The 53,403-nt window shown below is 63.4% G+C and carries 63 protein-coding genes, 1 pseudogene and 1 riboswitch (1 of these 65 only partly in view); of the genes and pseudogenes, 24 read left to right on the forward strand and 40 right to left on the reverse strand.

What is annotated here, in order from left to right:
- From AC0YKC_RS19015 to AC0YKC_RS19040, 6 genes are all read right to left on the reverse strand, one after another.
- Positions 1-448, reverse strand: the 5' portion of a protein-coding gene (locus AC0YKC_RS19015) for an ABC transporter ATP-binding protein (protein WP_434721978.1). 362 nt of this gene lie to the left of the window's left edge; 448 of the gene's 810 nt are visible here — the first part of the coding sequence; it begins with the start codon at positions 446-448; its stop codon lies beyond the left edge, outside the window.
- A 103-nt stretch (positions 449-551) separates the two neighbouring features.
- The gene (locus AC0YKC_RS19020) at positions 552-1,565 is read right to left on the reverse strand and encodes an ABC transporter substrate-binding protein (protein ID WP_320296266.1); all 1,014 of its coding nucleotides are present in this window, start codon (positions 1,563-1,565) and stop codon (positions 552-554) included.
- Between the two features lie 174 nt (positions 1,566-1,739).
- A complete protein-coding gene (gene dapB / locus AC0YKC_RS19025) occupies positions 1,740-2,516 on the reverse strand; it encodes a 4-hydroxy-tetrahydrodipicolinate reductase (RefSeq protein WP_488512141.1) in 777 nt (258 codons plus the stop codon).
- Between the two features lie 74 nt (positions 2,517-2,590).
- Complete coding sequence (gene speB, locus AC0YKC_RS19030) at positions 2,591-3,394, reverse strand: agmatinase (RefSeq protein ID WP_488512142.1); 804 nt, start codon at positions 3,392-3,394, stop codon at positions 2,591-2,593.
- Positions 3,395-3,876: 482 nt separating this feature from the next.
- The gene (locus tag AC0YKC_RS19035; protein ID WP_488512143.1) at positions 3,877-5,982 is read right to left on the reverse strand and encodes a molybdopterin oxidoreductase family protein; all 2,106 of its coding nucleotides are present in this window, start codon (positions 5,980-5,982) and stop codon (positions 3,877-3,879) included.
- Between the two features lie 208 nt (positions 5,983-6,190).
- Positions 6,191-8,068 carry an ABC-F family ATP-binding cassette domain-containing protein gene (locus AC0YKC_RS19040; protein WP_488512144.1) on the reverse strand — a complete coding sequence of 626 codons (1,878 nt, stop codon included), beginning with the start codon at positions 8,066-8,068 and terminating at the stop codon, positions 6,191-6,193.
- A 136-nt stretch (positions 8,069-8,204) separates the two neighbouring features.
- Between AC0YKC_RS19040 and AC0YKC_RS19045 the strand changes: the two genes are divergently transcribed.
- The 3 genes from AC0YKC_RS19045 to AC0YKC_RS19055 all read left to right on the forward strand — a co-directional run bounded on the left by AC0YKC_RS19045 (position 8,205) and on the right by AC0YKC_RS19055 (position 9,858).
- Positions 8,205-8,441 carry a hypothetical protein gene (locus AC0YKC_RS19045; RefSeq protein ID WP_434721973.1) on the forward strand — a complete coding sequence of 79 codons (237 nt, stop codon included), beginning with the start codon at positions 8,205-8,207 and terminating at the stop codon, positions 8,439-8,441.
- Positions 8,442-8,655: 214 nt separating this feature from the next.
- Positions 8,656-9,366 (forward strand): lysozyme inhibitor LprI family protein, encoded by a 711-nt coding sequence (locus AC0YKC_RS19050; protein ID WP_488512145.1) that lies wholly within the window; start codon positions 8,656-8,658, stop codon positions 9,364-9,366.
- 297 nt (positions 9,367-9,663) lie between these two features.
- Positions 9,664-9,858, forward strand: coding sequence for a hypothetical protein (locus tag AC0YKC_RS19055; RefSeq protein ID WP_488512146.1), 195 nt, complete (start codon positions 9,664-9,666; stop codon positions 9,856-9,858).
- A gap of 97 nt (positions 9,859-9,955) precedes the next feature.
- Here the strand turns inward: AC0YKC_RS19055 and AC0YKC_RS19060 are convergent, their stop codons facing one another.
- The 5 genes from AC0YKC_RS19060 to AC0YKC_RS19080 all read right to left on the reverse strand — a co-directional run bounded on the left by AC0YKC_RS19060 (position 9,956) and on the right by AC0YKC_RS19080 (position 13,248).
- Complete coding sequence (locus AC0YKC_RS19060) at positions 9,956-10,267, reverse strand: hypothetical protein (protein ID WP_488512147.1); 312 nt, start codon at positions 10,265-10,267, stop codon at positions 9,956-9,958.
- A gap of 6 nt (positions 10,268-10,273) precedes the next feature.
- Positions 10,274-10,714 carry a Ros/MucR family transcriptional regulator gene (locus tag AC0YKC_RS19065; protein ID WP_320296276.1) on the reverse strand — a complete coding sequence of 147 codons (441 nt, stop codon included), beginning with the start codon at positions 10,712-10,714 and terminating at the stop codon, positions 10,274-10,276.
- A 356-nt stretch (positions 10,715-11,070) separates the two neighbouring features.
- The gene (locus AC0YKC_RS19070) at positions 11,071-11,283 is read right to left on the reverse strand and encodes a hypothetical protein (protein ID WP_320296277.1); all 213 of its coding nucleotides are present in this window, start codon (positions 11,281-11,283) and stop codon (positions 11,071-11,073) included.
- Complete coding sequence (locus tag AC0YKC_RS19075; protein WP_488512148.1) at positions 11,273-12,415, reverse strand: DMT family transporter; 1,143 nt, start codon at positions 12,413-12,415, stop codon at positions 11,273-11,275. The genes AC0YKC_RS19070 and AC0YKC_RS19075 overlap by 11 nt, the downstream gene beginning before the upstream one ends.
- Positions 12,415-13,248, reverse strand: coding sequence for a hypothetical protein (locus AC0YKC_RS19080; protein WP_488512149.1), 834 nt, complete (start codon positions 13,246-13,248; stop codon positions 12,415-12,417). The genes AC0YKC_RS19075 and AC0YKC_RS19080 overlap by 1 nt, the downstream gene beginning before the upstream one ends.
- A 112-nt stretch (positions 13,249-13,360) precedes the next feature.
- On the opposite strand from AC0YKC_RS19080, the gene AC0YKC_RS19085 reads away from it, so the two are divergent.
- Positions 13,361-14,329 carry a LysR substrate-binding domain-containing protein gene (locus tag AC0YKC_RS19085; protein ID WP_320296280.1) on the forward strand — a complete coding sequence of 323 codons (969 nt, stop codon included), beginning with the start codon at positions 13,361-13,363 and terminating at the stop codon, positions 14,327-14,329.
- A gap of 260 nt (positions 14,330-14,589) precedes the next feature.
- Here the strand turns inward: AC0YKC_RS19085 and AC0YKC_RS19090 are convergent, their stop codons facing one another.
- Positions 14,590-14,763, reverse strand: a complete 174-nt coding sequence (locus AC0YKC_RS19090; protein WP_320296281.1) for a hypothetical protein — start codon at positions 14,761-14,763, stop codon at positions 14,590-14,592.
- A 134-nt stretch (positions 14,764-14,897) separates the two neighbouring features.
- Here AC0YKC_RS19090 and AC0YKC_RS19095 point away from each other — a divergent pair, with 134 nt between their 5' ends.
- From AC0YKC_RS19095 to AC0YKC_RS19105, 3 genes are all read left to right on the forward strand, one after another.
- Positions 14,898-15,065, forward strand: coding sequence for a hypothetical protein (locus AC0YKC_RS19095; RefSeq protein ID WP_488512150.1), 168 nt, complete (start codon positions 14,898-14,900; stop codon positions 15,063-15,065).
- A gap of 107 nt (positions 15,066-15,172) precedes the next feature.
- Positions 15,173-17,254 (forward strand): ATP-dependent helicase, encoded by a 2,082-nt coding sequence (locus tag AC0YKC_RS19100; protein WP_488512151.1) that lies wholly within the window; start codon positions 15,173-15,175, stop codon positions 17,252-17,254.
- Between the two features lie 141 nt (positions 17,255-17,395).
- The gene (locus AC0YKC_RS19105) at positions 17,396-17,698 is read left to right on the forward strand and encodes a DUF982 domain-containing protein (protein WP_488512152.1); all 303 of its coding nucleotides are present in this window, start codon (positions 17,396-17,398) and stop codon (positions 17,696-17,698) included.
- 60 nt (positions 17,699-17,758) lie between these two features.
- Here the strand turns inward: AC0YKC_RS19105 and AC0YKC_RS19110 are convergent, their stop codons facing one another.
- A complete protein-coding gene (locus AC0YKC_RS19110) occupies positions 17,759-18,574 on the reverse strand; it encodes a sterol desaturase family protein (RefSeq protein ID WP_488512153.1) in 816 nt (271 codons plus the stop codon).
- Positions 18,575-18,755: 181 nt separating this feature from the next.
- Between AC0YKC_RS19110 and AC0YKC_RS19115 the strand changes: the two genes are divergently transcribed.
- The gene (locus AC0YKC_RS19115) at positions 18,756-19,175 is read left to right on the forward strand and encodes a hypothetical protein (RefSeq protein WP_488512154.1); all 420 of its coding nucleotides are present in this window, start codon (positions 18,756-18,758) and stop codon (positions 19,173-19,175) included.
- A 180-nt stretch (positions 19,176-19,355) separates the two neighbouring features.
- Here the strand turns inward: AC0YKC_RS19115 and AC0YKC_RS19120 are convergent, their stop codons facing one another.
- The 3 genes from AC0YKC_RS19120 to AC0YKC_RS19130 all read right to left on the reverse strand — a co-directional run bounded on the left by AC0YKC_RS19120 (position 19,356) and on the right by AC0YKC_RS19130 (position 22,073).
- The gene (locus AC0YKC_RS19120; RefSeq protein WP_320296287.1) at positions 19,356-20,141 is read right to left on the reverse strand and encodes a GGDEF domain-containing protein; all 786 of its coding nucleotides are present in this window, start codon (positions 20,139-20,141) and stop codon (positions 19,356-19,358) included.
- 499 nt (positions 20,142-20,640) lie between these two features.
- Positions 20,641-21,231: a hypothetical protein gene (locus tag AC0YKC_RS19125; RefSeq protein ID WP_488512155.1), complete on the reverse strand. Its 591-nt coding sequence runs from the start codon at positions 21,229-21,231 to the stop codon at positions 20,641-20,643.
- A gap of 329 nt (positions 21,232-21,560) precedes the next feature.
- The gene (locus AC0YKC_RS19130) at positions 21,561-22,073 is read right to left on the reverse strand and encodes a DinB family protein (RefSeq protein WP_320296289.1); all 513 of its coding nucleotides are present in this window, start codon (positions 22,071-22,073) and stop codon (positions 21,561-21,563) included.
- 54 nt (positions 22,074-22,127) lie between these two features.
- Between AC0YKC_RS19130 and AC0YKC_RS19135 the strand changes: the two genes are divergently transcribed.
- Positions 22,128-22,820, forward strand: a complete 693-nt coding sequence (locus AC0YKC_RS19135; protein ID WP_488512157.1) for a glutathione S-transferase family protein — start codon at positions 22,128-22,130, stop codon at positions 22,818-22,820.
- A 21-nt stretch (positions 22,821-22,841) separates the two neighbouring features.
- Complete coding sequence (locus tag AC0YKC_RS19140; RefSeq protein ID WP_488512158.1) at positions 22,842-23,138, forward strand: DUF1905 domain-containing protein; 297 nt, start codon at positions 22,842-22,844, stop codon at positions 23,136-23,138.
- Positions 23,139-23,141: 3 nt separating this feature from the next.
- Here AC0YKC_RS19140 and AC0YKC_RS19145 read toward each other — a convergent pair whose 3' ends face one another.
- Positions 23,142-23,375 (reverse strand): hypothetical protein, encoded by a 234-nt coding sequence (locus AC0YKC_RS19145; RefSeq protein WP_434721955.1) that lies wholly within the window; start codon positions 23,373-23,375, stop codon positions 23,142-23,144.
- A 177-nt stretch (positions 23,376-23,552) separates the two neighbouring features.
- Here AC0YKC_RS19145 and ndk point away from each other — a divergent pair, with 177 nt between their 5' ends.
- Entirely contained in the window at positions 23,553-23,975 is a 423-nt protein-coding gene (ndk, locus tag AC0YKC_RS19150) for a nucleoside-diphosphate kinase (protein ID WP_041010781.1), read from the forward strand.
- A 294-nt stretch (positions 23,976-24,269) separates the two neighbouring features.
- On the opposite strand, the gene AC0YKC_RS19155 is transcribed toward ndk, so the two are convergent.
- From AC0YKC_RS19155 to AC0YKC_RS19170, 4 genes are all read right to left on the reverse strand, one after another.
- Positions 24,270-24,614 (reverse strand): DUF190 domain-containing protein, encoded by a 345-nt coding sequence (locus AC0YKC_RS19155; RefSeq protein WP_320296294.1) that lies wholly within the window; start codon positions 24,612-24,614, stop codon positions 24,270-24,272.
- Between the two features lie 115 nt (positions 24,615-24,729).
- Complete coding sequence (crcB, locus tag AC0YKC_RS19160; protein ID WP_488512159.1) at positions 24,730-25,137, reverse strand: fluoride efflux transporter CrcB; 408 nt, start codon at positions 25,135-25,137, stop codon at positions 24,730-24,732.
- Between the two features lie 18 nt (positions 25,138-25,155).
- Positions 25,156-25,569, reverse strand: a complete 414-nt coding sequence (crcB, locus tag AC0YKC_RS19165; RefSeq protein ID WP_488512160.1) for a fluoride efflux transporter CrcB — start codon at positions 25,567-25,569, stop codon at positions 25,156-25,158.
- A gap of 97 nt (positions 25,570-25,666) precedes the next feature.
- A riboswitch (Fluoride riboswitch) is annotated at positions 25,667-25,729 on the reverse strand.
- A gap of 36 nt (positions 25,730-25,765) precedes the next feature.
- Complete coding sequence (locus AC0YKC_RS19170; RefSeq protein WP_434721953.1) at positions 25,766-26,221, reverse strand: MarR family winged helix-turn-helix transcriptional regulator; 456 nt, start codon at positions 26,219-26,221, stop codon at positions 25,766-25,768.
- Positions 26,222-26,284: 63 nt separating this feature from the next.
- Here AC0YKC_RS19170 and AC0YKC_RS19175 point away from each other — a divergent pair, with 63 nt between their 5' ends.
- Positions 26,285-26,764, forward strand: a complete 480-nt coding sequence (locus AC0YKC_RS19175) for a cupin domain-containing protein (protein WP_320296298.1) — start codon at positions 26,285-26,287, stop codon at positions 26,762-26,764.
- Between the two features lie 33 nt (positions 26,765-26,797).
- Here the strand turns inward: AC0YKC_RS19175 and AC0YKC_RS19180 are convergent, their stop codons facing one another.
- From AC0YKC_RS19180 to AC0YKC_RS19205, 6 genes are all read right to left on the reverse strand, one after another.
- On the reverse strand, positions 26,798-27,214 hold the full coding sequence (locus tag AC0YKC_RS19180; protein WP_488512161.1) for a YbaY family lipoprotein: 417 nt from the start codon (positions 27,212-27,214) through the stop codon (positions 26,798-26,800).
- A gap of 134 nt (positions 27,215-27,348) precedes the next feature.
- On the reverse strand, positions 27,349-27,828 hold the full coding sequence (locus tag AC0YKC_RS19185; RefSeq protein WP_488512162.1) for a molybdenum cofactor biosynthesis protein MoaE: 480 nt from the start codon (positions 27,826-27,828) through the stop codon (positions 27,349-27,351).
- A gap of 1 nt (position 27,829) precedes the next feature.
- Positions 27,830-28,087: a molybdopterin converting factor subunit 1 gene (gene moaD / locus AC0YKC_RS19190; RefSeq protein ID WP_041001878.1), complete on the reverse strand. Its 258-nt coding sequence runs from the start codon at positions 28,085-28,087 to the stop codon at positions 27,830-27,832.
- Between the two features lie 5 nt (positions 28,088-28,092).
- Entirely contained in the window at positions 28,093-28,689 is a 597-nt protein-coding gene (pgsA, locus tag AC0YKC_RS19195) for a CDP-diacylglycerol--glycerol-3-phosphate 3-phosphatidyltransferase (protein WP_040984724.1), read from the reverse strand.
- A gap of 165 nt (positions 28,690-28,854) precedes the next feature.
- Entirely contained in the window at positions 28,855-30,939 is a 2,085-nt protein-coding gene (uvrC, locus tag AC0YKC_RS19200; RefSeq protein ID WP_488512163.1) for an excinuclease ABC subunit UvrC, read from the reverse strand.
- Positions 30,936-31,700, reverse strand: a complete 765-nt coding sequence (locus tag AC0YKC_RS19205; protein ID WP_320296302.1) for an SDR family oxidoreductase — start codon at positions 31,698-31,700, stop codon at positions 30,936-30,938. The genes uvrC and AC0YKC_RS19205 overlap by 4 nt, the downstream gene beginning before the upstream one ends.
- 410 nt (positions 31,701-32,110) lie before the next feature.
- Between AC0YKC_RS19205 and AC0YKC_RS19210 the strand changes: the two genes are divergently transcribed.
- Complete coding sequence (locus AC0YKC_RS19210) at positions 32,111-32,764, forward strand: outer membrane protein (RefSeq protein WP_488512164.1); 654 nt, start codon at positions 32,111-32,113, stop codon at positions 32,762-32,764.
- Positions 32,765-32,859: 95 nt separating this feature from the next.
- Here AC0YKC_RS19210 and AC0YKC_RS19215 read toward each other — a convergent pair whose 3' ends face one another.
- From AC0YKC_RS19215 to AC0YKC_RS19230, 4 genes are all read right to left on the reverse strand, one after another.
- Entirely contained in the window at positions 32,860-33,234 is a 375-nt protein-coding gene (locus AC0YKC_RS19215) for a TfoX/Sxy family protein (protein WP_434721948.1), read from the reverse strand.
- Between the two features lie 100 nt (positions 33,235-33,334).
- A complete protein-coding gene (locus tag AC0YKC_RS19220; protein WP_488512165.1) occupies positions 33,335-33,931 on the reverse strand; it encodes a glutathione S-transferase in 597 nt (198 codons plus the stop codon).
- A gap of 270 nt (positions 33,932-34,201) precedes the next feature.
- Positions 34,202-34,588, reverse strand: coding sequence for a hypothetical protein (locus tag AC0YKC_RS19225; RefSeq protein WP_488512167.1), 387 nt, complete (start codon positions 34,586-34,588; stop codon positions 34,202-34,204).
- A gap of 401 nt (positions 34,589-34,989) precedes the next feature.
- Entirely contained in the window at positions 34,990-35,520 is a 531-nt protein-coding gene (locus AC0YKC_RS19230) for a DinB family protein (RefSeq protein WP_488512168.1), read from the reverse strand.
- 104 nt (positions 35,521-35,624) lie between these two features.
- Between AC0YKC_RS19230 and AC0YKC_RS19235 the strand changes: the two genes are divergently transcribed.
- The 3 genes from AC0YKC_RS19235 (at position 35,625) to AC0YKC_RS19245 (ending at position 38,043) form a co-directional block, all read left to right on the forward strand.
- Positions 35,625-36,215 carry a TetR/AcrR family transcriptional regulator gene (locus AC0YKC_RS19235; RefSeq protein WP_434725687.1) on the forward strand — a complete coding sequence of 197 codons (591 nt, stop codon included), beginning with the start codon at positions 35,625-35,627 and terminating at the stop codon, positions 36,213-36,215.
- Between the two features lie 179 nt (positions 36,216-36,394).
- Complete coding sequence (locus tag AC0YKC_RS19240; RefSeq protein ID WP_320296308.1) at positions 36,395-36,799, forward strand: YciI family protein; 405 nt, start codon at positions 36,395-36,397, stop codon at positions 36,797-36,799.
- Positions 36,796-38,043: an RNA polymerase sigma factor gene (locus AC0YKC_RS19245; RefSeq protein WP_488512169.1), complete on the forward strand. Its 1,248-nt coding sequence runs from the start codon at positions 36,796-36,798 to the stop codon at positions 38,041-38,043. The genes AC0YKC_RS19240 and AC0YKC_RS19245 overlap by 4 nt, the downstream gene beginning before the upstream one ends.
- A 223-nt stretch (positions 38,044-38,266) precedes the next feature.
- Here AC0YKC_RS19245 and AC0YKC_RS19250 read toward each other — a convergent pair whose 3' ends face one another.
- From AC0YKC_RS19250 to AC0YKC_RS19260, 3 genes are all read right to left on the reverse strand, one after another.
- Entirely contained in the window at positions 38,267-38,719 is a 453-nt protein-coding gene (locus AC0YKC_RS19250; protein WP_488512170.1) for a hypothetical protein, read from the reverse strand.
- 107 nt (positions 38,720-38,826) lie between these two features.
- Complete coding sequence (locus tag AC0YKC_RS19255; RefSeq protein ID WP_488512171.1) at positions 38,827-39,051, reverse strand: hypothetical protein; 225 nt, start codon at positions 39,049-39,051, stop codon at positions 38,827-38,829.
- 92 nt (positions 39,052-39,143) lie between these two features.
- Positions 39,144-39,566 (reverse strand): VOC family protein, encoded by a 423-nt coding sequence (locus tag AC0YKC_RS19260; RefSeq protein WP_434721943.1) that lies wholly within the window; start codon positions 39,564-39,566, stop codon positions 39,144-39,146.
- A gap of 178 nt (positions 39,567-39,744) precedes the next feature.
- On the opposite strand from AC0YKC_RS19260, the gene AC0YKC_RS19265 reads away from it, so the two are divergent.
- Positions 39,745-40,524, forward strand: coding sequence for an AraC family transcriptional regulator (locus AC0YKC_RS19265; RefSeq protein WP_488512173.1), 780 nt, complete (start codon positions 39,745-39,747; stop codon positions 40,522-40,524).
- A gap of 78 nt (positions 40,525-40,602) precedes the next feature.
- Here the strand turns inward: AC0YKC_RS19265 and AC0YKC_RS19270 are convergent, their stop codons facing one another.
- The 3 genes from AC0YKC_RS19270 to AC0YKC_RS19280 are packed head-to-tail and all read right to left on the reverse strand — an operon-like array spanning position 40,603 to position 42,790.
- A complete protein-coding gene (locus AC0YKC_RS19270; RefSeq protein ID WP_488512174.1) occupies positions 40,603-41,451 on the reverse strand; it encodes a 23S rRNA (adenine(2030)-N(6))-methyltransferase RlmJ in 849 nt (282 codons plus the stop codon).
- Positions 41,452-41,509: 58 nt separating this feature from the next.
- Positions 41,510-42,136, reverse strand: coding sequence for a hypothetical protein (locus AC0YKC_RS19275; RefSeq protein ID WP_488512175.1), 627 nt, complete (start codon positions 42,134-42,136; stop codon positions 41,510-41,512).
- A gap of 36 nt (positions 42,137-42,172) precedes the next feature.
- Entirely contained in the window at positions 42,173-42,790 is a 618-nt protein-coding gene (locus AC0YKC_RS19280; protein WP_488512176.1) for a TetR/AcrR family transcriptional regulator, read from the reverse strand.
- A 135-nt stretch (positions 42,791-42,925) separates the two neighbouring features.
- On the opposite strand from AC0YKC_RS19280, the gene AC0YKC_RS19285 reads away from it, so the two are divergent.
- From AC0YKC_RS19285 to galE, 4 genes are all read left to right on the forward strand, one after another.
- Positions 42,926-43,399, forward strand: coding sequence for a carboxymuconolactone decarboxylase family protein (locus AC0YKC_RS19285; RefSeq protein WP_488512177.1), 474 nt, complete (start codon positions 42,926-42,928; stop codon positions 43,397-43,399).
- Between the two features lie 241 nt (positions 43,400-43,640).
- Positions 43,641-43,988: a hypothetical protein gene (locus AC0YKC_RS19290; RefSeq protein ID WP_434721938.1), complete on the forward strand. Its 348-nt coding sequence runs from the start codon at positions 43,641-43,643 to the stop codon at positions 43,986-43,988.
- A 496-nt stretch (positions 43,989-44,484) separates the two neighbouring features.
- A complete protein-coding gene (locus tag AC0YKC_RS19295; protein ID WP_320296319.1) occupies positions 44,485-45,543 on the forward strand; it encodes a UDP-glucuronic acid decarboxylase family protein in 1,059 nt (352 codons plus the stop codon).
- Positions 45,540-46,667 (forward strand): UDP-glucose 4-epimerase GalE, encoded by a 1,128-nt coding sequence (gene galE, locus AC0YKC_RS19300; protein ID WP_488512178.1) that lies wholly within the window; start codon positions 45,540-45,542, stop codon positions 46,665-46,667. The genes AC0YKC_RS19295 and galE overlap by 4 nt, the downstream gene beginning before the upstream one ends.
- 255 nt (positions 46,668-46,922) lie before the next feature.
- Here galE and AC0YKC_RS19305 read toward each other — a convergent pair whose 3' ends face one another.
- The gene (locus AC0YKC_RS19305) at positions 46,923-47,414 is read right to left on the reverse strand and encodes a DUF995 domain-containing protein (protein ID WP_434721936.1); all 492 of its coding nucleotides are present in this window, start codon (positions 47,412-47,414) and stop codon (positions 46,923-46,925) included.
- Between the two features lie 419 nt (positions 47,415-47,833).
- On the opposite strand from AC0YKC_RS19305, the pseudogene AC0YKC_RS19310 reads away from it, so the two are divergent.
- The 3 genes and pseudogenes from AC0YKC_RS19310 to AC0YKC_RS19320 all read left to right on the forward strand — a co-directional run.
- Positions 47,834-47,986 (forward strand): annotated as a pseudogene (locus tag AC0YKC_RS19310) (glycosyl transferase); the annotation flags it as partial.
- 208 nt (positions 47,987-48,194) lie between these two features.
- Entirely contained in the window at positions 48,195-49,112 is a 918-nt protein-coding gene (locus AC0YKC_RS19315) for a lysylphosphatidylglycerol synthase domain-containing protein (protein WP_488512179.1), read from the forward strand.
- 5 nt (positions 49,113-49,117) lie between these two features.
- On the forward strand, positions 49,118-50,194 hold the full coding sequence (locus tag AC0YKC_RS19320) for a glycosyltransferase family 2 protein (protein ID WP_320296323.1): 1,077 nt from the start codon (positions 49,118-49,120) through the stop codon (positions 50,192-50,194).
- 134 nt (positions 50,195-50,328) lie between these two features.
- Here the strand turns inward: AC0YKC_RS19320 and AC0YKC_RS19325 are convergent, their stop codons facing one another.
- Both AC0YKC_RS19325 and AC0YKC_RS19330 read right to left on the reverse strand, forming a co-directional pair.
- Positions 50,329-50,733, reverse strand: coding sequence for a hypothetical protein (locus tag AC0YKC_RS19325; RefSeq protein WP_320327839.1), 405 nt, complete (start codon positions 50,731-50,733; stop codon positions 50,329-50,331).
- Between the two features lie 234 nt (positions 50,734-50,967).
- A complete protein-coding gene (locus AC0YKC_RS19330; protein WP_488512180.1) occupies positions 50,968-53,400 on the reverse strand; it encodes a sulfatase-like hydrolase/transferase in 2,433 nt (810 codons plus the stop codon).
- Positions 53,401-53,403: the final 3 nt, after the last annotated feature.

Consider the following 53,403-nt stretch of genomic DNA (forward strand, 5'->3'; position numbering starts at 1 on the left):
CGCGCTTGCGCATGCCACCGGAAAGCTGATGCGGGTAGTGCTGCTCGAAGCGCGCAAGGCCGACGCGAGCCAACCAGTCGCGAGCGGAGGCCTGGGCCTGCGCTTTCGACTTGCCGCGAAACAGCGGTCCGGCCATCACGTTCTCGATGACGGTGCGCCACGGAAACAGCGCGTCGGTCTGGAACACAAAGCCGATGCGCGGGTCTATGCCCTTGACCGGCGCGCCCATGACGCGGACCTCGCCCGCGCTCGGCCTGGCGAGCCCGGTGACGAGGTTGAGCGTCGTCGATTTGCCGCAGCCAGTCGGGCCGACGACGGCGACGAATTCGCCGCGCCCGACCGTCATGGTAAAATCTCGGATCGCCGTCAGCGACTTGCCGGTGGGGGAAAGGAAGCGGCGGCTGACATTGATCAGCTCTATCGCCGGAGCGGTCTTCTCGACAGCCATGGTTGGAACTCCAATAGCGGGCGACCGCCGCGCGGGGATCGCCGGGCGTGGAAAACAGATCAGGATGCCGGCACGAAGCCTGGACCTAGTGCCGGCTTGATCGCTATTTCACGTTCTTCACGAATTCCGTGGTGTAGGTCTTCGAAAGGTCGATCTGCTTGCCCTGCAGTTCTTTCTTGAAGGCCGAGAGAACCGTGAGCACCGTTTCGGGGCCGCCCTGCGGCATCACGCCGTCGGCGGTGAACATCGCCTTGCCGGCGTCGAGCGCCTTCACATAGCCTTCCTGGTCGCCGACATAATAGTCCTTCGGCATCTTTTCGGCGATCTCGGCGCCGCTATGGGTGTTGATGAACTTTAGCGTCTTGACGAAGGCATTGGCGAGCTTCTGGACCGTGTCCTTGTGCGCATCGACCCATTCGGTCTGCATATAGAGGGAAGCGGCCGGGTAGGTGCCGCCAAGCGCGGCCTTCGTGCCTTCCATCGTGCGCATGTCGATGAGAACCGCCGCCTCGCCGGTCTTCAAGAGCCGGGTGATCGTCGGCTCGGTCGTCATGCCGGCCTGGATCTTGTCCTGCTGCATGGCGGCGATGAAGGTGTTGCCGGCGCCAACCGGCACCGAAGTGAACTCGCCGAGCTTCAACCCGTTCTTCACCGCCAGATACTCGGTCAGGAAATTGGTCGAGGAGCCGAGGCCCGTGACCCCGAGGCTCATGCCCTTGAAGTCGGCCGGCGACTTGATCTCGGGATGCTTGGAAGAGACCAGTTCGACCTCGCCCGGCGCCTGGCTGAACTGGACGACGGATTCGACGAACTTGCCCTTGGCCTGGAGGTCGATGCAATGATCGTAGAAACCGACCACGCCCTGCACGGCGCCCGCCAGCATCTCGTTTTCGGCATCGACACCCGCCGGCTCGTTGAGCAGTTCGACGTCGAGGCCTTCGTCCTTGAAATAGCCGAGCGCCTCGGCAAGCTTGGCGGGCAGGTAGATCTGCTTTTCGTAGCCACCCACCATGATCGAGATCTTGTCGGCGGCCGATGCCGTCGTTGCGCCCGCGGCGAGCGTGGCAAGCGTCAGCAGCGCCGAACCCAGGGCGCATTTAGAGATGAAACCGGTCACGTAACTTCCTCCACCTTGGCGGCCGCCGTCCGGGCTGAACCGCATTTCCTCCTGCCGGCCCTCCCAGGCCGATCACGTGGCGAGCGCCACAAAACTGTCATGGCATGGCCAAGCTTTCAGCTGGCTTTCAGCCATTTTAGCCACCGTTGAAATGGAATCTGGCGAAATTGCCGGTCACGAGCCGACGAGCCCCAGCACGTCACGCATGTTGTATTCGCCGGGCGGCCGGCCGGCGATCCAGAGTGCGGCCGCAACGGCGCCGCGCGCGAACATCGAGCGATCGGCAGCGGCATGCGAGAGCGTGAGCGTCTCGCCTTCGGTGAGGAAGCTGACGCTGTGCTCGCCGACGATGCTGCCGCCGCGCAGCACGGCGAAGCCGATCTCGCCGGCTGGGCGCGGACCTGTCAGGCCATCGCGGACGCGCTTCGCCACATCGTCCAGCTCGACGCCGCGCCCGTGCGCTGCCGCCTCGCCCAGCATCAGCGCCGTGCCCGACGGCGCGTCGACCTTCATGCGGTGATGCGCTTCGAGGATTTCGATGTCGCAATCGTAGGACCCAAGCGCCCTCGCCGCCTGCTCGACCAGCCCGGTCAGCATGTTGAGCCCCAGCGAATAGCTTCCGGAGCGCACGACGGCGATTGTCTTCGCGGCGTCGGCAATCGCTTCCAGTTCAGCGCCATCGAAACCTGTACAGCCGATCACCAGCGCCGGGCCGCCACGCAAGGCACAGGCCGTTGCCAGTTGGGCGGAAGCCGCGGGCGTGGTGAAATCGACGACCACGTCGGCAAGTGCCAGCGCTTCGTCGCGCCGCACCAGTCCCTCGCCCGTGCTGCCTGGTCGATGGAAGCGGCCGGCGAGTTGCAGCCGCGGATCGGCCGCGATGGTCTCCGCCATCTGCCGGCCCATGCGGCCGAGCGCGCCGGCGATGGCTATCCTGAGCGGCTGCGGCATGACGATCCTTTTCGAAAGCTTATTCGGAACAATCCTCTAGCACGCCGCCTTGGCAAAGTGATTCAGGCGTTGCTTCAGGCGGCGCCGTTGGTCTTCAGCATCATGCCGGCGATTTCCTTGACCAGCTTGGCGGCGACCAGCGCCGTCACGTTGGAGAGGTCTTGGCGCGGATTGTATTCTACGACGTCGGCCGCGACTATTCGTTGGTCTATTGCCTGGATCAGGCCGATGGCCTGACGGGTGGTGAAGCCGCCCGGCTCACGGTGAGAGACGCCGGGGGCGAAGGCCGGATCGAGAGCGTCGATGTCCATCGAGATATAGACGGGCGTCTGGAGGTCGAGTTGCAGACCTTCCCTGAAATGCCGCATCTCCACCACCTCGACGCCGAAGCGCTTGAACTGGTCGCGATGGTGATCGTTGACGGTGCGCAGGCCGATCTGGATCAGCCGGTCGGCCAGCTTCTCCTCCATGATGCGGGCAAAGGGCGACGTGTGCGAGCGCGGATTGTCGTCATAGGAATGATAGATATCCGGATGCGCGTCGATGTGGACGATGGTGAGGCTGGTATGGCGACGGCGCACCGCGCGCAGCACCGGCCAGGAGATCGCATGGTCGCCGCCGAGCGAGATCAGCGGGTGACCGGCGTCGAGCGCACGGCCGACCTCGGTTTCGATCCGCTGCCACGGGTCGCCGGGTTGGCTGAAATCGATGTCGCCGTGATCGATGAAGCGGCCTGTCAGGTCGAAGCCGGTTTCGGTCCAGGAACTGTAGGCGTCGCTGTGAAGCTCGCGTCGGATCAGCGGCGGCGCCTCGGCCGGGCCGCGCAGATAGGACGAATTCTCGTCATGCGGAATACCCAGAAGCGAGACCTTGGCCACGACATCCTCCCTCGTTGCCGAGACAAGGGACCTCCATAGACGCCGGAGCTGGCGGGCGCGACGAGAGGCGCTTGGGCCAGATCTCGGGCAAGCCTTTCCCGAATTCTGCAAGAAAAACGGCGCAGAGGCGACTGACTTCCGGAGCTTCTTAGCTGCTTTTTATGTCAACAGAGGCAGGCCCGGGGCAGTGCTGACCGTCGTAGATCGCGGCGGTCGCCGTTCTCTTACAGAGTATGATGGGATCCCGTTGAAGCGCTTGAGGGTTCTGGACGCTTTAGGCCGTATACGCCGAAAAACAAGGCAAATCGAAAAAACGAACTAAAGCGTGTCGCGCTGAAACGGATTCAGGCGACGCGCTTTAAGCTTTTGTTTTGATGCATGTCGTTGTCCCAGAACCGCTGCACACTTCTGGGCGACATGCATTAATGGGCAGGTTGCTTGAAACCTCGCCATCACCCTCCTGGAATTGCTTCAAGAACGCGTCACAGCGCCCTGAGCCACACCTTGTTGTCGTGGACGGCGGCGCCGCCATAGGGCGCCGGGGCATCGGCGCCGGTCAGCACGTTGATGCCCTCGCCGCGCTCATGCGCGCTGTTCGGCCAGATGCCTTCGGCAATCACCACCCCGCGCTTCACGCCGTCGAAGAATTTTGCGTGCAGCACCACGTCGCCGCGCCGGTTGCCGACCTCAACGCGGCCGCCATCCTCGATGCCGAGCACTGCTGCATCCTCGCGGTGGATGAGCAATTCCGGCCTGCCTTCCTTGGCCTTCGAGACCGGCGTCTCGGCAAAGCTGGAATTGAGGAAGTTGCGCGCCGGCGAGGTCGCCAGCCGGAACGGATGCTCCTCGTCCGCCACCTCGATCAGCTCGACATGGTCGGGGAATTCCGGCAGTCGCCCGACCGGGCCGAACAGGCCCATGCTTTTCGGCGGCCGGTTGGGCGCCGACTGCCCGGTCCAGTTGGGCCGGAAGTGGAATTTCCTGTCGGCATGGCCGAAGCCGTTGATGAAATGCGCATCGTCGAAATCGGGCTGCAGGTCGACCCACTTCTGTTCCTTCAGGCTGTCGAAGCTGCCGATCCCGCGCTTGCCGAGGATGATGTCGATATGCTCGCGCTCGGTCAGGCCGAAGCCCGGACGGTCGCCGACGCCCAGCCGCTTGCCCAGTTCCTCATTGACGTAGTGGTTGGTACGCGGCCCTTCCGGCGGCTCGATCAGCTTGGGGCCGAGCGTGATGTGCTGGTTGCCGCCGCCCTTGTAGATGTCGTCATGCTCTAAAAACATCGTCGCCGGCAGCACGACATCGGCGAGCTTGGCCGTATCGGTCATGAACTGCTCGTGCACGCAAGTGAACAGGTCCTCGCGCAGAAAACCCTGTTTCACCAGCCGCTGCTCGGGGGCGACATTCGCCGGATTGGTGTTCTGGATGAGCATCGCCGTCACCGGCGGGCCGCCATAGAGCGCGTCCGCCGCACCGGTCAGCACCGGGCCGATGCGCGAATGGTCGAGATAGCGCACCTTCGGGTCGCGCATCGCGGTGCCTTCGAGCACATCCTGGTTCAGCTTGAAGATGCCGGAATTGGAATGGAAGGCGCCGCCGCCCTCATACTGCCATGCGCCGGTGACGGCGGCGATGCAGGAGGCGGCGTGCATGTTGACGGAGCCGTTGCGCTGCCGCGCGAAGCCATAGCCAAGACGGAAGTAGGTTTTCTTCGTCGTGCCGACGATCTGCGCGAATGCCTCGATCTCGGCGATGCTTAAGCCCGTGATGGCGGCCGCCCATTCGGGCGTGCGGGTGCGCAGATGCTCTTCCAGCCCGCGCGGGTCGTCGGTGTATTTTTCGAGATAGGCGCGATCGGCGAGCCCATCGCGGAACAGCACATGCATGACGGCGCAGGCGAGCGCGCCGTCGGTGCCGGGCTTCAAGACCAGGCCGAGATCGGCCTGCTTCATGGTGGCGTTGTCATAGATGTCGATGACGACGATCTTGGCGCCGCGTTCCTTGCGTGCCCGCATCGCATGGGTCATGACGTTGACCTGCGTCACCACGGCGTTGGTGCCCCAGATCACCACGCAGTCGGCCTTGGCCATCTCGCGCGGGTCGGGCCCGCGCAAGGCGCCCGCCCCCATCATCCAGCCGGTCCAGGCCAGATTGGTGCAGATCGAGCCGAAGAAGCCCGAGTATTTTTTCGCGTGGCGCAGCCGCTCGATGCCGTCGCGCTGCACCAGCCCCATCGTGCCGGCGTAGAAATAGGGCCAGACCGTCTCCGAGCCGTGTTTCGCTTCGGCCGTGATGAACTTTTCCGCCACGAGGTCAAGGGCTGCTTCCCAGCTCGCTTCCTTCCAGCCGCCCTCCCCCTTGCCGCCCGCCCGCACCAGCGGCCTCAGCAGCCGGTCGGGGTGGTGGACGCGGTCGGCATAGCGCGCGACCTTGGCGCAGACGACGCCCGACGTGTAGCTGTTCGACTTGGCGCCATGGACGCGGCCGATGCGGTTGTCGTCGAGCAGCTCGACTTCGAGGGCGCAGGTGGAGGGGCAATCATGCGGACAGGCCGAATGGCCGATCCGGAGCTTGGCGTGCTGGTTCATGCGGGGTGTTTAGCGGGTTTTGGCGGAGAGGTGTAGGGCCAGAGACTCCTTCCCTTCTCCCCTTGTGGGAGAAGGTGGATCGGCGCGATCGCGCCGAGACGGATGAGGGGTGTTCCAGCGGAGTGAGACGCTGGCGTTTCCTGGATCACCCCTCATCCGGCCGCTTCGCGGCCACCTTCTCCCACAAGGGGAGAAGGGGAAGATCGCGCTACTCCGCGATCCCCTCTTCATACTCGGCCGACATGGTCAGCCACTTGTCCTCGTTTTGCGCGAGCGTCTGCGCCAGTTGCGAGCGCTCCTTGGCCAGCCGCGTCGCGGTCGAGGGATCCTTCTCGTAGACGGCCGGATTGGCGAGCTCGTCCTCGATCAGGTCAATGCGCTTGCGGATGCGGTCCATCAGCGCCTCGGTGGCGCGGATTTCCTTGGCCAAAGGCTCAAGTGCTGCGCGGCGTTGGGCCGCCTCTCGGCGGCGGTCGGCCTTGGACGCCTTGTCCGCCTCCTTCTGCTCGCGGCGGTTGGACGAGACGCCGGTGACCAGCGTCTTATAGTCCTCCAGGTCGCCGTCATAAGGATTGACCGCCCCGTCCTTGACGAGCCAGAGGCGGTCAGCAGTGGCTTCGAGCAGATGCCGATCGTGCGAGATCAGGATCACCGCGCCAGGGAAATCGTTCAGCGCATGGATCAGCGATTCACGGCTGTCGATGTCGAGATGGTTGGTCGGCTCGTCGAGGATGAAAAGGTTCGGCCCCTCAAAGGCCGACAGGCCCATCAAAAGCCGCGCCTTCTCGCCGCCGGACAGATCTTTCGCCGCCGTGTTCATCTTTTCGGTCGACAGGCCGAACTGGGCGACGCGGCCGCGCACCTTGGATTCCGGCGCGTCCGGCATCAGCCGGCGCACATGCTCGTAGGCGTTTTCCTCGGGGCGCAGATCGTCGAGTTGGTGCTGGGCGAAGATCGCCACCTTCAGGCCCGGCGCGACCGTCATCGAACCGGTCTCGGCCTTCAGCCGGCCGGCGAGCAGCTTGGCGAAGGTCGACTTGCCGTTGCCGTTGGCGCCGAGCAGCGCGATGCGGTCGTCTGCATCGATGCGCAGCGTCATCTTCTTCAGAATAGGGCTGCCCTCGGTATAGCCGACATTGACGCCGTTCAGCGCAACGATCGGCGAGGCCACCGTCTTCACCGGTTCCGGGAAAGAGAACGGGCGCACCATGTCGTTCACGATCGCCGCGATCGGCTTCAGCTTCTCCAGCGCCTTGATGCGCGACTGCGCTTGCCTGGCCTTGGAAGCCTTGGCGCGAAAACGCTCGACGAAGGACTCCATGTGCTTGCGTGCCAATTCCTGCTTGACGCGGCTCTTTTCCTGCAGTTCCCGCTGCTCGGTCAGCTGACGCTCGAATTGGTCGTAGCCGCCGCGCCAGAAAGTCAGCTTCTTCTGGTCGAGATGGACGATCGAGTTGACGGCGCGGTTGAGCAGGTCGCGATCGTGCGAGATCAGCAACACCGTGTGCGGATACTTCGAGACATAGTTCTCCAGCCAGAGCGTGCCTTCGAGGTCGAGATAGTTGGTCGGTTCGTCGAGCAGCAGAAGATCGGGCTCGGAGAAGAGCACGGCCGCCAGCGCCACGCGCATGCGCCAGCCGCCGGAGAAGGCCGAAGCCGGACGCTTCTGCGCGGCGTCGTCGAAGCCGAGGCCGGCGAGGATGGTGGCGGCGCGGGATTCGGCCGAATGCGCGTCGATATCGGCCAGCCGCGTGTGGATCTCGGCGATGCGGTGCGGATCGGTCGCGGTCTTTTCCTCTTCGAGCAAAGCCTGGCGCTCGACATCGGCTTTCAGCACGATCTCGATCAGCGGCTCCTCGGTGCCGGGCGCTTCCTGCGCCACCTGGCCGATGCGGGTGTTCTTCGGCAGGCTGATCGCGCCGGTCTCCGACGGGAAATCGCCGGTGATCGCCTTGAACAGCGTGGTCTTGCCGGTGCCGTTGCGGCCGACGAGGCCGGCCTTGGTGCCGGCCGGCAGGGTCAATGAGGCATGATCGAGAAGCAGCCGCCCCGCCATGCGCAGCGTAAGGTCGTTGATGATAAGCATAAGCGGGCTTTTGCACGGGAGATCGGCGCTTCGCAAGAGCCAGGCCCGATGAGGCCCTGCGCGCACGACCGCGGCCATCCGTCAAAAAAAGCCTGATAGGCTGGAACCAGTTGCCGGCCGAAGCGTTTGGAGGCCCGTGATCCGCTATCTCGCCCTAGCCTTCATCTTCTTCCAGGTCGCCACCACAACCGCGCTGGCGACGCAGGTGGTTCTGTTCGAGGACGAAACCGCTCATGTTGCCCTCCCCACTGAATCCGAGAGCGTGCCGCAGGCCCAACTAACTTCCCCCCAATCGGGACAGATAGCGAGCCGGCCAGAGACGCGGGAGCCGGAACATCTGTTGATCCAAATCTATTCAGGAAAAGCATCTTAGGCTTCGCCTATGAATCACTGAGCCCCCGGGCGCGACGGCGCGTCCGCTACCCTGCCGGGCATCTCCCTCACAAAGGGGAAATTGTTCGCTCCTCGCTTTCGCCGATCAAGGTCACCCTTTGCTTGCCACGTCACAGGTTTGGCGTTGATCGCCGCTATTGCCTCAACCTAGGCTGGCGAGCGGCAGGGCCGATTCAAAACACAGGGTAGATCGAATGTCGGGTAAGACCTCGTTCCTATCGACCTTGCTGGCGGTCGCGATTTTCGCAGTCTCCGCCGGGATAGCCATTCTTCTCACCACCCCTGCGGCCCGTGCGGCCATCGACTGCGCGGCAGCGAAGACGCAGGCCGACCTTGCTACCTGCACGGCCGGGAATGCCGCTTCGGCCGACGCTGGGCTCAACGCCGTCTACAAGGCGCTGGCAGGACGGCTCGCTCCCGCCGACCTCGAGCGCCTGCGCGACGCGCAACGCGCCTGGATCCCGTTCCGCGACAAGGAGTGCGCCTTCCGCACCCAGCCCTATGCCGGCGGCTCGGTGTATTCGACCCTCGTCGCGACCTGCAAGACGGAGTTGACCAAGGCGCGGCTGGCGCAGTTGCAGCACCAGTTGCAGTGTCCGCAAGGCGACCTCTCCTGCGTGCGGCAAAGCGGCGGCAGTGCCGCCCCTGCGAAGGCCGCGCCCGCCAAGGTCGCGCCTGCGGCCCTTGCCCAGGCAAGCCAAAATGACACGCGGCCATGCGTGCAATCCGCCGGCAAGGCGAAGTCGGACCAGTATGTCTCGCAATGCGTCCAGGTGTCGCCGGCAACCAATCCGGCCTGCAACGGGCAGAATGCCTGCAGCATGATGATCGACGAGATCAAGCGCGGCTGCGCCATGATCGGCAACGACAACCCGCCGGCCTTCTGCACCGCCTATAAAGGCTGAACGGCTCTGACCGCCCGTCGCCAACCTGTTGCGATCAACATTTCCTGGCGGAAGATCAACCCGGGGCGGCAAGACAACCGCAAGTCGCGCTTTGGTGCAATATTGACGTGGCAAGTGGCGATGCCACCAAAAAAGGACGGCAAAATCTTCCTGACCAAGCACGATGCTTATCAAAATTGATTTCAGTTTTATCGCAAACCTGCAAACCTGTAGATGCGCCGTGAGTCGCGAGTAGGCGCCAACGATAACTTGGTTCACGTAACTTGGCCCAAATAGCTGGCCTGTCAGGAGCTCACGATGGATGGAGCGCCCAGCGACTCAAGAACATTGAGATATATCGCGGAAATCACGCGCAAGCTGGCAAAAATGCTCTCGCGCACGCGCTACCAGATGCTTGTCTATCTTCTTGAAATGACAGCTGTCGAGGCGGAGAGCCTTGCCGGCGAGCCAGATTCCAAGCGCACCCTGCCGGTCAAGCCGCCCCGCCGCTAGTGCGTTTCACCGTTTCATGGAAACGGCGAAACGCCCTATCTCCTTGTTTTGACGCAATTCCGGACGGAAAACCGCTCACACTTTTCCTGGAATTGCTCTAATCTAACAGCTCGCGCGCGGCTGACCCTTTAGCTGCAAGGCGATCCAGAATGACCAGGCAGTTCAGCCTGCGCGTCTCGATGGCCGACGGGTTGTCGCATTCGACGATGGTGCGCTCGAACCGGTCTAGCGCGTCGAGCGCGGCAAGTATTTCGCCGGAGGGCTCTCCCAGCGAAAACAGGATGCGCCGCGCCTTGACGCCGTCAGCCGCATCCACCGAGGACTGGACGGCTACCCCGCGGCGCAAAGCGCCGAGGGCAGCCAGATGGTCGCGCCATGGCCATGGCGCGACGTCATCCGTTGCGGGCAACACGCCTCAGGCCTTGGCCTTGCGCTTGCCCTTGCCTGCGTCGCCGGCCGGCTTGCGACCGAGGCCGGACGATTTGGCCAACGCCGAGCGTGTCGCCGAATAGCTGGGCGCCACCATCGGATAGTCGGCGGGCAGGCCCCATTTCGCGCGGTATTCGTCCGGCGTCAGGCCGTGATCGGTTGCGAGGTGGCGCTTCAACGACTTGAACTTCTTCCCATCCTCCAGGCACACGATGTGGTCGGGGAAAACCGAGCGCTTCGGGTTGACGGCGGGGGTCAGCGCCACCGCTTCCTTGACAACGCTGCCGCCGGCGAGCTTGCGCACCGCGGCGCTGACGCTGGCGATCAGATCGGGCAGGCCGGAGGCGGGGAGCGGATTGTTGCCGACATAGGCCGAGACAATGTCGGCGGTCAGTTCGATTGCAGTCTTGTCGTCGATGTTGGACAATTTTTTCACCTTCTGCTGGCCCTCAAATCGCCAGCTCTTTTTTAAGACTTTCGTCGGTGTATCGAATTGGACAAATGTCCCCCAACGGACCGTCCAGAGTCAGTAAAGCTACGACACTCAATACCGGGTGATGTTTCTACGCGGACTGGAAACGCGCAAGTTAGGAATTCTAATAGCTATAGCCAACATTCTATAGCACCGGCGGTCCGCCTGGATGCGTAAAATGCGCTATAGCACTTCGATTTGCGATGGAAGTTGCTGAAAAATCGAAGTTCAGGCCAAGTTCCAGCACGGCAACGATAATCCGCCAGCCGGATAGTCGACCATGCGCGATTCGGAGGCCCCATGGCAAATCGCTATCTGGCGCTGACACCGCGCCTGAGCTCGACGGGCGGCTCGTCCGCGAGTATCTCCAGCACGCGCTTCCAGCGCGCGCAGCGACCGAAATCCTTCTGCTCGATGGCCTTTTCGGCCTTCATGGCCGCATAGAGCGGCGCCTCCGCGCCAAACTCCCTGACCAGCCAGTGCGCCTCCTGCCTGGCGCGGCGTTCATCCTCGTCAACGGTCATTTTGGACATCGTGCCTGGTCTCCGTACCTTCGATGCCGACCGCAAGGCAGCAGCCGATGACGAGGACGGCGCCGGCAACCGCCGTCATCGACAGGCTTTCGCCCGAGAGCGTCAGCAGAAACGTGGAAGCTATCGGCGTGAGATAAGCGACGACCGCTATCCTGCCGCCGTGGTCGAGCTTTGCCGCGCGCGACCAGAAATAGTAGCCGAGCCCCATCGGGCCGGCGCCGAGATAGAGGCCGAGCAGAAGGTGCGCGCCGCTTGGGCGTACGACGCCGTCATGCAAACACCAGGCAAAGGTGAGCGCGACGCCGATCAGCGCCGAGGGCAAAAGCAGCCGCTCGGGCGACACGGCAAGGCGGCCGACGGCGAGAGAGTAGAAGGCCATGCAGAGCGCCGAACCGAAAGCGGCGAGGTAGCCGACGAGGCTGCCTTCGAACCAGCTCTGCGCGCGGCCGCCGGAAATCACCAGCACAACGCCGACGAAGCCCAGCGCCGCCGCCAGCCCGAGCAACAGCGGCCGACGCGGACGGCCAAGCACGATAACCGCCGCAGCGGTCATCAGCGGCCAAGTGTAGGCGACAAGGTTGGCCTCGATAACCGGCATCGAGGCGAAACCGATATATTGCAGGACCATCGTGCCAACCAGGCCGATGAAGCCAACGGCGTAGGCGGCAAGCGCGGATCTCCCCTTGTCCCCTTCTGGGGTTCGAAGGACGGGGCGAGCCGTGGGTCTCGCCCCCGGGCTGTGGCCTCGTGAAGCGAGGTCGGATGAAGGGTGTTCCAGGGAACGCCAACGTCTCACTTCGCTGGAGCATCCCTCATCGGTCTCGGCGCTACGCGCCGATCCACCTTCCCCCGCAAGGGGGGAAGGAGAAGCGCTCGTCAGCCGGATCAGCGCGAAGACCAGCGCCGCGCCGCAAAATTGCAGGAACTGCACTTGCGACACCGGATAGGCGGCAAGCAGTGTCTTGCCGACCAGGGCGTTGGTAGCCCACAGCGCCACGGCGCCGAGGGCGAAGGCAAGCGCCGCCCCGAGGGCGGCGCCGGAACGGCCTTGGCTTTCCGGCACGACGGGGCCGAGGCGCAGCGACACTGAAGGCGGCTGACGCTCGACCGGTTCGTGGCTCATTACCACGACTCCCTCGCCCCGCCGGTAACCGTTTCCGCCGTCGGCTGCGGCACGGGATGCTCCTCGGCATAGCGGCGGTAGGCGGGCAACTGGTTCGTCCAGACATCCTCGGCCAGCTCGTTCACCCAGGCACGGTCATGGTCGTTGTCGGCGGCAAGGTAGAACATGCGGTTGTCGTCGACATAGGGCTTGGTCGCCGAGCGCTGGTTGAGCACCAGCGTAACGCGCTCGCCGAGCTGGATCGGCGCGGTGCGATGGAGCACGCCGAGGAACTGGCCGAGCGTGGCGTAGTTCATCTTGTGGTCGATGCGCATGATCTTGTTGCGCGGCAGGTCGCGGCCGGATTCCAGGATCGAGCGGCCGGTCTCGGAATCGTCGCAATAGATTTCAAGGTGACCGCCGATGAGCGGGTCGCTGATCGACAGCGGAATGAGCTCCGTCACCGGAACGCCATCGCAATGCCATTCGACCGCGCCGTCTTTGGGATTCATGAAGGTGACGGTCGAGCCGACGATCGACAGCGGATACGGCTCGAGCTTGGTGCCCATCATGTCGGACAGCCTTTCCAGACGCAGCTTGTCGTGCAAAAGCTCCTTGATCTCCGGAATGTAGCGGTCGGCGCCGGTGATGAAGGTGAGGTCGAGGTGCTTGTGCACGGCATGGCTGGCCTTCAGCTTCAGGGCGGCTTCCTCGATGGCGGCAAGCAGAGCGGGGTCGTAACCGTGACGATACTGGGCGACGCCGAAACCCGACACTTTCCAGGAGGTCTCATGACCAATGATCGCCTCGCGGCTCATTGCGCAACGCAGTTCGGGAATTGTATGGGCGTTCATTCTACTTTCTCCAAGGTGGGGGCAACACTTGGTTAGCAGTCATTTAAACGCCTACCCCTGTAAATTTAGGAATGCTGATGGTAGCGTAAGCGCAGCTTAAGGTCGAAAGCCCGTGCGTCTGCTCAGTCAGGTCAACCTCAACTCGCTGAAAATCGTGGAGAGCGCCGCGAGGCACAGGAATTTCACGCGCGCCGGTGAAGAGCAATTCATCACCGCTTCCGCCGTCAGCCAGCGCGTGAAGAGCCTGGAGGATCAGTTGCGCTTCAAGATATTCGAGCGCGGCGGCAATGCAGTGTCGCTGACGCCGGAGGGCGAGACCTATGTGGCGCGCGTGCGCGAGGCGCTGGAGCGGATCGTGGCGGCCAGCATGGAGGCCACCGGCCAGTCGCAGGCGCATGTGCTTCGGATCTGCGTGCTGCCGACTTTCGCGGCACGCTGGCTGTTTCCGCGGATGTCTTCCTTCCAGCGCCAGTATCCGGACATCGAGATGCGGGTGTCGACTTCCTATGCCACGCATGAATTCTCGACCTCGGAATACGATCTCGAGATCCGCTATGGCGATGGCAATTTCCCCGGCCTCACCGCCGAACTCCTGTTCAGGGAGGATTTGACGCCGGTGTGCAGCCGCAAATTGTTTCACGACGTGCTGGGCGACAAACCGCTGTCGAAGGTGACGCCGGAGGATCTGCGCTATTTCACGCTGCTTCACTCCGACACGTGCACGCAGAACTGGCAGTCTTGGCTGGGCTTTGCCGGCGCGAGCTTCGTGCTTGGCGAAACCAGGAGCGTCTATTTCGATTCCTGCATGATGTCCTACGAGGCGGCCAATGCGGGCATGGGCTTTGCCGTCGCGAACCGTGCCTACATGGCAAGCGACATCCGTGCCGAACGGCTGGTGGCGCCCTTCGCCGTCCACCACCCCAACACGGCCGGCTGGTATTTCGTCAGCCCCATCAAGGCGCTCGGCGCCCGCAAGGTGGAGCTGTTCAAGCAGTGGATCATGGCCGAGGCGGCGCTGACGCAGCGCCAGTTGGACCTGGAGATCGCCAACGCCCCGGTGCGGCGCTCGGCCATGGCGTGAGGGGTTACTCCTCCATCAACGCTGAACCGACGGACACCCACCGCAGCGGGGCTTTGCAGAATTTCAGGATTTTCCGGTGATTTCCCCGCAGTTGCGTAGCCGGCCAGCGCGATCGCACCATGACGCAAGGGCGAGACTCAGCTATCTTCTATTGTGCGGCGGGCCTGACTTTCCCGCTTGGCCGGCGCTATCGAGCTTCCTCCCAAGCAGCGCCGGCCTTCTTCGTTCAGCCCACGACAATCCACCAGACCTGTAAGTCGCTATTGCTGCTGCGGCGTGCCCGGCTGGTCGCCGCCGGAGGTCGATTTCGGCACCGGATTCTTGTCGACCTGCGGGTTCTGATCGGCGGGCGCCTTGGTGGGCGGTACGCTGTTGTCGCAGGCAGCGACCGCGAGCCCTGCCGCAAGAGCCAGCAGCGCAGGAAGCTTCATCATAACGACCTCCTCTCGTTCGCTCCTTGATTTCAAGATCTCAAAGGCAACGAAGCGGCTACAGTTTGGTTGCGTGGGGTGGGGAACCAACCGGCGTGAGTTCGGTTGAACCCACCGAACCGTACGAGGAGACGATCATGATACGCCTGCTGCTTACAGGTCTGTTCGCCTACACCGCCTATCGTGTCGCCGTGAGGATTATCGACGAGGTGCCCGGCGATGTGGCGCCGCTGGACATGCCGGGCGACGAGAGACGCAATTTGCGGCCCCAGTCGGCGGCGATGGGAGTGGAGCCGAGGCGGTAGTTTTAGCCGTGGGGAGGTCAGCTATCTCGCCGGCTTTCACCGATCACGCGCACTAGGGGCAAGATCAGCTGTATTGCGAACAAAGCGGAAACGATGCTTGATGGGCGATGAACATCGCCGCTCGTGATTCGTCCTTCGAAACGCCCGCCTATCTTGCCCGGCTGAACGACGAGCAGCGGCTGGCGGTGTTGCATGGCGACGGCAAGGTGACCACGCCGCTGCTGGTGATCGCCGGCGCAGGCTCCGGCAAGACCAACACGCTGGCGCATCGCGTCGCCCATCTCGTCGTCAAGGGCGCCGATCCGCGCCGCATCCTGCTGATGACCTTCTCACGCCGTGCCGCTGCCGAGATGGCCAGGCGCGTCGAGCGCATCGCCGGCGAGGTTCTGGGGCGCGACGCCGCAATCATCGCCGACGCGCTCGCCTGGGCCGGCACGTTCCACGGTATCGGCGCGCGACTCTTACGCGACTATGCAGAGCAGATCGGCCTCGATCCGGTCTTCACCATCCATGACCGCGAGGATTCCGCCGACCTGATAAACCTTGCCCGGCACGAGCTGGGCTTTTCCAAGACCGAAAGCCGCTTTCCCACGAAAGGCACATGCCTGCAGATCTATTCGCGGGCAGTGAATGCGCAGGCGCCGCTCGGCGAAGTGCTGGGCGCAGCCTTCCCATGGTGCGCGGCATGGGCGGACCAGCTGAAGGAGCTGTTCGCAGCCTATGTCGAGGCCAAGCAGGCGCAGAACGTGCTCGATTACGACGACCTCCTGCTCTACTGGGCGCAGATGGCGTCGGAACCGGAGATCGCCTCCCACCTCGGCAGCCGTTTCGACCACGTGCTGGTCGACGAATACCAGGACACCAACCGGCTGCAGGCCTCGATCCTTTTGGCGCTGAAGCCCGACGGCGCCGGCTTGACCGTCGTGGGCGACGACGCGCAGTCGATCTATTCCTTCCGCGCGGCGGAAGTGCGCAACATCCTCGATTTCCCGAAGCAGTTCGCGCAGGGCGCGGAGATCGTCATGCTGGAGCGCAATTACCGCTCGACCGAGACGATCCTGGCCGCCGCCAACAAGGTCATCGGCGAGGCCAGCGAGCGCTTCACCAAGAACCTGTGGACCGAGCGCCGGTCATCACACAAGCCGCAGCTCGTGAGTGTGCGCGACGAGGCCGAGCAGGCCAACTATGTCTGCCAGGCAATCCTGGCTGAGCGCGAGGCCGGCACGGCGCTGAAGGCGCAGGCGGTGCTGTTCCGCACCTCAAGCCACAGCGGACCGCTGGAGGTCGAGCTGACGCGCCGCAACATCCCCTTCGTCAAGTTCGGCGGCTTGAAATTCCTCGACGCCGCGCATGTGAAGGACATGCTGGCGATGCTGCGCTTCGCCGAGAACCCGCGCGACCGCGTCGCCGGTTTTCGCGTCCTGCAGCTCATGCCGGGGATCGGCCCATCCGCCGCCTCGCAGATCGTGGACGCGATGGCGACGTCGCTGGACGAGACGCTGGGCCTTGCTCGCTTCCGCCCGCCGCAACGCACCGCGGAAGCCTGGCCGGTGTTCCTCGACATCTATAGCGGGCTGCGCGCCGGCGCCAAATGGCCGGCCGACCTCGAGCGGATCAGGCTCTGGTACGAGCCGCATATGGAACGCATCCATGAGGACGCGATCACGCGCCGCGCCGACCTCATACAGCTCGAACAGATCGCGTCGACCTATCCGTCGCGCGAGCGCTTCCTGACCGAGCTGACGCTCGATCCGCCCGACGCCACCAGCGATCAGGCCGGCCCGCCGCATCGCGACGAGGATTACCTCATCCTGTCGACCATCCATTCGGCCAAGGGCCAGGAGTGGAAGAACGTCTTCGTGCTCAACACCGTCGACGGTTGCATCCCGGCCGATCTCGGCGTCGGCACCAAGGAGGATATCGAGGAGGAGCGACGCCTGCTCTACGTGGCGATGACCAGGGCCAAGGACAGCCTGCATCTCGTCGTGCCGCAGCGTTTTTATCCGCACAACCAGCCGGCGCGCGGCGACCGCCATGTCTATGCCTCGCGCACCCGCTTCATCCCGGCCTCGATGCTTTCGGCCTTCGAGCAGTCGTCCTGGGCGAGCACCGCGCTCAAGGACGACCCGCGCCAGAAGCCGGGCGTCAAGGTCGATCTCGGCGCCCGCATGCGCGGGATGTGGAAATAGCCGCCTGCCCGGCGGATCAAGTCCAATACGGAAAAATCGGCACGCGCGGAACCTGTCGCCGCAAGCCGCGTTGTGGGGCGTCCCTCCCCTAGACCGGAGGCGGCAGCTCCGCCGCTTCCACTGCCAATAGACGAGGTCCGAATGTACGACAGGACGTTCTTCACACCGGTCGCACTGAGCGTCGGCGCCGGCCACAAGCGCATGATCGCCTCGCTGTTCGACATGCATGACTTCCTGATCGAGTTTCCGCCGTCGCGCCGCCGCCTCAGCTACGGCGCCGCGGTGAAGGCCTGCGAGGCCGCGCGCGATGGGGAAATCTCGGTCGAGGCCGCGCGCGATGCGCTGATCACCTTCGCGGTGACGGCCGGCGTGCTTTGGCCCTCGGAGCTGCCGGTCGTCTCGGTCAAGCCGGTGGCGCGCGGATATGGCGGCTTCGCCGCCTGAATTTTACGGCAAAGGACGACCCTCCCGGAAAGGCCCGCCCTGGCGGGCTTTTCCGTGCCGTCAGTCCGGCTTGGCGGCGGCGGGCGCGGCCTCGACGATCGGCGCGGCCGGTTCGGTCGTGGCGACGAAGGGATAGACGAGCTGCTGGTGGTAGAGTTGCGGCACCGGCTCGTCGACACCGTATTTTTCCGGCATTCGTTGCGGCATGAACAAGGTGCCCCCGATCAGGTCGAGAACGGGCAACTGTCCGGCGAAATTCTTGTCATGGGCCTGGCGTTCGTTGGCATGGTGCCAGTGATGGAACTGCGGTGAGGCAATCAGCCATTTCAGCGGCCCGAACTTGATGCGGGTGTTGGAATGGATGAACACCGACTGCCAGTGATAGATCAGCACGTAGATGAGAACCGCTTCGCCGGAAAAACCCAGCGTGAACAGCGGCAGGAACGAAGCCGACTTGGTCAGGATCTGGTCCACCGGGTGCACGCGGTGCGCGGCCAGCCAGTCCATCTCCTCGATCGAGTGGTGGATGGCGTGAAATCGCCACAGGAACGGCACCGCATGGAAAGCGCGATGGGCAAGGTAGAAGCCGATATCGGCGATGAGCAGAGCCTCGATCGCCTGCAGCCATAAAGGCTGCGACTGGATGGCGGCGGTGAGCGCTTCGGGAACGAAACGCTCCGCCAGGAGCATCTCCGCGCCGACCACCAGCAACATGCCGAGCTTGATGACGATGCCGTTGAAGAGCAGGTAGACAACGTCGTTCAGCCAATGCCGGCGCGTCGCCGATTGCTCGGCATGCAGCGGCAGGAGCTGCTCGAGCGGGATGAAGATGAGGGCGATGACGAGCACCGCCTTGAAGTCGATAAGATCGAACACGGTCGCTCGCGGATCGGCTGAGGTCAGCCACCGACACTAGCCGTCAAAGGATGAACGGACCGTTGACGGCAGGCATGCGCGGCGCCGCGACATCCCGTGAAACTTTTCGACCGCTGCGTGAAACACCGCACGGACCGTTCGCGTTCCCCATGTCAGTGCGGACGCGCGGCAAGGAGGCTGGATGTTTCTCGATCGCGAGCGTTTCAAGCCGGCAGCCGAAATGCGGCTCAGCCGGGACAGATCGCCGATCCGCGTGACGATAACCGACCCCAAGGTGTGCGAACTCGGCGAGGCCGTCTATGCCTGGATCACCACAGGGGGCAAGCCGGTCAGGATCGGCACCTGCGGTGCCTCGGCGGGCAAGCGCCTGCTTTCCTATCCCGGCTATATCAACCGCAGCCTGGCCGGTCGTGGTGGCGCGACGCCCAAATGGGAAGCGCTGAAGTGGCTGAACGTGCTCACCGAACACGGCATGCTGACCGCGGTGGTGCATCGGCCGGAACCGACCCCGACCGCGGCGGGCCTGATCAGGCCCTATCTCGATGTCGAGCGCCAGTTGATCCGCCAGCACAGGCCGCTGCTCAACCGCAGCCACCGTTGACCCTGGCTTCCAAGGCCGGGAGGACGGCTACGGCGAAGTCGCCGAGCCTAAGCGGATCACACCTTTCCTGGAATTGATTAATGCATGTCGCGCAAAAGTGACCTCGGTTTTGCGGCAACGACATGCATCAAAAAAATGACCTAAAGCGCGTCGCCTGAATCCGTTTCAGGGCGACGCGCTTTAGTGGACCGTGCCAGCGGCGTCGCCCGCCGGTCCGCCGCGCGGGCTCTCGAAGCTCACCTGGTCGCGGCCATTCGACTTGGCCCTGTAGAGATGGCGGTCGGCGACCTGGAACATGTCATGGTAGGTGGTCGGGCCGCTGAAGGCGGTGCCGCCGATGCTCACGGAAAGCGGCCAGGGCCGCCCGCCGGGTGCAAACTCGGCCTCGCGGATGCGGCGCCTGATGGATTCGGCGACCAGAAAGGAGCGCGCGGCGTCGGCGCCGGGCAGGAAGACCGCGAATTCCTCGCCGCCGATGCGTCCGACAATGTCGGCGCCGTGCAGTTGCCCCTTGATCGTCGCGGCGATCAACCTGAGCGCCTGGTCGCCGCAATCGTGACCGAGGCGGTCATTGATCGACTTGAAGTGATCGGCATCGACGATCAGCAGCGCGCCGGCATCGGCGACCGTCTGGCCGCGCGCCCGATCGAGATAGGCCTCGACCAGCATCGAGAAGGCGCCGCGGTTGAAGACCGCCGTCAGGCTGTCGGTCGCGGCAATGATGCTGAGTTCCTTCTGCGTGATGGCAAGCTGGCGCATCTTCCACATCAGGAAGAACAGGAAGGAGCCGCCAAGGATGAGCGGCAGGAACAGGTCCGTGAGTTGCGCCCACAGCAGCGCCTGCGGCGACAGCGAGGGGAAATTGAAGGAATCGACGAAGAAGGCGGCGGCAATGAAAAAGGCGGTGCCGGCGGCGGTGACCACCACGACCCTGCCCCAACTTGTCGGGGACAAATCGATGCGCATGCCGTTGCTCCCGTTACGTCGGGCCATCATGCCGCGAGGAAGGCAAACGAACTGCTAATACACGCGCCGCCCTGCGAACTTGGTTAATTCTCAGCCAGCGGCGCTAGAGCGTTTCACCGTTTCACGGAAACGGCGAACCGCTCTATCTCCTTGTTTTAACGCAATTCCGACGGAAGCGACACCGAAGTCGCCGAGCCTAACCGCTCACACTTTTCCTGGACTTGCTCTAGGCCGGGCGGCCACGCCGATCGGGCAACGCCGCCAACACAAAACCAGAAAGCCCACCACGGATGTGGCGGGCTTTCCGACTGGCCGGAGGTTCTCGTCAGCGTGTCGTCAGCCGCGACCGGCGACACGGTAGGAGAGTGCCGTAGAGCCTCACGGCCTTGTTGGACACTCCCGGCTGAGCCGTTACCTGCACTGCCTCGCGGCGTCAGGAACAGCATGGCACTCTGACCTGGCGCATGATCCTGCCGAAACCTCGGCTGGGATCATGCATTCAGCGACGCGCGATCATCAGGCAAAGCGCCCTCAGATCGGAGTCGTAAGTCCCTACGCTGGACAGCACATCGGCACAGCGCTTCTTCATGCGCGTAAGCTGAGCGCTCGACATCTGTGCGATGGCACGTTGTTGACCGATGGTGGCTGGTGTGCCGGGGGTACCCGGAACTCCCGCTATCCCTGGCGTGCCGATACCGACCCCCACACCGGCAGAAGCTCCAAGCGTGCCGATGCCGACATTGGCGCCGTTGGTGCCGACCGACGCGGTGGCTCCGGTGCCACTGGCGCCGCCGAGGGACACGGCCGCGTCCGCTGACTGGCCACCGCCAAGCGAAACGGCGGCGTTGGCGCCGCCGGTGCCGCCGGTGCCGCCGACGGAAGCCGTTGCACTGGTGCTGCTTCCACCAAATGAAGCGTCCGCATTGGCACCGCCTGCACCGCCCACATTGGCGCTGGCGCCGTTACCTCCGACGGACGCGCCGCCGAGGCCGCCGAGCCCGAGACTTGCAGCATTCGCTGGAACTGCCAAAATAACGATAATCGAGCCATAAGACAGAGCCCTAGCGATATTTCTGGCAATACTAGACATGACACTCTCCTCTTTGACTTCATTATTTGCTGCGCTGCATCGTGCCAAAACTAATGTTTCGCATGTGCTTGGCGCATAAATACCTACGCGCAAGATGGCACTCCGGTTTCGCGCCCGAATTTGCAAGAATAAGTTGTAGTTTTTGAAATATATACCGGAGATTTAAAAATATATGCTACTTTATTTAAATATTTAAAATTTGAGAGGAATGCTAAACCAGTGCAAAACCTCAATTGAAACTACAGCCGAACAGAGGGGCGACCGCGGGACTGTTCGACTTTCGCTAGGCACAGCGCCCGGTTGAAGACACCCCTTCTGCCTGGGTACCTTCACGCGTAGGCGCGACCTTCCTCGGAGCGCTGGAACAGCGCCAGGTCAAGCGACACCGAGGGCCGGCCAAGCACTGTGAGCACCATGTGCGCCTGGCCGCGATGGTGGGTCTGGTGGTTGAAGAAATGGCTGAGCGCCGGGGAAAGGCGCTGCGAGACGGTGCGCATGTCGGAGAGCGTCATGTAGGAGAAGCGGCCGGCGAGCGCCTTCTCACTCATGCCACCGACCCAGTCGATGATCCGCTTGTCCTCGGCCTCGCGCGCGCTGTGCAAAGGTGGCAACGCCTTGTAGAGAATGGCGTCAAGGGACGATGGTGCGTGCCCCTCACCAGTGAAACGCTTCATCCAGATGCGATCGGCGGTCAGGATATGGTTGAGCGTTCCCATCATCGAGCCGAAGAAGGCGCCGGTGTCGCGGTTGAATTCCTCGTCGCCGAGGTCGGCAGCGGCATCGTAGATGCGACCGTTGGCCCATTGATTGTAGGCCGCAAACATCATGAAATGCTGTTTCATTCTTACATCCGGCTCGCAACGAATCCCCGCTCTTCGTAACCCGCAGGAACCGCAATGACCATTCTGTTCTATGATCTCGTCGGCCATGACAGCCAACGCCCGTTCAGTCCGCATTGCTGGAAGACGAAGATGGCGCTGGCGCATAAGGGGCTCGCCGCCACCAAGGTGCCGACGCGCTTCCTCGAGGTGCCGAAAGTCGAGGGTGGCGCGTCCAAGACGGTGCCGGTGATCCGCGACGGCGAGCGTGTGGTGGCCGATTCCTTCGCCATCGCGCTTTACCTCGACGAGGCCTATCCGGATCGGCCGACGCTGTTTTCCGGCGAGGGCGGCAAGGCGATGGCGCGCTTCATCGAGCGATGGTCGCAGCTCACCATCCATCCTTACGTCGCGACGGTGGCGCTGACCGACCTGCATGACATGCAAGACGAGCCCAACGCCGCCTATTTCCGCGAAAGCCGCGAGCAGCGTTACGGCAAGCGGCTGGAAGACGTCGTGGCCAACCGGGATGCCGGGCTCTCGGGGTTTCGCGCCGCGCTGGAGCCGCTGCGCTCCACGCTCACCTATCAACCCTTCCTCGGCGGCGAGACGCCGCTGTTTGCCGACTACATCGTGTTCGGGGCGCTGCAATGGGGGCGCATCGCATCGCCTTTCCAGTTGCTCGACGACGACGACGGCGTCGCCCGCTGGTTCGAGCGCTGCCTCGACCTGCATGGCGGGATCGGCCGGCAGGTCGCGGCCGCGGCTTAAACACCCGAGCACCGAGCTGCCATGTTGCGCTACGAGGTGCAGGCCGAGATCTGGGTCTATCCCGGTAAGGGCGGCTGGCATTTCATGACGGTGCCGACGGACGTCGCGACGCGGATCAAGGCGGCGATGGTGGGATTGGCGCGCCCTTGGGGCTCGCTCGGTGTCACGGCGAGCATTGGCAAAACCAGGTGGCAAACATCGCTCTTCCCTGACAAGGCGTCCGGCAGCCTGCTGTTGCCGGTCAAGACCTCGGTGCGCCAGCGCGAAGGCCTCGGGGCCGGCGACGCGCCGACAGTGACCATCGAGATCGAGCTTTAGAGTCTACTTTGACGCGCCCTTATCACGCGCGTCGCCGTCCGGCGCATTGCTGACGGACAGTCTCACGCAGATCGGATCGCCCTGCTCCATGCGCACGCATTGCCATTCCGGGCCGAAGCCGAAATTCTGCTCTGCGCGGTGTGGGAAGAAAAGCAGGGCAAGGACAACAGCGGCTAAAAATACGGCCACGAAAAGAAGGCCAGCCATATCGCCGCGTGTGAGATAGGGCCAGTTCATCGCCTTAGGCTCCGCTGCCGCAACGCCCCGGACTTCCATGCGACGAGCGTTGGCAGCCGCCTAATTATCCCGCAAAGCGCTCGCCTTGACCAGAAGCCGCCTCCCCTTGGCAAGCCGCCGGGCGACTTGTATAGAGCCCGCCACTCCAATTTCCATTCCCAGAACAAGGACGACCCTATGGCGATCGAACGCACCTTCTCCATGATCAAGCCGGACGCGACTAGGCGCAACCTCACCGGCGCCATCACCAAGATGCTGGAAGACGCCGGCCTGCGCGTCGTCGCATCGCGCCGCGTGTGGATGAGCCGCCGCGAGGCCGAAGGTTTCTACGCCGTCCACAAGGATCGCCCGTTCTTCGGCGAGCTGGTGGAATTCATGTCGTCGGCCCCCACCATCGTGCAGGTGCTGGAAGGCGAGAACGCCATCGCCAAGAACCGCGAAGTGATGGGCGCAACCAACCCGGCCAATGCCGCCGAGGGCACCATCCGCAAGGTGCATGCGCTGTCGATCGGCGAGAACTCCGTGCACGGCTCGGACGCGCCGGAGACCGCCGCGCAGGAGATCAAGTACTGGTTCTCGGACACCGAGATCGTCGGCTGAGCTGAAGATAATTCCGGTTTCAAGATAAGAGGCGACCCGGCCCGGCCGGGTCGCCTCTTTGCTTTCGGGTGGACGATCAAACCTCATGCTTCTGAAAGCGGCGTTGCCTATCCGGACGATCTCGTCCTGTTGAAGCGTGTCTATGACCAGGTCTGCAAGGAGCGCGGAATCACCGTGGGAAGCCCGGCGGCATCGGACCTGGCGGCAGAGGCCATGAGACTGTTTTCCGCGGGTATCTTCGACGAAGCGACGATCGGCCGCCGTCTTCGCGCCGGCTGACCAGCACCGGCAGGGTCAGTCTCCGTCGCCGTAGCGGATGATCTCGACCTTCTCCCTGGTGATCAGGCAGCTCTTCGCCTTCGTCAGCGCCTTGATCTCGGGGATCAGCGCGTCGATCTTCTCGGGCGCGTCGACGATCTCGACGACAATCGGCAGATCCTGCGACAGGCGCAGGATCTTGGCGGTGTGGAGCACGCTGGAGCGGCCGAAGCCGAGCGGGCCTCTCAGCACGGTGGCGCCGGCCATGCCGGTCTCACGCGCCTTGATGACGATCGCCTCATGCAGCGGCTTGCCGTCAGCCGACCTGTCGTCCTCGCCGAAAAAGATCCTGAGCAGCGCGCATTGCGCGGGAAGTTCCATGTTTTCCTCCTAGATCAGGATGACGTTTCGTTGAATCGCCATCCTGGTCCTAACTCTCTGTTGGAGCATGATCTTCTCCGAAAACCGGTTCCCACTTTTCGGGATCATGCTCTGATCACCTGGCGACCGGCAAGCGGTTGAGCCTGGACGCCATGAGATAGCCCAGCCACGCGGCGGCGAGCGAAAGCCCGACCACACTGATGAGATAGGTCGCGGCCAGCGGCCAGTCGCCCTCGAACAGCAGGATGAAGGTATCGAGACTCATCGCCGAAAACGTGGTGAGGCCGCCGCAGAAGCCGGCCATGACGAAGATGCGCGCGGCCGGGCCGACCATCATGCGCCCGTCCGGCCCGGTCAGGGTGGCGAAGGCCATGATGATCCACGAGCCGACGACATTGACGAAAGCGGTCGACCAAAGCGCGTTCAGGCCGAGCAGCGAGACGATGACATAGCCCGACAGGAAGCGGGACAGCGAGCCGATCGCCGCGCCGCAGCCGACCGCCAGATAAAGCCGCATCGCCATTCGCCTGTCCGTCATCGTTCAGCCCGCCATGCCGGTGGCTGGCCCAGAAACCCAGACGATCGCCCAGAAGCCGAGGGCGACGAACAGCACGCAAAGCACCGACGAAGCGACGACGTTGAAGGCGGCGAGCCGGCCCTCGCCGTCAAGCGCGAGGTTGAGCGTCTGCAGGCAGAAGGACGACACGGTGGTGTAGCCGCCGAACAGGCCGACGACGATCAGGTCGCGCACAAGATCGCTGGCGAAGACGCCGCCCACCGCACGCGCCGCGCCGGCGAAGGCGCCGATGGCAAGGGCACCGGAAACATTGACCGCCAGCGTGCCCCAGGGAAAGGTCTCGCCGATACCGCGGCCGACCACGCCCGAGAGGAAGAAGCGGGAAATGCCGCCGAGGAACCCGCCGATCAGGACCAGGGCGCAAGCCGCAAGGGTCATCGCTTCAATGCCTTTCCAAACGCGATTCCAGACGGAATCACTTCACGAAATCAGGCATGATACGGGCGGGAAAAACAAATCCTGCCGCGCAAGGGCACGCCTGGCAGGAGTCATCAGCCCATAAGGGCGGTTTCGGGGGAACCCCATCCCCATTTTTACGGCAACCTAAGGGCTCGCTTCTGCAGGGTCAATCAGGTCAGCGAACCAGCGGCGTGTCCCAGAGGTCGCCGAGCAGCGCCTTCAGTTCACGGAAGCGCTTCGGTCCAAGCACCTCGGCCCATTCGCGTTCGATGTCGAGCAGGATGTCGGCCATCTTCTGGTAGGCGGCCCTGCCCCGGTCCGTGAAGCTGACGACGGTTCCGCCGGCGTCTCCAGGTGCCGCTCCGCGGGTGATGTAGCCCATTCCTTCCAGCGTCTTCAGCAACTGGTTCATGGCTTGTTTGCTCATTGCCGCACGCTCGGCAAGCGCGCTCGGCCGCATACCATCCGGTCCGGGATACTGGATCACCGCCATATGCGGCGGAGTCAGATCATCGAACCCGGACGCCCTAAGCTCGCGGATCAGCCTGCGGTGAATGGCCATCGCCGGCACGCGTAGCAACGCGCCGATCAAGGGAGGCTTCTTCAGCGGACTTTCATCAAGCGGCGGCATTGACACTCTAGTAAATTGAGTTTACTCATTTGGTAAATTACGTTTACCACATGGGAGGATGCAATGCTAGACGAAGCCAGCCAGGTCCACATCAATCCAGCGGACGAGACGTTCAGCCATGACGGAGTGATCGTGCGCTTCCTGCTCACGGGCCAGCAGTCCAATGGAAGCATAGCGGCATTCGAGGTGACGGTGCCGGGCTCGAAGCGCCTGCTCGCCCCGGCTCACAGTCACGACCGCTACGAGGAAACCATCTACGGTGTAGAGGGAACCCTTACCTGGACAGTCGACGGCCACCGGCACGATGTCGGCCCAGGACAAGCGCTGTGCATCCCGCGCGGAGCGGTCCATCGTTTCGACAACAACGGCGAAAAGGCCGCCAAGGTGCTCTGTGTGGTGACGCCGGCGGCGATCGGACCGGAGTATTTCCGCGAAACCTTCGCGCTGTTGAACGCTGCCATGGCCGGCCCGCCTGACCGCGCGAAGATGATGGAGATCATGCTTCGCCACGGCCTGACGCCGGCACCGCCGCCGCAGGCTTGATCTTCGCAGATGCCCGAGTTCGCTTGGTGAAGCTCAGCTCGCCGCCATCTTCAGCACGACGGTCTGCGACTTGCCGTTCAAGGGATCGACATGGTGGCGGACATCGTTGGCGAAAAGCAACCGATCATCAACCGTGATGCGCGCCTGCAGCGCGTAGGTCCGGCCCTTTTGGATCGCCTTGGGGTCGAAGCCGATCTCGAATTTGATCGGCACCTGGCCGGTGGGCGCTATCCTGCGCTTGGCGATCACGGTTGCCGGCGCATCCGCCAGCGAAACATCGGCGAGTTCGACCATCAGCACGGCGTTGGGCGGCAGGGCGATGCGCTCGCGATAGGTGACCTCGCCCGCGATCGTCTTTTCGCCGGCCTTGGTCACTTCGGGCACGGCAAGCACGCCGACGACCAATGGCGCCAGCCCGAAGATGAAGAACTCCGCGATCCTGTCCAGCACGAGATTGCTCCGCCAAGCAAATCAAACCGAGCGGCAAGCTTGGAAAGGATTGCGGTCGTTCGATGGCCGAACGGGAGTTTTTTCTGATGCATGTCGTTGCCCCAGAACCGCTGCACACTTCTGGGCGACATGCATTATTCGCCTTGTTTCTTCCAGCGATCCGCCGCGTGATCGTCGGCTTCCTTGGCGTCGACCCAGCCGCCCTGGGAGCCGTCGGCAAGGTGCTCCTTCTTCCAGAAGGGCGCGCGCGACTTCAGATAATCCATCAGGAAATTCGCCGCCTCGAAGGCCGCCTGCCGATGCGACGAGGCCGCGACCACCAGCACAATGTTTTCGCCCGGCGCTATCTTGCCATGGCGATGGATGACGGTGAGCCCCTGCAGCGGCCAGCGCGAGACAGCCTCGGCGGCGATGCGGCCGATCTCGGCCACCGCCATGCCGGGATAGTGCTCGAGCTCGAGCGCCGACAGCGCGCCCTGTTCGTCGCGGCAAAGGCCGGAAAACGTGACCACGGCGCCGATATCGGCGCGGCCCTTCGTCAGGCCGGCGATCTCGGCGGCGACGTCGAAATCCTCGCGCTGGATGCGGATGGCGGGCACGACGGCGCCAGCCATCTCAGCCTCCGGTCATTGGCGGAAACAGGGCGATCTCGCGCGCGCCCGCAATCTTCTCGCGGTGGCCGACATGTTCCTGGTTGATGGCGACGCGGATGACGTCGGGGTATTGCAGCGCGTTCTCGTACTCCTCGCCGCGCGACTTGAGCCAGCGCAGCAGATCGGCGACCGTCTCGATGCCGGAAGGCAATTCGACGTCCTCTTCCGGCTTGCCGATGCGCTCGCGCACCCAGGCGAAATAGATGAGCTTCGTGGACATTGTCTTCACTCGTCCATGATGTGCTTGAGGCCGGCGCGGAAATAGTCGTAGCCGGTGTAGAGCGTAACGAGCGCCGCGACCCACAAGAGCACCAGGCCGATCTGGGTGGTCAGCGGAAAGATCTTGTCGCCGGCCGGGCCGACCAGCAGGAAGGCGATGGCGACCATCTGGATCGTGGTCTTCCACTTGGCGAGCTGGGTCACCGGCACCGAGACTTTCAAGGCGGCCAGATATTCGCGCAGGCCCGAAACCAGGATCTCGCGGCACAGGATGATGATTGCCGCCCACAGCGACCAGCCGGCGATGCCGCCGTGTCGGTCGGTGTCGGCGGCAAGCAGGAGCAGGCAGGTCGCGACCAGCAATTTGTCGGCGATCGGGTCCAGCATCTTGCCGATGTTGGAGGTCTGCTGCCAGGCGCGCGCGAAATAGCCGTCGAAATAATCGGTGATCGAGGCGAGCAGGAAAATGACCAGCGCCGACCAGCGGGCGAAGTCGGACGACTTCAGATGGCCTTCAAGAAAAAAGCACAGCACGACCAGCGGCACCGCGACGATGCGGGCATAGGTAAGGATGTTCGGCAGGTTGAACGCGCGCTGTGCCATGTCGTCTCGGGAAATCTCCTCCGCCAGACGTACTCAAATCAGAAGCCAATGTAGGGGGTCAACAGTCGAGATTCGATTGACCAGGCAAAAATAGCATTTGTATCGGCCCGGGCCTCTGCGGCTCGTGGTCAAAACAAGTCAACCTTGCGTGCTCGCGACCAGCCCTCAGCTCTCGTGGAAGTGATTGTAGACCAGCTTCGCCACATGCTCTGAAATGCCGTCGACCTTGACCAAGTCCTCGACCGCGGCGCGGCTGACCGCCTTGGCGGTGCCGAAGGCGTGAAGCAGCGCGCGCTTGCGGCCGGGGCCGATGCCGGCGATCTCGTCGAGCGGGCTTTTGACCATCTCCTTCTTGCGCCGCGCCCGGTGCGAGCCGATGGCGAAGCGGTGCACCTCGTCGCGCAGGCGCTGGACGAAATAGAGCACCGGATCGCGCACCGGCAGCATGAAAGAGTCCCTGCCCTTGACGAAGAAGCGCTCGCGGCCGGCGTCGCGGTCCGGCCCCTTGGCGATGCCGATGGCCACCACCCGGTCCTCGACGCCGAGGTCAGCCAGGATCTGGCGCACTGCCGTCATCTGGCCCTGGCCGCCGTCGATCAGGATGACGTCGGGCCAGGCCGGGAAGCCGCCATTGCCGGCGATCAGATCCTCCTCGCCGGCTTCATCCTCGACGGCCGAGCCGGGCTGGACGTCGCCATGCTCCTTGAGCAGTCGCGAAAAGCGCCGCTGCATCACTTCGCGCATCATGCCGAAATCGTCACCCGGCGTGATCTCCGTCGAGCGGATGTTGAATTTCCGGTACTGGTTCTTCACGAAACCTTCCGGCCCGGCGACGACCATCGCGCCGACCGCGTTTGTGCCCATGATGTGCGAGTTGTCGTAGACCTCGATGCGCACCGGCGGCTTTTGCAAGCCGAAGGTCTCGGCGAAGCCCGAGAGCAGCCGTGCCTGGGTCGAGGTCTCGGCCAACCTGCGGCCGAGCGCCTCGCGCGCGTTCTGCAGGGCGTGATCGGTCAGATCCTTCTTCTCGCCGCGCTGCGGTACCGAGATCGTTATCTTGCGGCCGGCATGGGTCGAGAGCGCCTCGGCGAGCAGTTCCTGTTCCTGCGCCGTGTGAGAGAGCAGCAGCGTGCGCGCCGGCAGCTTGTCGTCATAGAATTGCGCCAGGAACGAACCCAACACCTCCGCCGGCTCCAGCGCCGGATCGGCCTTGGGAAAATAGGCGCGGTTGCCCCAGTTCTGGCCGGTGCGGAAGAAGAACACCTGGATGCAGGTCTGACCGCCTTCCTGGTGGATGGCGAAGACGTCGGCCTCCTCGACCGTCTGTGGGTTGATGCCTTGATGCGCCTGCACATGCGACAGCGCCGCAAGCCGGTCGCGGTAGATGGCGGCGCGCTCGAAATCGAGCTCTTCCGAGGCCTGCTGCATGGCGGCCGAGATTTCGGTCTTCACCTTCTGGCTGCGGCCGGAGAGGAAATCCTTGGCTTCCGCGACCAGTTCGGCATAGCCCTCATGCGAGATCTCGCCGGTGCAGGGACCGGCGCAGCGCTTGATCTGGTAGAGCAGGCAGGGCCTCGTACGGTTCTCGTAGAAGGAGTTGGTGCAGCTTCGAAGCAGGAAGGCGCGCTGCAGCGAATTGATGGTGCGGCCGACCGCGCCGGCGGAGGCGAAGGGGCCGAAATAGTCGCCCTTGCGCGATCGCGCGCCGCGATGCTTGTAGATGCCGGGCGAGACATGGTCGCCGGTCAAAAGGATGTAGGGGAAGGACTTGTCATCCCGCATCAGCACGTTGAAACGGGGCCTGAGCCGCTTGATGAGGTTGGCCTCGAGCAGCAGCGCCTCGATCTCGGTGCGGGTGACGACGAATTCCATCGTCGCCGTCTCGCGCACCATGCGGCCGATCCGGGCGGTGTGGAACCTCCCTTGAGCGTAATTGGTGACGCGCTTCTTCAGGCTGCGCGCCTTGCCGACATAGAGCACGTCGCCGGCGGCATTCATCATGCGGTAGACGCCGGGCTGGTTGGGCAGCCGCTTGACGAAGGTCTGGATCACCTCGGCGCCGACCATGCCGTCGGCATCGCCGGCATGCGGCGTCCAATCTATTGCCGTGAAGGCGACCTCGGGACCGGTCGGCAAAGCTTCGGGCTCGACGATTTCCTCCGCCGCCTCGTCCTCGATATCGGGGTCGAGATCGGGCGGCAGATCGTCGGCGGAGCCGTTGCGTCCATGTCTTTGAGCTGCGGGACTCATTCCACCATGCCTGTCACATCGGGCGTCTGCCACGCAAGATGCTGGCCGCCGTCGAGCGCGATCATCTGGCCGGTCACCGAGCGCGCCTGCCAGAGATAGCGGATGGTGGCGCCGAATTCGGACAATTGCGGGCCGCGCTTCAGGATCAGGCCTTCGACTTGGCTTTCGAAATCATCGTCGTCCTGACGCTTGTTCTTCAATGTCGGGCCTGGGCCTATGGCGTTGACGCGGATGCGCGGCCCGAGCGCCTGCGCCAGCATCTCGGTCTGCGTCCACAGCGCCGATTTGGACAGCGCATACGAGAAATAGCGCGGCGTTGGCCGCCAGACGCGCTGGTCGATGATGTTGACGATCAGCCCTTCCTGCCCTTCCGGCAGGGCGCGGGCAAAATTCTGCGCCAGAAGCGCCGGCGCCTTCACATGGATGGCGAAATGGCGGTCCCAGGCCTGCCAGTCGAAATCCTCGACACGATCGTCGACGAACAGGGAAGCGTTGTTGACCAACAGCGTGACAGGTCCGAGCGCGGCCTCTGATCTGCCGACAAGATCGCTGACGGCATCCATGTCGGTAAGGTCGGCGGCGACCACGGCGGCGCGGCCGCCCTCGCCCACGATCTTCGCCGCCAGCGCCTCAGCCTCGTTACCGGAGCGGTTGGCATGGATGGCGACGGCGAAGCCATTGTCGGCCAGATCCTCGACGATCGCCTTGCCGATCCGTCTTGCTCCACCCGTCACCAGCGCGACGGCCGTGGCTTGTCTCATCTTGTCAATCCTCAATCGGCTTCACGATTCCGGGAAGCCGGCACAATATGACGGGCCAAGCGTTAAATGCCATTTCCACCTGGGGCAGGAATGTGGCGAAGCGGCCCGGACGCGCGTCCGCCCCGCCGGATTCGGGGCATCGTTCTTGGCAATATATGTCGCCGGACCCCTTGAACCAAGCGGTGTGCAGCGCAACATATTTAGCCTGCTGACATTCGCTGTTGCGAAGATGCAACGTCAACTTTCGGCCTCATTCGCGCCGGGGAATGACCCAAGTTCAGGTTCGCTTCAGCCGCATTTCAGCACGACATTTGGAACCGTTGAACGCCAAGCCCGTTTATCTCCCCGGACGGGCCGGGGCGTTTCATGAACAAACAAGCCTAAGTGTCTTGTGGCTTAAGGAGTATAACATGAAGACCAATCTTAAATTCGCGCCGCTTGCCGCTGCGCTGGGGCTGTTCGCCTTCGCCGGTACCGCCTTCGCGGCCGACGTCGTTTCCGAGGAGCCGCCGGCTCCCGCTCCGGTTGCCGAGCTTCCGGTTGCTTCCTGGGCCGGCCCCTATGTCGGTCTGAGCGCCGGCTATGGCTTCGGCGGTCATGCCAAGCTGAAGGACCAGGGTACCAATATCGGCACCAAGGGCTTCGTCGGCGGCGTGTTCGGCGGCTATCAGTGGCAGCAGGAGAACTTTGTGTACGGTGCTGAAGCCGACCTCGGCTACAATGGCACCAAGGGTTCTTCCAACGGCTTCAGCGCCAAGTCGGGCCTTGAAGGTTCGCTGCGCGCCCGCCTCGGCTACGCCGTGACCCCCGAGATCCTGCTCTACGGCACGGGCGGTCTCGCCGCCAAGAACCAGAAGGTCACCGATGACGTTCTCGGTACCAGCGACAGCAAGGGCATGTTCGGCTGGACGGCCGGTGCCGGCACCGACATCAAGATCACGGACAACGTGTTCGGCCGCGTCGAGTACCGCTACACCGATTACGGCAGCAAGAACTTCGACAACGTCGGCAAGGTCAAGTCTTCGGACAACCGCGTCACGTTCGGCGTCGGTATGAAGTTCTAAGTCGTCGAAGCCACGACACGGAAAAGCCGGGCCTTGCGCCCGGCTTTTTTTGTGTCCGCGAAAAACAGAAGGGCTGCGAACTTCTCAGTCGGTCCTCATTTCGACCGCTTCGGCTGTTTCACCTTCGCCTTCGCCGGCAGCGTCTCGACGAAAGCCAGCGCGCGCTCGAGCCAGGAGACGAGATCGGCGTCGGTTGCCGCCCCTTCGGGCGCGACGCGGATGTAGCCTTCCATCGAGCGCCCGCCCATCTCCATCGGGCTTGCATGAGGATGTGCCGCGGCGGCCGCATGCGCGCCTTTGCCGACGCGCACCAGAAGCCCACGCTTCGAGGTGCCGATCAGCATGTTGCCATCGATCATGAAACAGGTGCCGCCGAACATCTTCTGCTCGGTGAAGGCGCGCCGGCCGAGGGCAGCGCGCAGGCGTGCGACCATCGGGTCCGGCGCGACGCTGATTGAGGGCTTTGCCATGCTCACCACTCCGAAGCGGGTGATGTCAGGCAAGCATGGAAGCGGACGGGGTTCAAGGTGGCGCGATCCTCACCTTCTCCTTGTGGAGAAGGGAGATGCTTCACCCCGGCACGCTGCCTTTCAATTCCGGAAACTTCTCGTCGAAGCGTGCAGCCCAGCGCACGAGCCGGCTGCGGCCCTTCTCCCACTGGCCGGAAAAGCGCAACGCGAGATAGCCCAGAGTGGCGCGCAGCGCCATGTGGCCGGCGGTGATCTTCTTCGGCAATTTCGGCGGGTTGGCGTTGATGAGGTCGAGCGCGGTGGCGATCTTGGTCCACTGGCGGTCGAGCCAGGGCTGGTAGACAAAAGCCTCGGGCCGCGTGCGGCGCTCATAGACCATCGACAGCGCGCAGTCGCAGATGCCGTCGGCCAGCGCCTCGAGAACCTCCGCCTCGAGCCGCTTGTCGGGATTGCGCGGGAAGAGCGCGTTCTTCGACAGCCGGTTGAGATGCTGAGTGATGGTGCGGCTGTCATGGATCGCTCGGCCGTCCTCCAGCACCAGCACCGGGATCTTGCCGAGCGGATTGGCCGAGATCAGTTCGGCGGGCTTGTCCTCCGTCTTGACCGGCACGAGGTCGACGGCGATGCCGGCGTACAGCGCCGCCATGCGGACCTTCGAACTGTAGGGGGACGTGGAAGCGTAGAGCAGTTTCGGCATGATCGGGCTCCCAGTTGTTTACGGCACTGTTGATCGATCAGGGTCCGAAGGGCAACGGCCAGCCGGCCAATCCGGATTGGCCAATGCGTCTTGCCGGCGCGGGCACCTGAAAGAAAAAGCTCCCGGAAGTTTTTGCCTGGCGGCAAAATTTCCGAGAGCTTTAGGAGGAGCGTGCGCTCCGACTTCGCTCGCTCTGACACCGAATTGGCGAGAGGGGTGCCTGGGTGGCACCCGCCCTCACCTGTTGCGCAGCCAAGCGAAGCTACGCGATTACTTCTTGGCGGCCGGCTTCTTCGCCGGAGCGGCCTTCTTCACAGCGGCCGGCGCCTTGGCGGCGGCAGCCTTCATCGGAGCCTTGGCGGCGGGCTTGGCCACGGCCTTGGCTGCCGGCTTCTTGGCGGCAGGCTTAGCCGCCGGCTTTGCCGCTGCCTTGACGGCAGGCTTCGCCGCGGCCTTCGCGGCCGGCTTAGCCGCAGCCTTGGCGGCCGGCTTCGCTGCTGCCTTGGCCGCCGGCTTCGCCGCTGCCTTGGCCGGAGCCTTGGCGGCTGCCTTCGGTGCCGCTGCCTTCTTCACTGCTGCAGGTTTCGCGGCAGCCTTAGCTGCCGGCTTCTTTGCCGGCGCTTTCGCCGCCGGCGCCTTGGTTGTCGTCTTTGCCATGCGATGCCCCTTGCGTTTTGCCTATGGTCGTGAGTGACCCGGCGTGTCTATGCATATCTGACTCGCGACTGTCTAGCCAGCGAAGCAACACAATGATTTTCAGTTATTGAATTTTGGTTACGGGAAACGCATCCCGTTGAAAAATTGTGAGCGAATCTATCACTTTCGAAGTGACGGCCCGCCGCACAGATTTTCGTGCTGCTTCTATCGCCCGATCATCCATGGGCTCACAGCATAACCTTATATCGGAATGTGAGCGCAATGCTCACAATAAAGAATGACCGGCCGAACGTTCGCTTCATCTTGTCCAGCGAAAACATCTACAGATGAACCGAGCAGGCGAACGGGCGAAAGCTTGCGGCGCGCAAAGTGAGCTTTAAGCTCATATTCAGATGCCGTGATTAAACGTCCGCCGGTCGGCGACCGCGCTGCAGGCGTCGCGCCGGCTCGGCGCGATGCAGATGGACGGCGTAGGTATCCCAGGGCGGCGAAACCGCGATCCCGGCCAGCATGCGGCCGATCTCGCCGCGATGGTAGCCGCCGTGCAGGACGACATGGGTCAGCATCTCCTGCCTCGTCATGCAGCCCTGGTCGCCATCGGTGAAGGTGAAGGCGACCGGTTCGGCAAGCTCTTGCTCCGCAACCGTTTCGAGATAGTCGAGATACCAGCCATCGACCTCGGCCAAGGCGGTGCGCAACGCGCCCGGTTCGGGCGTGTCCGGCGTGTTGTCGCTCGCATAGCCATGGGCAACGCCCTTCAAGTGCGCGGCAAAGATCCGCGACACGACATGGATGTGATTCATAAGACGGATCGCAGCGTGGCGTTCCCCGGCATTGCTCGACGGGTCCAATCCGGCAAGCTTCTCCGCGAGCTCATCATTCGCCCGGGCCTGATAGGCAAGCATGCCCTTCAGCAAGGTCTTGGCACTCATCTTCGCGGCCCCATTTGCGTTGGTGAAATGAATGTGAGTATCCTGTTTATATTCTCGGGAGACGGGCCAGCATGTCTACTCGCATTGCAAAGCCGGCTGCACGCATGCGCAAGCAGCCGCGCCAGGCGCGTTCGATCGCCACCGTCGAGGCGATCATCGAAGCCGGTGCTCACGTTCTGAGCGAGCTCGGCTGGGCGGGCTTTTCCACGAACAAGGTAGCGGAGGCCGCAGGCGTCAGCATCGGCTCGCTCTATCAATATTTTCCCGACAAGCTCGCTCTGGTCGAAGCAATACGGCGCCGTCACTTCGATCATGTGCTGTCGGTGATTCGCGAAGCGGCGGCCGACGAGAAGCCGCTCAGGCAATTCGCGCGCGAGCTGGTGCGCGGCATGATCGGCGCGCACTCGATCCATCCGACGCTGCACCAGGTGCTGCTCGACGAGGCGCCCGGCGACCGTGGCTCACGCGCCGCTCATGCCTCGTTCCAGACGCGCTATCTCGAACATTATGCGGCGGCCGTCGCGCAGTATCGCAAGCGCCGCAAGGATACCGAGACGATGGCGCGCGTGCTCTCCTCGGCGATCGAGGGCGTGATCCACAACGCGGCGCGCCGCAACATGCTCGACGCGCCGGAATTGCAGAAGCAGCTCGTCGAGCTGATCGAGGTTTATCTGTCAGGTAGCCGGGCTACCTGACCCATCGGGCGGCAAGCCAGCCTGAGTGAGCGCAAGCAGAAGAGGCCGGCGCCAACCTGCGCGCCACCGTGCGTCTTCGACCGACCACCGGCGCCGCAAATAATTTGCGCACCGCCTGTCGATTCCGCCGTGCCTCGTTCGTCGTATCATCGCAACCAACCGAACCGAAGGAATTCGAGATGCGTTTCATGATGCTGATGATCCCCGGCGGCTACGCCACCGCGGCTCCCGACGTCAGGCCAGAAGCCGAGGCCGTGGCGACGATGATGAAATACAACGAAGAGCTGAAGCGGGCCGGCGTTTTGCTCGCTCTTGACGGACTGCATCCGCCGTCCTCGGGCGCACGGGTTTCCTTCAAGGGCGGCAAGCCGACTGTCACCGACGGCCCGTTCGCCGAGGTCAAGGAAGTGCTCGGCGGCTATTGGATGATCGACGTGCGCTCGCCCGAGGAAGCCGTCGAATGGGCGCGCCGCTGCCCCGCCGGCGAGAACGACGTCATCGAGGTCCGGCGCGTTTTCGAGATGAACGATTTTCCCGAGGACGTCCAGAAGGTCGTCGACGGGTTCGATGAGCTCAAGGATTGACCACGGCTGCGACGATCGAGGCGGTCTGGCGGATCGAGCAGCCGAAGCTCGCCGCCAGGCTCACCCGCATGCTGCGCGATGTTGGGCTGGCCGAGGAGGTGGTGCAGGATGCCTTCGTTCAGGCGCTGGAGCGCTGGCCCCGCGACGGCATACCGAACAACCCGGCCGCCTGGCTGACCAGGGTCGGTACCAACCGGGCGCTCGACCGGCTGCGCCGCACCGTGCTGATCGACGGCAAGCATCGCCAGCTGGCCGTCGATCTCACCGAGCTGGAGCGCGCGATGCCCGACGTCGAGGCTGCGCTCGACGAGGATATCGACGACGATCTGTTGCGGCTGATCTTCACGTCTTGCCATCCAGCGCTGCCGGCCGAGCAGCGCGCGGCACTTGCACTGCGGATGCTGGGCGGGCTGTCGACGGCGGAGATCGCACGCGCCTTCCTGGTACCTGAGGCCACCGTCGCCCAACGCATCGTGCGCGCCAAGCGGACATTGCGCGACGCCGGCATCACCTTCGAGCCGCCCCGCGGGCAGGAGCGGCGCGAGCGCCTGGGCGCCGTGCTGGAGGTGATCTATCTGATCTTCAACGAAGGCTATGTCGCATCCTGCGGACCGGACTGGCTGCGCGCCGATCTCAGCAACGAGGCACTGCGCCTCGGCCGCTTGCTGGTGGCGCTGATGCCGAAGCAACCGGAGGCGATCGGACTGCTGTCGCTGATGGAGCTCGGCGCCTCGCGCTTCGGCGCCCGCTCCGATGGAGCGGGCAACCCGATCCTGCTGCTCGACCAGGACCGCGGCCGCTGGGACTGGTCGCTGATCCGGCGCGGTCTCGAGGGGCTGAAACGCGCGATGGCGCTCACGCCGACGCCCGGCCCCTATCAGTTGCAGGCGATGATCGCCGCCTGCCATGCCCGCGCGGTGAGCGCGGCCGACACCGATTGGATCGCCATCGCCGCCTATTACCAGGCGCTCGCGCTGGCGGCCCCCTCGCCCATCGTCGAGGTCAACCGGGCGGTCGCCGCCGGCATGGCGTTCGGGCCGGCGCAAGGACTGGCGATCGCCGATGCGCTGCGGGACGAACCGCGCCTGAAGGATACGCATCTGTTGCCGACTGTGCGCGGCGACCTTCTGGCCAAGCTCGGACGGATGGAGGAAGCCCGCGCCGAATTCCGCCGCGCCGCCGCGCTGACCGGCAATGAGCGGGAGCGCGAGCTGCTGCTGGCGCGGGCTGGAGCGATCGGCTGAGGCCAGCACAATTATCCGATCTCCCCCTTGCGGGGGAGATGTCCGGCAGGACAGAGGGGGGTGTGAAGGATCGCCGAGCTTTGAGACCGCCGCTCAAAGGGCGTTGTCGTCGGTGGTAAAAAGCCAAACTAACAAGGCTGGAGGGACAGCACCCCCCTCTGCCCTGCCGGGCATCTCCCCCGCAAGGGGGAGATTGGCAGCTTCAGCGGTAGCGCCTCTCCCCTTATCGCAGTACGCGGCAGCGGCCGTTGTAGACCATCCAGCGGTCGAAACCCGAGACGCAGAATTCGACATTGTCGCCGATCGAGGCAAAGCCCTGACCTTCCTCGATCAGGTAGAAGATCGAGCGGTCGCGGCCGTCCGACAGGTTGACGGTGGCGCGGCAATAGTGGCGACCAATCGGCCATTCGTCGCTCGCCGGCTCGTAGCGATGCTGGCGGATGTTGCGGAAATCGGTGATCGCGACGTCAGGCAGATGCGGCACGTGATGCACCTGGTAGGAGAAGCGGTCGGTGATCTTGCTCAGCACCCATGCCTCCCCGCAGACGCTGCCGTCGTCGCCGCTGTAGGTCGACAGATCGGCGGCCTCAGCCGCCTGGGTGAAGCCCAGCGGCGCGGCAAAGGGAGTGGACAGCGCAACCAGCGCGGCAAGAGCGGAATGGGCGAAGCGAGTCATGACAGCCTCTCAGGATCGATTGCACGCACTGTGCGGATTCGCTCGGCGGCGGTCAAGCGGGTGGCAAAACAATGGTTTCCGCAAAACTTCGTTCCGAAAGTCGCCGGCTAATTGGGTTGCATTGAGATGGTGCCGGCAAGCAGCAGCCCGCCGATGACGGCGATGTTGATCAGGAACGCATTGCGCAGCGCCTGGCGCTCGGGCTCCCCGCTGGCCCAGAAACGCAGCAGGATGAGGTTCGTCGCCAGCGTGAAGATGATCAGCGCCCCGGCGGCGAAGGGCCGGGCCATGCCAACAGCAAGCAGGAAGCCCGCAATGCTCGGTGCCGGCAAAGACGAACACGCCGCCAATGAGCAGAGCGCCGAACGCTTGAACGGTTTGAACAGGCATGGCGGCCTCCTTTCGACGACGTGCGTCGCTCCATTCAGTCCTCTGGGACGAAGGCCGGGTTGTAGACGACCTCCCACAGATGGTCGTCGGGATCCTGGAAGTAGCCGGCATAGCCGCCCCAGAAGGTTTTCTGCGCCGGCTTGACCACGCGCGCGCCGGCCTTGACGGCCTCGGCCATCACCGTGTCGACCTCGGCCTCGCTGCCGACATTGTGGCCGATGGTCAATTCGGTCGGGCTGCGGCCGCTCTGCGGTACCGTGGCATCCCAGGCGATGTTGGCGCGCTCGTAGATGGCGAATTTCAGGCCGCCGGCGAGATCGAAGAAGGCGACGGCGCCATGCTCGAATTCGCGGCCGATGATGCCTTCGGTCGGCAGACCGAGGCCGTCGCGATAGAATTTGAGCGAGGCCTCCAGATCATCGACGCCGAGCGTCAATACAGTGATGCGAGCTTTCATTTCTCTCACTCCTTTCTATATTCGAAACCAACGTCCGAAATCGGACCTGGTTGGCAAACGCGCCGATGGGCGCCATCAGGTTGCGTCTGTTTTGCCATGGATGACATGGCCGGCCTTGAAGATTTCGGCCAAATGACCCGCACGGACCCGGCATCCGCCGGAGCAGATCGGAGAAGAGATGCAACCGGTCCTGGCGCAGACAACCGGTTTCTTCCGGGAACGGCCCGCCGGCAAAGGCTTGGCCGATGCCTTCTCGGCGATCTGGGTCCACCGCATGGACGAGCGCGCCGTTCCGCCCATCGTCATCACGCCTGACGCGACGATCGACCTGCAATGGATCGACGGCCGCTTCCGCGTGGCCGGACCGGACAAGGAGCCGCAGATCGAGACGCCGCCGGCCGGCGCGGTGATCGTCGGCTTCCGCTTCCGGCCAGGCGCGGCCGCCGGCTGGCTCGGCGTGCCGGCCAGCGAAATCGTCGGCGGGCGGCTGGACCTCCAGGAATTATGGGGCACGCGTGCCCGCGAACTGTCGGATCGCATCAAGGCTGCGACCGATCTGCCGGCCATGCTGCGGCAGTTGGAAGAGACGGTCGGCATGCGCACCGAAGGCGGCAATGCGCTCGACCCGCAGATGGATCGGGCCTTTGGTGTCCTCGACGAGGGCCTGTCGCCGGAAACGCCCCTGGTTCCATTCCTGCAGCGCCAGTTGCATATGAGCGAACGGACGCTGCGACGCCGCTTCGAGGGCGCCTTCGGCTATGGCCCGAAGACGCTCGACCGCATCCTGCGCTTCCACCGCTTCCGGCGCCTGCAGCGGCAGCAGGGCGAAGCCTCGACCGCGCTGCTCGCCATCGAGGCCGGCTATGCCGACCAGGCGCATCTGATCCGCGAAAGCCGGCGGCTGACCGGTGTAACGCCCTCGGCGCTGGCGTTTCACGAAATCGCCGAACCGCTCTAAGTCTTTGTTTTTACGCAATTCCGGACGGAAAACCGCTACGCACTTTTCCTGGAATTGCTCTAAGCGGCGCGGTCGACCCTACTCGCCCGCCAGCCACTCGAGCGACCAGCGCGACGGTTGCCGGACGGCGAGCACCTTGTGGAGGGCGGGCAACAGGAGCTTCAATTCGCCTTCCAGCGTGTAGGGCGGATTGACCACCACCATCCCGCTGCCATCGAGACTGGGCTCGTCCGAGGCAGGCCGTATCTCGAAGGCGATGTCGAGCAGCTTCGGGATGCCGGTATCCTTCAGCGCCGCGCGGAAAGCGGTCACCGCCCTTCGATCCTTGATCGGGTACCAGAGCGCATAGATGCCGCCCGGCCAGCGCCGATGCGCCTTCTGCAGGCCCTCGACGAGGCGGGAGAACTCGCCCTCCTCCTCGAAGGGTGGATCGATGAGGACGAGGCCGCGCTTTTCCTTCGGCGGCAGCTGCGCGCCGAGCGCCAGCCAGCCGTCAAGCTCGATCACCCTTGCCTGGAAATCGCCGGCGAAAACCGATTTCAGGCGAGATGCATCCGCGGGGTGCAATTCGATCGCGGTCAGCCGGTCGTGGTTGCGCAGCAGATGGCGCACGATCAGCGGCGAGCCGGGATAGCGCTTGAGGCCGCCGCCGGGATTTTGCGCGCGCACCGCCTCCAGATAGGGCTGGAGCAGCACCGCCGCTTTTGGCTCGAGCGTCGTCTCGGCCAGCCGGCCGATGCCGCCCTGCCACTCGCCCGTCTTGCCGGCCTCCACCGAGGCAAGATCGTAGCGGCCGATGCCGGCATGGGTGTCGATGACGCGGACCGCCTTGTCCTTCTGCTTGAGATATTCGACGAGGCGCGCGAGCACGGCATGCTTGACGACATCGGCGAAATTGCCGGCGTGGTAGGCGTGGCGATAGTTCATGCGCGCCGACCTCTAAGGAGCATGATGTCGACCGAAAACCGCTTCACACTTTTCGGCATCATGCTCGTGGCGAACCGTTGCGGCCCCAGCGCGGCGGCGGCTGTGAATTGGGATTTTGCGGACGGCCGCCGCCGCGGCGCCCAAAGAGCAGCGACAGCACCAGCCCGGCAAGGCCGACACCCATCAGCGTATAGCCTGCCGGCTGCGCGCGTTCGTCGACAGAGCCGGTGCCGGCGCGCAGGATGAGATCGACCGCCCGCATGTCGATGCCGTCGGCATCGCCGGGGCCGACGGTGAAGACGTAAGGACCGGGCGTAACCTTATCGATGACGCCGGCCTCGTCGCGAAAGATCTTGTCGGGCAGTTGCGGGCTGGCCTGGCGCGGATTGTCGGTGTGATTGAAGGAGAGCGCCGATGCCAGCGCGGTGCGGCCGCCGCTCGCCGCGGTCAGCGTCAGCACCGTGCGCTGCTGGCCCGCGACGCGCTCGGCCCGCGCGGTCAAGTCGACCAGCACCCGCACCGGAGCGTCGCTTGCGGCGAGTTGCACGGTGACGGGCCGGAAGCGGCCGCCCTCATAGACGCGGTATATGCCGATCGCATGGCCGGAAAAATTGCTCATCGCCCAGGGATAGAAGATGCCGATGGCGGCACCGGCGATGAGGAGAAGGACTGAGAGGAAGCGCATTCAAACCTGTTTTCTTTCGGCTGGCGGCTGCCGCCCTTACGAGCGGTTTTTGTCTCGGGCAGCTTCGCGAACCCGCTCCATCTCGTCCAGAAACATTTCCAGGCCAAGCTCGAAAGTCTTGTCGAAGCCGCCGGTGCCGAAATAGGCACCGGCCTTCACGACGCTCGGATAGTCGCGCGCCAACTGCTCGGCGCTGACGGTGGTGACCGCCGAAGGCCCCTTGGCGTAGCCGGCCGTCTCGTCGAGGATCGCGCCCATCAGATAATAGCCGGCGGCGCGGAACAGGCGGGCGCTGAGCTCGGGGCCGAAGCCGCCATCCTCGAACAGGCCGATGATGGCGTTGAGCTTGGCGAGGCAGGGCGGCGAATTCATGCGGTAGACGACGATGAACGGCGCGAAGGCCGGATGCTCGGTGGCGACGCGGCGGAACTCCTGCATGCCGATGCGGGCCCGCTCGCGCCAGGGCAGGCTGTCGTCGGGAATGACGAGCCCGCTCATCTGCCGGTCGACCAGCGCCTCGTAGAGATGCGCCTGCGAGGGGAAGTGGTGGTAGATGCTCATCGCCTCGCAGCCGAGCCTGGCGGCGAGCTTGCGCATCGAAAAGCCGGAAAGCCCTTCCCGCTCGATCACCTCGAAGGCGGCGTCCTCGATCATCTCGCGGGACAGCTTTCCGCGGGGCCGCTTTTTTTTGCTCGATGCATCCATGGCTGCGCTTGACAACTTACACTGTAAGGTTCATCTTCCACATACCTTACATCGTAAGGCTAACAAAAACCAGAGGAGAACATCATGTCAGTCATTCGCATCGTCTCAACCGTGCATTCCTGCCTTCGTTCCGCCTCGCTCATCGCCGCCGCGGGCGTGTTTGCCACAGTGTTCGCTTCCGCGCCTGCCCGGGCCGATGATTACGACACCGCCCTCAAGGATATCCAGTCGACGATGGGCGGCGTGCCGAGCTTCGTGAAACAATTCCCGAAAGCCGGTCTGCCCGGCGCCTGGGCCGAGGTCAAGGCCATCGAGCTCAGCGACAAGACAGCGCTGACGCCAAAGGAAAAGTCGCTGATCTCGCTGGCGGTCGCGGCGCAGATCCCGTGCAGCTACTGCATCTGGTCCGACACCGAGAACGCCAAGCACGCCGGCGCCACCGACCAGGAGATCCAGGAGGCCGTCGCCATGTCGGCGCTGACGCGCCACTGGAGCACCATCTTCAACGGCATGCAGGTCGATTTCGACCAGTTCAAGAAAGAGATGGGCGGGCAGTAAGGGCTCAGACGCCAGACACCGGAGATGACGAAATGGCCCGCGGCCACGCGGGCCATTTTTTCTGGCCGCGGCCAGCCCCGTGTCCGCTCTTCAAGCGTCCCACCCTCTTGCGGCAACAGAAAATCCGTGGAAGAGCTCAAAACAGCTATCGCTAAATTAACCAGCTTTGCCATAATGAGTTGGGTGGGTGGCTGATCAATGATTCGAACATAAGCGCCACTTGCCGAGGGGATACTACTTCATGCCCATGGCTTATCGCGGCTTAAGCCGGCCCTACCCCAACAAGAATTTTCGCATGCCGACCAAGGCCCTGCCCCGTCTTTTTGTTTTGGGAACGTTGGTGGCAACTTCCGGTTGCCAATACTTCAACTTCGGCCAGTCGACTTCATTCAACGTATCGCAAAGCGGCAACGCCGCCTTGATCGACTTGAAACCAACCCGACCCACCCTGACAAAGAACCTGTCTCGCCCCGTGGTAAGGGTCAACCCTTATCTTGGGAACGCTGCTTTTATTTGCGGCCCGAGCGGCTTTGGACAGCAATCGCATTGCTTCGCCAGAAGTGCCGGGGCGCCTGCCGAGAACATCTAGACACGACGAGACAATTTCGACCACGCGTCTTAGTGGTGTTGCTTCGAGGCTCGGAGCATGAGGCCGAAGGCCTCTCCCGACATGCTTGCGCAATTCGATGGAACGCGGCTCCGGTCACAAGGCGGCCTGGAAGCAGCTTTTCATCGCTAACGAACCAGGTGAACACCCTTCACGGTTAACCACTCGCTAAGCTGCGAGGTTAACGAAACGCTAATTTAGTTGACTACCCTCGACACAGGTATATCTTTGTATGTGTTGGGTGTGCAATTTGGGCGAGCAGTCTGCGGTGGTGGCAACCGACTCGTGGATCGCGACTTAGGGGCGCAAGGGACGCTTAGCGGCGGAGACAAGCCGTAGAGCAACAAGCCCCGCAAAACTCAGAAACTTACGACGCACATCAGTGCAGGCGGTTCCGCATATGCGGAGGAATCGCCTTTGTGACCTGGTCGGGCAAGGCCCGTCCCGGAACGGTAGCGTGTGTGCGTACGAGGTTGCCATGAATAAGGTCATCAAAGTTCTGAAACCAGTCCGGTCGGGTCGAAAGAGTATCGATCGTGGCCGGGCCCTGGTCGCCGGCGGAGCGGGGTTCCTGGGTTCTCATTTGTGCGAGCGGCTGCTTTCGGACGGCTATGAAGTCATCGCCCTGGACAATTTCCACACCGGCAAAAGATACAATCTAGCCGGCATCGCGCGAGACGCCTCTTTCACCTGCGTCAGCCACGACGTTGTCGATACCTTGCCGATGGATATCGCCGTCGACGAGATCTACAACCTTGCCTGTCCAGCTTCGCCGCCCCACTATCAGGCCGATCCCATCCACACGTTCAAAACCAGCGTGCTAGGGGCAATCAACCTTCTGGAACTCGCCCGGCGCCACAACGCCAAGATATTCCAGGCTTCGACCTCCGAGGTCTATGGCGATCCGCTGGTGCATCCGCAGCCCGAAGGCTATTTCGGCAACGTCAACACCCATGGCCCGCGCGCCTGCTACGACGAAGGCAAGCGCTCGGCCGAAACGTTGTTCTTCGATTATTCGCGAACCTACGGCCTCGATATCCGGGTCGCGCGCATTTTCAACACCTACGGGCCGCGCATGCAGCCCGATGACGGACGCGTGGTGTCCAACTTCATCGTCCAGGCGCTGCGCGGAGACGATATCACCGTCTATGGCAACGGCACGCAGACGCGCTCCTTCTGCTATGTCGACGACCTCATCGAAGGGTTCGTGCGGCTGATGCGGTCGCCGGCGGCGCCGAAACATCCGGTCAACCTCGGAAACCCCGGCGAATTCACCGTCATGGAACTGGCCGAACTCGTCCTCGACTACACCAATTCCCGCTCGCGGATCGTGCACAGGCCGTTGCCGGTCGACGATCCCCGGCAGCGCAGGCCCGATATCACCTTTGCCGAGCAACAGCTCGGCTGGCAGCCAAAGATCGCGCTGAGCGAGGGGCTGGCTTACACCGCCGGCTATTTCGAAGCCCTGCTGGGCCGCCAGCAGCCCGGGACCTCCCGCGGAGGCCATTTGTCCTCCGGCGAGGCTTTGGCGCTATGAGTGGCCGCCCAATCCTGGTGACGGGCGGCGCAGGCTTCATCGGCAGCCATACCTGCAAGCAACTGGCCGCGGCCGGTTATCTGCCCGTGGTCTACGACAATCTCAGCCGCGGCAACGAGAAGGCGGTGGCCTGGGGCCCACTGGTGGTCGGCGATATCCGCGACCGCGACGCGCTCGAGCGAGCCATCGCCATCCACCGGCCGCAGGCGGTCATCCATTTCGCCGCGCTTGCCTATGTCGGCGAGTCGGTCAGCGATCCCGCGGATTATTATTCGGTCAATGTCGCCGGCACGATCGCCGTGCTCGAGGCCACGCGGGCGAACGGCATCGGCAACATCATCTTCTCCTCCAGCTGCGCGACCTATGGCATGCCCGAGACGCTGCCCGTGCGCGAGACCTCGTCGCAGAACCCGATCAGCCCTTACGGCCGTAGCAAGCTGATGGGCGAACAGATCATCAGGGACCATGCCTCGGCTTACGGCACGAAATACGCAATCCTGCGTTACTTCAACGCCTGCGGCGCCGACCCCGACGGCGAGCTTGGCGAATGGCACACGCCGGAAACCCACCTCATCCCCAGGGTATTGATGGCGGCGTCCGGCATGATCGAGGCGATCGAGGTCTTCGGCACCGACTACGAGACCGCGGACGGCACCTGCGTGCGCGACTACGTCCATGTCAGCGACCTCGCCCGGGCGCATCTCAAGGCCCTGCAGCATCTCGAGGCCGGCGGCAAAAGCCTTGCGGCCAACCTCGGCACCGGCCGCGGGGTCTCGATCAGGCAGATCATGGAGGCGGTCGAGCGGATCGCATCGCGGCCGGTCCCGGTCATGTACAAGGCGCGCCGTCCTGGCGACCCGGCAGGGCTTTTCGCCGACCCCAGCCTTGCCCGCGAGCAGCTGGGCTTTGTGGCACAACTTTCCGACATCGACACCATCGTCAGGACGGCCGCCCCCTTCTTCGGGCTCGGCCCGGCCTTGCTCAATTCCGGCGCTTCGGCCGCCCTACCGCGCGCATTGCGCGTGCCGCGTGGCGCGAACGTCAATCAGAAACGCCGGCCCGCAAGGCCGGCGGTCGGCCCTGTGAGTAATGTGTCGGGGCGTGGGCTCGCTGAGTTCGGCTAAGGCCGGCTCAGCGAGCCACCATTTTTGGAGGTCCCGGGGCTCACCCTGCGCCTTCCTCGACGCCTAGAAGGTTTCACCGTTTCACGGAAACGGCGAAACGCTCTATCTCTTTGTTTTTACGCAATTCCGAACGGAAAACCGATCACACTTTTCCTGGAATTGCTCTAAAGCGCGTCACGCTGAACCGGATTCAGGCGACGCGCTTTAAGTCTTTCTTTGATGAAGTCGTTGCCCCAGACCGCTGGGCGGCATGCATTAGCTCTTGGTGTCGATGAGCTTGCGGGTCTCATCGAACTGCGCGCCCTTGGTGTTGCCCGCCTCGAACTTCCGGTGTTCGTCGGCGGGATCGTCCTTGGCGTGCTTGAAACCGTACCAGGCGCCGTCCGGGTCCTTGCGCTGCTCGATATTGCCGTTCTCGACACGGTGACTGTAGCAGGTGCGCCGCGGCTTGGTCTTGTATGTCTTGGATCTCCAGGCAAGCTCCATGCACATCTTGCCGGTGTCGGTCACCAGCCAGCGGCCCTCGGCGACCGCGGATGAGTCCTGTCCAGCCGTCCATGCCTGGAGGTGTCGATCCATCCCGAAATAGGCCGCGCCATTTTCCCAGTTCCAAGTGCGATCGGCGTAGAGCAGCTGCAACTCGAAGGCCGTCGGAGCGATGTCCGGCTTGGCGGCCACCTCGACAGGCGCATTGCTCTTGGTCGCTTCGGCGGTGCTGAACAAGGCAAGATGGCCGCAGACGGCCATGAGCAAAACCGTCCAAACGCGCCTGATAGGCTTGCCGCCCCTGCCCGGCGCGACCGAACCCGGTTTGGATGGCAAAGTGGTCCTGGCTGTCGTCCCGATGATTGCTCGCATATCCATAGCCCCCTCTCGACCCTGACAAGGCCAGGTCGAGGAATCACGATCTGGAAGAGTTTCTTCGGGCTTTCCGCGATCCGTCACGATGCCCGGGCCTGTCGGCCCGATGGCGGCGCGGTCAGCGCCCTTGAACTTATTAACAGCGGCGCGCGTTGCGATGTCAACTCATTCCAAGTCTAAGTGGTCGCCGCAAACCCTTAGCTGACCACGGATATTACAATCTTGTGTTGTTGTGACGCTGTTTGGCGATGTGTTGCGTCAAAACAACTTCGACCAGAGGGGCGGCCTTAGATGACAGGTGACGCGCGCTGTTCGACATGGTGACGGTGTTTTCGCTGCACAGGCTGACCGCGCTCTGCTGGGACGAGGTCGTGCGCATGCGGCCGCGCTCGCCCATGCGCTGATGCCTGGGGGCGATGATCGACAGGTCGTTGCTGCCTGATCCATCGATGCTGGCGTAAAACATCATGACGGGATGATCGACCACCTTGGCAAGACTGCGACCAAGCTTGTGGATTCGGATACGATGCTGGTCTATAGGATCACGCGCCCCGTGACGGCGCGCCGCTCAAGGCGCGCCGGCGAAGCAATCCGCGATAAAGGCGTGAATTGTCGAGCCACCGGACAAGCCGCACCAACGCGGCGGTGGCGCCATCGGAGAATTGGTTGAAGCGAGCGATATCGATAGTCGTCACTCTGGCGCTGCTGGCGTGGCTTGCCAGCGACCAACGCTGGAAGATGGTCGGCGATGCCTTCGCCAGCATCACGCCCGGCGCTTTCGCGGCGGTCGCGGCGGCGCTGTTCGTCACCTATGTGCTCAGGGCGCTGCGCGTCTGCGACGAGTTCCGCGACGACGTGAACGGCCGCTTCGGCGCCGTGCTTCGCGTCATCCTGATCCACAATGCGATGATCAACGTCGTGCCGTTCCGCGGCGGCGAGACGGCCTTCCCGATCCTCTTGCGCCAGGTGTTCGGGGTATCGATCATGCGCGCCAGCGCCTCGCTGCTATGGTTCAGGCTGCAGGACGCTTTCGTCGTCGGCGTGCTGGCCTGCCTGGTCTGGCCGGGCCTGCATCCGGCGCTCAGGGCCGCCGGCATCGCGGCGCTGATCGCCGTCGCCTGGTATCTGCCGCGCTGGGCACGCGCGCCGCATAACTGGACGGCCGGCGGCAGGATCGTCTCGAAGTTCGGCAAATTGCGCGACATCTTCACCGAAGCGACGGGACGCTCGCGCTATGGCTGGTGGTGGACGATCGCCAACTGGGCGCTGAAGCTCGGCGTGCAGGGCTGGCTGCTCGCCATGCTGCTTAACACCTCGTTCCAGACCGCCTTTCCCGGTGCTGTCGGTGCGGAGGCGGCCGCCATCCTGCCGGTACAGGGCGTCGCCGGCTTCGGCACCTATGAGGCGGGCGCGGCGGCGGCACTGCTTTATTCCGGCATCGCCATGAAGGACGGCCTGCAGGCGGCGCTGGCGCTGCATCTCTTCATCCTCTGCTCGGCAGTCGCAACCGGTGCGATCGCCTGGCTGTTCCCCTCGAAATCGACGCTGCCGGAAACCCCGACGGCGGGACCGGCAAGGAAATGACCGCCATGAACGTGCTTCCCATTCCGGCTTCCGGATTGCCCGAGGGCGCCGTCATGCCCGAGCACAAGCTCTCCATCGTCATCCCGATGTACAACGAGGCCGACAATGTCGAGCCGCTGTTGGTGCGGATCCATCAGGCGATGGAAAACTACAGCCAGCCCTGGGAAGTGGTGCTGGTCGACGACGGCAGCACCGACGCCACTCCCGCCGAGATCCGGCGGCTGGCGGCCCAATATGGGCCGCATGTGCATGGCGTGGAGCTGGTGCGCAACTACAAGCAGACCGCCGCTATGCAGGCCGGCCTCGACGTCGCGCGCGGCGACGTCATCGCGACGCTCGACGGCGACCTGCAGAACGATCCGTTCGACATTCCCCGCATGGTCTATCGCCTGCTGACCGAGGATCTCGACCTGGTCGCCGGCTGGCGCAAGGACCGCAAGGAAGGGTTCTGGATGCGGCGCCTGCCCTCGCGCATCGCCAACAGGCTGATCGCGCGCGTCACCGGCGTTAAGCTCAAGGACTATGGCTGCAGCCTGAAAGTGTTCCGCGGCAGCGTCATCCGCAGCGTGCGGCTCTATGGCGAGATGCACCGCTTCATCCCGGCGTGGCTCGCGACGGTGACGACGCCGCGCCGCATCTCCGAAGAAGTGGTGACGCATCACGCCCGCATCCACGGCCAGTCGAAATACGGCATCTCGCGCACCTTCCGCGTGGTGCTGGACCTCGTCTTCATGTTCTTCTTCCTGCGCTACCGCACCAGGCCCGGACATTTCTTCGGCGGCATCGGCATCGTGCTCGGCGTGCTTGGCTCGCTGATCCTTGCCTATCTGTTTGCGATCAAGGTTTTCTGGGGACAGGATATCGGCACCAGGCCGATGCTCATCACCGGCTTCTTCCTGGTGATCGCCGGGCTGCAGGCGGTGACGTCGGGCGTGCTCGCCGAAATGCTGTCGCGCGTCTATCTCGAGGCCAATGGCGCGCTCGCCTATGTGGCGCGGCCACAGCCCTCGCATGGCGAAGGCGACGGTTGGCATTGGCCGAGCAAGCCGGCGGCCGTCAAGGCGACGCCGCGCCGGAAATGATTTCCCACCGCCCGTCCGCCGGCACCGCAACGCGCGGGCGACCGGAGGGCAAGAGGTGGCACGCTGACGGCGAACCGTCCCCGTGCCCCACGATCACGTCGTGACACCGGGGCTGCGAAACTGCCCGGCCTAATTTAGCGCGCCCGGCAGGCCGAGCGCTGACCGAAGCCGCTCGGGCCGCAGATCCACGGCGAGTGGCCAAGCAGCGGACCGACGCCGCCCATGTTGTAGGAAATCTTGACCGGCACGGGCAGGCGAGCACGCTGCGGCCGCACGAAGGCGGCATAGGCCTCCTCGCGGATGCGCATCACACTGGACATCTGCGTCAGCGACTTGCGGTGAACGCGATGCAAGCGCTGCTGCTTGAGGTATCGCACCTTCTTGGCGGCGATGTGGGCTGCCGGGGTGATGCCGACCGAACTGGTCTTCATCGTGTCCATGCTCTGGCAACCGGACACCATCGAGGCCAGTGCAATGGCGACAATGGCGCAAGCATACCTTTTGCCGATAGTCACTTCTGCATTCATGAAATTATTCATTCTCGTCCCCTGCCACGAAATAGGCGTTTCTTCAGCGCGGATATACTTCTCTTTCCTTGGCCTTCGCGCGGCGCGAACGGCCAGAAGCCATCCGCATCGTGGCTTAATATTAAACGGTACTTATTAAATTTCGCGCAAACGACATGATGAGCGCGATCTTGCGGCGCAACATCGGATACGATTCAAATTTGAACTATTGCGCAAGGCGACCCGGTCGTTGCGCGAACAATTGTTCTAGCGACAGGCCTCGACGAACGGACCATCGAACCATATCGCACCATTGCCGTAGAGGCTGGCTCCGATGTCGTCGATGGAGCCGGCATCTTTCTCCTCGATATGGAGCTTGGCGGTAGCCTGTACTTGTCCGTTTATTTTGACATCCTTGATGAAAATGTTGCGGTCACCGCCCTTTGCGTCTCCGGCCCAAAGGTCGTTTACAAAGCGAAGCTCGATCCTCTGGGGATCCGGCACGCTGCTGATATCGACGTCAAATGGCGTGGTATGGGAGGACGCCTCCTGCAGCTCCTTGACGATGGCTTGGGGTGTCGATGCCGTGCTCTCCTTGCCCCGGATATCCAACCGGCTGATGACCTTGCCGTTGACCAGGACGTCAAGCGTCGGTGGTCCCCGATAGTTCGTGCCGGCAGCGTCGAACTCGATATTGGTAGCGGCGCAACGTGAGGTGTCTTTCTTCTGGAAGGCAACCATGTCGGCAACTCGACGCCTCTGCGACTGCACCCATCGTGCGATCGGTTGGATCAAGGCGTCCCGGGCGCCCACGTCACCGGTGAAAAGATTGGCCTTTTCACCGGGATCGGACTTGAGATCATATTGTTCGAGCTTCCCGGTGGAGGAATTGAAGAGGACCTTGCTGTCGTTCTGGCGATAGCCGAACTGATATCCGTTCCAAGGCGCAAAGAAGAATGTCCTGTTCGGGCGCTGTTCGCTGAACAGACTGCGGCCCTGCCATGACTTCGGAAGCGGATGGCCAAGGATGTCGAGGATCGTGGGCGCGATGTCGATGATCCCGCCGACCGAATGATCGAGGTCGCCATGGAACAGATGCCTGTTGATCATGATGAGTGGTATATGGACGTTCTCGTCGTAGAGCGCGCTGGCATGGACGTAGGTGCCATGTTCGCCGAACGCCTCGCCATGGTCTCCCAAGATGACCACGAGCGTCGAATCCAGCTTGCCGGACCGATCGAGGGAATCGAGGACATTTCCGAGTGCTGCATCGCCTATCTTCAACGCATTGAGATATGCATTGAACTTCTCGTCGTCGGCATAGTGCGTCTCAGTGCCGGATACGGATGAGAGTGCGCGCGCCGAGAACATGGGATTGTTGACGATGTAGGGGTAGTGGGTCATCGCCGTGAACATGATGCCGAAGAACGGCTTCTCCGGATCGGCATTCATCCAGTCGGAGATCGATTGCGCGGAGCAGAAGTCGCTGATGTAGTCGAAATTCTTCCATTCCTTCGTACTGAGCTTGAACGTAGGCTCGGCACACTTCTGCCCTCTGAAATCCTGGACGACGTCAAGACCTTTATTGAGCAGGAACTCATCGACGCGCTGGAAGCGTGAATCCGCACTCCAGAAGAAGGCCGTGCGAAAGCCGCTTGTCGACAACGTATTGGAGATAGAATCTAGCCGGAGGTATGGGTGACTGTACGTCATTCCGTAGTACGAAATGTCGTTGTACATCGAGCTAAACAGCGAGAATAACGTATAATTGGTGGACGGCGCATTCGCATAGATATTGTCGAAGCGAATCGATCTATCGGCATATCTCTTTATGGTCGGCGTGACAGGATACTTGCCTCCGAAGGTCTCCACATATCGTGCGGGCACCGATTCCATCATGAAAACAAGCACGTTCTTTATCGAATTCGGTGAAGGCGCCTTGAAGCGCGATGTTTCGGGCGGACGTTCACCGACCGTGGCGACATCGGTGTTGTCGGTGCTCGTCTTCATGGTCAGGACGACGGGCGTCTCGTTGAACATGGCCGATTCCGCGAAATGGACGATCGGGTTCTCGATCTTCGCGGCCGGCAGGGCTTCCGCCGTCACGTAGGAGCGCGTGCTGTAGAGCGCGGCGCCGAAACACACGACGACCGCGGCAAGCACGACCCGTTGGATCACCGGCGCAAGCTTGAGTGAAAGTCGGGCGGCCGCCTGCCCGAGGGCAAGCGTCAACAGCCCCGAGATGGATATGATCGAGAGATCGAACAGGCTGAACGCATCCCCCATTGCATTCTTGGCGTCCTCGTTCTGGAGAAAATCGCCGTAGACCAGCCACTGGAAGGTGAACGGCTCACCCAGGATTTTGACCAGATTGATGTTTGCGAATCCCCAGCAGATCGAGACGACCAGCGCAGAGTAGAACAGAGCGAGGATAGCGCCAGTTGCCCATCGGCTGGCTTTCGCGGCAAACAGGCACGACAGAGCGACCGCGGTCAGGCTCGCGAGGAAAATCTGGTCGTGGTAGCTTGAGGCCACCCCGAGGGGAACCGCTTTCAGAAACCCTTGAAGCGTTGTCTGCGGGTCGACGACCATGCTTCGGAAAGCACCGAGAAGCAGCCACGCAAACAGCACGGTGAAGACGACAATCGAACTGGCGCGGGCAAAGCGCATTTTGTCCACGGACTGGTTATGCATTTTCATCGG

It is taken from the genome of Mesorhizobium sp. CNPSo 4661 (assembly GCF_057784215.1).

Bases quoted from the DNA above. Each gene is read 5' to 3' on its own strand.
- dapB (WP_488512141.1), bottom strand. From the start codon at position 2,516: ATGCCGCAGCCGCTCAGGATAGCCATCGCCGGCGCGCTCGGCCGCATG.
- AC0YKC_RS19035 (WP_488512143.1), bottom strand. From the start codon at position 5,982: ATGAACCAGCACGCCAAGCTCCGGATCGGCCATTCGGCCTGTCCGCAT.
- AC0YKC_RS19040 (WP_488512144.1), bottom strand. From the start codon at position 8,068: ATGCTTATCATCAACGACCTTACGCTGCGCATGGCGGGGCGGCTGCTT.
- AC0YKC_RS19050 (WP_488512145.1), top strand. From the start codon at position 8,656: ATGTCGGGTAAGACCTCGTTCCTATCGACCTTGCTGGCGGTCGCGATT.
- AC0YKC_RS19055 (WP_488512146.1), top strand. From the start codon at position 9,664: ATGGATGGAGCGCCCAGCGACTCAAGAACATTGAGATATATCGCGGAA.
- AC0YKC_RS19070 (WP_320296277.1), bottom strand. From the start codon at position 11,283: ATGACCGTTGACGAGGATGAACGCCGCGCCAGGCAGGAGGCGCACTGG.
- AC0YKC_RS19075 (WP_488512148.1), bottom strand. From the start codon at position 12,415: ATGAGCCACGAACCGGTCGAGCGTCAGCCGCCTTCAGTGTCGCTGCGC.
- AC0YKC_RS19080 (WP_488512149.1), bottom strand. From the start codon at position 13,248: ATGAACGCCCATACAATTCCCGAACTGCGTTGCGCAATGAGCCGCGAG.
- AC0YKC_RS19090 (WP_320296281.1), bottom strand. From the start codon at position 14,763: ATGATGAAGCTTCCTGCGCTGCTGGCTCTTGCGGCAGGGCTCGCGGTC.
- AC0YKC_RS19095 (WP_488512150.1), top strand. From the start codon at position 14,898: ATGATACGCCTGCTGCTTACAGGTCTGTTCGCCTACACCGCCTATCGT.
- AC0YKC_RS19100 (WP_488512151.1), top strand. From the start codon at position 15,173: ATGAACATCGCCGCTCGTGATTCGTCCTTCGAAACGCCCGCCTATCTT.
- AC0YKC_RS19105 (WP_488512152.1), top strand. From the start codon at position 17,396: ATGTACGACAGGACGTTCTTCACACCGGTCGCACTGAGCGTCGGCGCC.
- AC0YKC_RS19115 (WP_488512154.1), top strand. From the start codon at position 18,756: ATGTTTCTCGATCGCGAGCGTTTCAAGCCGGCAGCCGAAATGCGGCTC.
- AC0YKC_RS19120 (WP_320296287.1), bottom strand. From the start codon at position 20,141: ATGCGCATCGATTTGTCCCCGACAAGTTGGGGCAGGGTCGTGGTGGTC.
- AC0YKC_RS19125 (WP_488512155.1), bottom strand. From the start codon at position 21,231: ATGTCTAGTATTGCCAGAAATATCGCTAGGGCTCTGTCTTATGGCTCG.
- AC0YKC_RS19130 (WP_320296289.1), bottom strand. From the start codon at position 22,073: ATGAAACAGCATTTCATGATGTTTGCGGCCTACAATCAATGGGCCAAC.
- AC0YKC_RS19135 (WP_488512157.1), top strand. From the start codon at position 22,128: ATGACCATTCTGTTCTATGATCTCGTCGGCCATGACAGCCAACGCCCG.
- AC0YKC_RS19140 (WP_488512158.1), top strand. From the start codon at position 22,842: ATGTTGCGCTACGAGGTGCAGGCCGAGATCTGGGTCTATCCCGGTAAG.
- AC0YKC_RS19145 (WP_434721955.1), bottom strand. From the start codon at position 23,375: ATGAACTGGCCCTATCTCACACGCGGCGATATGGCTGGCCTTCTTTTC.
- ndk (WP_041010781.1), top strand. From the start codon at position 23,553: ATGGCGATCGAACGCACCTTCTCCATGATCAAGCCGGACGCGACTAGG.
- AC0YKC_RS19155 (WP_320296294.1), bottom strand. From the start codon at position 24,614: ATGGAACTTCCCGCGCAATGCGCGCTGCTCAGGATCTTTTTCGGCGAG.
- crcB (WP_488512159.1), bottom strand. From the start codon at position 25,137: ATGGCGATGCGGCTTTATCTGGCGGTCGGCTGCGGCGCGGCGATCGGC.
- crcB (WP_488512160.1), bottom strand. From the start codon at position 25,569: ATGACCCTTGCGGCTTGCGCCCTGGTCCTGATCGGCGGGTTCCTCGGC.
- AC0YKC_RS19170 (WP_434721953.1), bottom strand. From the start codon at position 26,221: ATGCCGCCGCTTGATGAAAGTCCGCTGAAGAAGCCTCCCTTGATCGGC.
- AC0YKC_RS19175 (WP_320296298.1), top strand. From the start codon at position 26,285: ATGCTAGACGAAGCCAGCCAGGTCCACATCAATCCAGCGGACGAGACG.
- AC0YKC_RS19185 (WP_488512162.1), bottom strand. From the start codon at position 27,828: ATGGCTGGCGCCGTCGTGCCCGCCATCCGCATCCAGCGCGAGGATTTC.
- moaD (WP_041001878.1), bottom strand. From the start codon at position 28,087: ATGTCCACGAAGCTCATCTATTTCGCCTGGGTGCGCGAGCGCATCGGC.
- pgsA (WP_040984724.1), bottom strand. From the start codon at position 28,689: ATGGCACAGCGCGCGTTCAACCTGCCGAACATCCTTACCTATGCCCGC.
- uvrC (WP_488512163.1), bottom strand. From the start codon at position 30,939: ATGAGTCCCGCAGCTCAAAGACATGGACGCAACGGCTCCGCCGACGAT.
- AC0YKC_RS19205 (WP_320296302.1), bottom strand. From the start codon at position 31,700: ATGAGACAAGCCACGGCCGTCGCGCTGGTGACGGGTGGAGCAAGACGG.
- AC0YKC_RS19210 (WP_488512164.1), top strand. From the start codon at position 32,111: ATGAAGACCAATCTTAAATTCGCGCCGCTTGCCGCTGCGCTGGGGCTG.
- AC0YKC_RS19215 (WP_434721948.1), bottom strand. From the start codon at position 33,234: ATGGCAAAGCCCTCAATCAGCGTCGCGCCGGACCCGATGGTCGCACGC.
- AC0YKC_RS19220 (WP_488512165.1), bottom strand. From the start codon at position 33,931: ATGCCGAAACTGCTCTACGCTTCCACGTCCCCCTACAGTTCGAAGGTC.
- AC0YKC_RS19225 (WP_488512167.1), bottom strand. From the start codon at position 34,588: ATGGCAAAGACGACAACCAAGGCGCCGGCGGCGAAAGCGCCGGCAAAG.
- AC0YKC_RS19230 (WP_488512168.1), bottom strand. From the start codon at position 35,520: ATGAGTGCCAAGACCTTGCTGAAGGGCATGCTTGCCTATCAGGCCCGG.
- AC0YKC_RS19235 (WP_434725687.1), top strand. From the start codon at position 35,625: ATGCGCAAGCAGCCGCGCCAGGCGCGTTCGATCGCCACCGTCGAGGCG.
- AC0YKC_RS19240 (WP_320296308.1), top strand. From the start codon at position 36,395: ATGCGTTTCATGATGCTGATGATCCCCGGCGGCTACGCCACCGCGGCT.
- AC0YKC_RS19250 (WP_488512170.1), bottom strand. From the start codon at position 38,719: ATGACTCGCTTCGCCCATTCCGCTCTTGCCGCGCTGGTTGCGCTGTCC.
- AC0YKC_RS19260 (WP_434721943.1), bottom strand. From the start codon at position 39,566: ATGAAAGCTCGCATCACTGTATTGACGCTCGGCGTCGATGATCTGGAG.
- AC0YKC_RS19265 (WP_488512173.1), top strand. From the start codon at position 39,745: ATGCAACCGGTCCTGGCGCAGACAACCGGTTTCTTCCGGGAACGGCCC.
- AC0YKC_RS19270 (WP_488512174.1), bottom strand. From the start codon at position 41,451: ATGAACTATCGCCACGCCTACCACGCCGGCAATTTCGCCGATGTCGTC.
- AC0YKC_RS19275 (WP_488512175.1), bottom strand. From the start codon at position 42,136: ATGCGCTTCCTCTCAGTCCTTCTCCTCATCGCCGGTGCCGCCATCGGC.
- AC0YKC_RS19280 (WP_488512176.1), bottom strand. From the start codon at position 42,790: ATGATCGAGGACGCCGCCTTCGAGGTGATCGAGCGGGAAGGGCTTTCC.
- AC0YKC_RS19285 (WP_488512177.1), top strand. From the start codon at position 42,926: ATGTCAGTCATTCGCATCGTCTCAACCGTGCATTCCTGCCTTCGTTCC.
- AC0YKC_RS19290 (WP_434721938.1), top strand. From the start codon at position 43,641: ATGCCCATGGCTTATCGCGGCTTAAGCCGGCCCTACCCCAACAAGAAT.
- AC0YKC_RS19295 (WP_320296319.1), top strand. From the start codon at position 44,485: ATGAATAAGGTCATCAAAGTTCTGAAACCAGTCCGGTCGGGTCGAAAG.
- galE (WP_488512178.1), top strand. From the start codon at position 45,540: ATGAGTGGCCGCCCAATCCTGGTGACGGGCGGCGCAGGCTTCATCGGC.
- AC0YKC_RS19305 (WP_434721936.1), bottom strand. From the start codon at position 47,414: ATGGCCGTCTGCGGCCATCTTGCCTTGTTCAGCACCGCCGAAGCGACC.
- AC0YKC_RS19320 (WP_320296323.1), top strand. From the start codon at position 49,118: ATGAACGTGCTTCCCATTCCGGCTTCCGGATTGCCCGAGGGCGCCGTC.
- AC0YKC_RS19325 (WP_320327839.1), bottom strand. From the start codon at position 50,733: ATGAATAATTTCATGAATGCAGAAGTGACTATCGGCAAAAGGTATGCT.
- AC0YKC_RS19330 (WP_488512180.1), bottom strand. From the start codon at position 53,400: ATGAAAATGCATAACCAGTCCGTGGACAAAATGCGCTTTGCCCGCGCC.